The sequence below is a fragment of the Nostoc sp. genome, from assembly GCF_036917275.1.
Classification (GTDB): Bacteria; Cyanobacteriota; Cyanobacteriia; order Cyanobacteriales; family Nostocaceae; genus Nostoc.
Genome location: NZ_JBALDF010000048.1, coordinates 57,672 through 115,342, shown reverse-complemented (window position 1 = coordinate 115,342; position 57,671 = coordinate 57,672). Strand labels below are relative to the sequence as shown.

Genomic DNA, 57,671 nt, shown 5'->3' with positions numbered 1-57,671 from the left:
TTTAATTCAAAATTAAACAACTATTTTGCTATTATTAGTCCATGCTAGTATTTGATATAAAATTACGAAGTGACAAAACCAGAATCAAGAGCCGTATCAGCGCGGCTACTACTGCTTTGTTGATTCGTAATGTAGAGACAAGAGAATTCGCGTCTCTACTGGCAGGACAAAAGGGCATAAGCCCGTAGGACTCTATTGAAATACTATGCTGTCCAAAGCTTAAGAGGACGAGTAGAGAAAACTCTACTTGCTCATTGGCAAGAAAGGCAAGCACTGAAAGTGAAAAACCTGCAATTTATTGGGTCTACGACTTATTTGCAGTAGAACCAACACAATTTGTAAAGGTGGCTGAAAGTTACACCGCTACAGTAGCGCCAAAGAAGAAAATAGTTTTTTTTCTGATGGCGAATAATGGTTAAAAGTGCCGTAATATCACCAAAATTAATGTCTGTGGCAACTATGGCCTCTAGTTGGTTGTAGACAACCATAATAGAAGTGCTTTTGGCTCCTATCGGCAGTAATTCACCCGTTACACTAGGGTCTTCAGTAGCTCTATGCAAATGCTAAAAAGCCAAATGCTGGCATGAGACTACATCGTTTATCAGTTTGGAGAGAGTAAGGAAAATTTGAGCATAATGACTGAAACTGCAACCGCACCATTAACTGGAAAAGCACTACTTGCTAAAGTAAAAGAACTTTCCACTTTACCACGCCGAGAAAGAGCTAAACAGTGCGGCTATTACACTGTTACTAAGAATAACCAGGTTCGTGTCAATCTCACCGATTTTTATGACGCTTTGCTATCGGCTAGAGGAATTCCTCTAAGTCCAGAAGCACCTAAAGATGGGCGTGGCCGTGAACCGACCTATCGAGTTAGCGTCCATCAAAATGGTCAGATTGTGATTGGTGCTACATATACCAAAGCAATGGGCTTAAAGCCTGGAGATGAGTTTGAAATTAGGCTGGGATACAAGCATATTCACTTGATTCAACTCGGTGAAACTGATAAAAAACTAACCTCACAAGATGTAGATTCTGACGAATCGGACGAAGATTTGGAAGACGAAGAGTAAATTTGCTGATGGTAGGGATAAGTTTCAGGTGATGATAACTTGTCCTTACCCGGACAGCACACTAGTAGCTCTATTCAAAAAATTTTGCCCCAGGTAAAAAATACGATTAGACCTCTTGCAGAAGTCACCAAATTTAGTAAAGTCTTGATTAATCAGCAAGAAATCTATAGTGCAAGAAGTCTATCGTGTTTTTTTTGTTTATTTTGATAACTTTCTTTGAGCCTTCGGTTAACGCCTTACTGGCGTTTATGGAAAATGCACCAGCACTAGTTGTAGTGATAGCATTTTTTATTTTCTGGATAGTTTGCTGGTTGCCGATCGCAACAATATCAGCAATATTGCTCAATTGGCAACCTCTCAAACCTTTGCAGCCAGAACAAAAGATGCCGTTATTGGCGTCACTTTACCTATTAGCTCCCCTGATTCTGTGGGGAGTTAGTTGGCTAACCAATAAATCTTTTTTAGATTACGGCTTTGTTGGGAATCTTTCAACTTTTGGTTCTTTAGCACTAGGTTTCGGTTTAGGAGTGGCGAGCCTAGCTATTGTATTTAGTGGGCAATTGGCGTTAGGTTGGTGTTCTTTTGAAAAGATGAATTTCAAGTTACTACTACCCATCTTGCTACAGATTTTTTTGATAGCGTTATTAGTGGGTGGAATAGAAGAGTTAGTTTTTCGCGGTTTCCTGTTTACTGAATTAGCGCAGGATTACCCAATTTGGGCAGCAGCAGCAATTTCTAGCTTGATTTTTGCCTTGCTACACCTGGTTTGGGAGCAACGCGAAACCGCACCCCAACTCCCTGGATTGTGGCTGATGGGAATGGTGCTGGTGTTGGCACGTTTTGCTGCAAACGGCAATTTGGGTTTAGCTTGGGGACTGCACGCGGGATGGGTATGGGCGATCGCAACCCTAGATACAGCAGAACTAATTACTTACACAGGTAAAGTCCCTGACTGGTTCACAGGTAAGAACAAAAAACCCCTAGCTGGTTTGACGGGAATTATTTGTGTACTGGGAACTGGAATGATTATCTGGTTTTTCTCTAGGTATTTTTAATTTCGTGCCAAGGTGCAATATTTGAGGAGCAAGCCTGCTAACGAAAGCTTGCCTTTTAAATAATTCTTGCAAAGATGGGGAAGCTATGCACAATTAAGATAGAACTGAAGCAGAAGTCTATGGCATACAGTGATTTTAGTCTCGCTAAAGTAAGAAATGCGTTTGGCTTAACTCTAGAAGAGACACGTAATCTATTTCTAACTGTAGGGGGTGTCCAGCCATCTGACTTGCTAAAACGGTTGCTGGATGAAAACTTAACTTTAGCGACTGCAATCAATAGCGAAAAAGCCCGTTCTGAGTTTTTAATCGCTCCTATTCTGTCTGAGGTAAGGCGACAGTTAAATTATCGGATCAGCTTATTTTCAGGTACAGAATTCAATGTTGATCCTACTCAAGGACTCTCAGGTTTTTGTGACTTTATCCTCAGTGCATCTAGTGAGCAGTATTTTATCAGTGCTCCAGTAGTCACTGTTATAGAGGCCAAAAATGAGAATATCATTGCTGGATTGGGGCAATGTGTAGCCACAATGATTGCTGCTCAAATATTCAATCAAAGAGCAGGTAATGAAATTCCAGTCATCTATGGAGCAGTAACAAGTGGAACTGCTTGGAAATTCTTAACTTTAGAACAGAATACTGTTTGCATTGACTCAATTGAATATTATGTTAATGCAGTCGATAAGATTCTGGGAATTATATTGCAGACCTTTGAGAGTTCCTTGTCTAAAACTCTAGTTTAGAGAAATGGTAAGTAGATAGGCATAATTAACAATTCAAAATTCAAAATGACGCTATCTACGAGACGCGCAAGGGACGCGGACTCGCTCTTTGTGGCGCTAACAAAATTCACGCATTAAAGACATTTTCAGACCGGAGGCGGAGCGTCTCCGGCTTTGCTCTTATTTAAACCCCGACTCTAGCAAGATCCCGCAGGGGAACTGATCGGAGTTTCGGTGGCTCCGACTCCGCACTACGTATAGACGTGAGGGTCTTAAACCCTTTAATTTACGAGCAAGTAAAAATAGGGCGGGTAGGATGCCCACTAGAGATTCACTACCCAATCCCTAACCACCAAAACCAGGAATTAAACGCTTGAGCGCACGACCAGCAACATCGCCATAGCGCAGTTCTCCACATAGAATCTTACCCATAATTTTGGCACCGGAGGGGCGCTTAACACCAACTTTGTAGCCAATGCCAGGAAAGCGATAGAATGCTCCAGCTAATTTTTGCGCCCAAGCCATCTCAGTACCCCATTCTTCATTAATGGTTTCACTATATTTTTCTAAAGCATTGGTATCACCAGAAAGAGCCTCATTAATGGCTCCTGCTGCAATCAAACCGCTAAAAATTGAAGGGCGAATACCTTCTGCTGTCATTGGATCAACTACACAAGCAGCTTCCCCAGCCAAAACTGCATTTTGAGTATGCAACTTTTGGTTGCCATCCCACAAGCAAAGGGGATAACCATACTGCTTGCTAGTTTTGATATCTAGATTAAACGATCGCGCGTACTCATCTAAAATCTTCTTAAAATCCTGAGATTCGCCACCGATAAACGTACCGACACCAATAGAATAACCATCAGCTTTTGGGAAGTTCCAAATGTAGCCGTTTTTTACCAAGCCAAACTCGAAGTGAATTGTGGATTTATCCTTTACAGTTGCGGCAACTTCTGCTTCCAAAGCTCCTGCTAAACGACGTTTACGTTCTTTGAAGCCTAGCCATTTTGCCATTGGCCCTTTGACACCATCAGCCGCGATTAAGTAGCGACCTATAACTGGCCCATTGGCTGTGTTAACTTGCCAATGGTCACTTTTAAACTCAATACCCGTCACTTCAGTATTATCTCGGAGTTCAGCCCCATGCTTCTGTGCTTGCTGCACTAGGAAATGGTCAAAAATATCTCGTCGCACCATCCAGACTGGTTCTTTTGTGGCGATTTTCGCTTCCACGGGGTCGCCCAATTTCCAGGTAAAGCGAAGGGAGTCAGCTTTCACAGAAATCGCTGGGCTAAAATCAAAGTCAAACCATTGAGCGATCGCTGGCGATACACCACCGCCACAAGGTTTATATCTTGGCAGGGATTCTTTTTCTAACACTAATACTGAGCGACCTTGCTTGGCTAAATGATATGCAGCTGTTCCACCAGCTGGCCCAGCACCGACGATGATGCAGTCATACATATGGCTGAATTTTGGCTCCTGAATTAGTGATTTTCTATTGAGGTACTTGATCAATTTTTGTTAGATATCTAAGAAATGATAAAGGCTGAAGAATTTATCCGTCATCCTTCAGCCTTTATGCTTCAGACTTTAGACTTTAAACAGTCGTAATGTCTTTTTCTTTATCTGCCAGCAATTCGTCTATTCTGGCAGTGTACTTGTTTGTCAATTTTTGCAATTTATCTTGCTGATCCCGCGCTTCATCTTCAGGAATTTCAGTATTTTTTTCCTGTTTGCGAATGGCGTCTATAGCATCGCGACGGATGTTGCGAATAGCAACACGACCTTCTTCAGCATACTTAGATGCCATTTTGACGAATTCTTTACGGCGATCGCTTGTTAAGGGCGGAATATTCAGCCGAATCACGGAACCATCATTGCTGGGGGTTAAACCGACATCAGACAAAGAAATCGCTTTTTCGACTATATTTAAACTGCTGCGATCGTAGGGTTGAATTAAGATCGTCGTGGCATCTGGGGTGCTAATGTTTGCCAGTGATTTCAAGGGCGTAGGCGAACCGTAATAGTCCACCGATACCTTATCTAATAGACTCGCATTGGCGCGACCAGTGCGAATCGTGTTAAAAGCTCGTTGAGTTGACTCAACGGTTTTTTGCATCGTACTCTCAGCTTCAGCTAATTTCACAAGAACCTCCCACAAGGGTGCCGATGGATTCTCCCAAGACTGCTCGGTGGATGTTTCCTCGCACCGTTAGGTCAAATACCAGAATTGGGATATTATTTTCTTTACACAAGGCGATCGCAGTACTATCCATCACCCGCAAATCTTTGACTAAAACGTGCGCGTAAGTGAGGCTATTGTAACGCTTTGCCTCAGGATAAATATGAGGATCAGCGTCATACACTCCGTCTACTTTGGTGGCTTTAAAAATCACTTCGGCATCAATTTCTGCGGCTCTTAATGCCGCAGTGGTGTCTGTAGTAAAGAAGGGGTTTCCAGAACCAGCACCAAAAATTACCACCCGTCCTTTTTCAAGATGGCGGATGGCACGACGACGAATATATGGTTCCGCTAATTCTTGCATAGCGATCGCAGTTTGCACCCGCGTCTGTACCCCTATACGTTCCAGCGAATCTTGCAGCGTCATGGCGTTCATTACCGTGGCAATCATCCCTATGTAGTCAGCAGTTGCCCTGTCCATCCCCGCCGACGCCGCTTTGACGCCACGAAAAATATTGCCGCCGCCAACAACGATGGCCATTTGAGTGCCAGTGGCTATCACCTCTGCTACCTCTTGTGCTATTCCTTTGACCACTTCTGGATCAATGCCATAGCCCATGTTGCCCATTAAGGCTTCACCACTCAGTTTGAGTAAAACCCGTCGGTAATTCGTTCCCATGAAGTTACGCTTTATCAAAAAAGTTGCAATTGCCTCCAATTTAAGATAACAGTTACAGGGACTATCTATGTCTAGTTACGCCAAATTAATGTAGTACCTATTGCTTCTGTTTGTGCTATGTCTATTTCTTCAGCAAGAAACAGAGAAGCGATCGCAGTTTTTAAATAATCTTCTCCCACTGCTGATGTATCTTGAGGATGATCGTCAATTTGTCCTTTGTAGCGTACTATACCATTAGTATCTATTAAAAAGGCCATTGGTGTTTTTGTAGCACCAAAACTGCGGGTCACATCTTGCGTCGAGTCCCAGAGGTAGGGAAAGTTCAAGTAGTGATGCTGGGCAAAAGCTTTCATATTTTCAAAGCTTGACCTAGTATGGTGATTACCATCACTACCATTCATGCCAATTAGTGTGAAGCCTTCTGGGGCAAATTCGGCTTGAATATTTTTCAACCTGTCTAGATACAACTCTACATAAGGACAGTGGTTACACATGGAAATGACGCCCACTGCTCGGAACTTCTCAAGATAACGCCTGAGATGGTGTACTTGACCATCAATACCTGGCAGTTCAAAATCTGGTGCGTAGCTCCCAACAGGAGTATCAATTGTTTCTAATATATTCATGTTTTCTGGATCGCAGAACTAGGAACAAGAAAAATATTGTTACATTAAGCGTCAGTTTCCAGTTGCAAACCACCCCTTAGCCGATGCTTCATATTCGACAATCTTATAGACTTGTATTGGCTGTCGTAAATTGTGAAACTACTGAATCTAGCACTGATGCTAATTAGCCCACATTAAAAATAGCGAAAATAGTACTCGCATTATAAAAGTTATAATTCATAATCCTGACGTAATGTAAGTTGTGAGTAAATTACCTCTATCAACAAGATAAAAACTCTCTACGCTGGATAAAACTATCAGCTTGATGCTGATGTTATCAGCCTAGTACCGCAAGGCGGAAGTCAAAAGTATTATGGAATGGACTTTTTAGGGATTTTAAATGGTTGCTATATTTACGCCGTAGCGTACTAGAAGCTTTCGTAGTATACGTCTAAGCTATCATTAGAGCAAAAGATTTATTTTTAAAATCTGATAAATTTTATTCAAATTCCAAACAATTTTACTTACACTCTGCTGCTGAAAGGCTTTTACCCTTGTATTCATCAAATTTCCCATGACAATCTCAAGTTCAAAAACAGCACTTACCTCTACAAAAACCTGGATTTGGCAAGATTTCCCTATCTGCTATCAAACCCAAGGAACCACTGGCCCAGCTGTTGTCCTCGTGCATGGATTTGGTGCTTCTTGGTGGCACTGGCGAAAAAATATTCCCGTATTAGCACAAAATTGCCGTGTTTATGCTATTGATTTGATTGGTTTTGGCGGTTCCGCAAAACCTCAACCTGGTGAAAAAATTGCCTACACATTAGAAACCTGGGGACAACAAGTGGCAGATTTTTGCCGCGAAGTTGTGGGTGAACCAGCTTTTTTAGTCGGAAATTCTATTGGCTGTATTGTAGCCATGCAAGCAGCAGTAAGCAACCCAGATATTGCCTTAGGAGTTGCTTTGCTCAACTGTTCTTTACGACTGTTACACGATCGCAAACGGGTAACTTTACCTTTATCTCGTCGTTACGGAGCGCCTTTGCTGCAACGCTTACTATCTATTAAACCAGTTGGTGATTTCTTTTTCAATCAACTCGCCAAACCGAAAACAGTGCGGAAAATTCTGCTGCAAGCTTATGCGAATGCTGAGATGGTAACAGATGAATTGGTAGATATTCTCACTTCACCAGCAAGGGATCCGGGGGCTGGTGCTGTGTTTCTTGCCTTTACTTCTTATTCTACAGGGCCATTACCTGAAGACCTTTTGCCACTGTTATCCTGTCCGGCGATTATCTTGTGGGGAACGGCTGATCCGTGGGAACCAATTAAATTAGGGAGAGAATTAGCTAACTTTCCCCAAGTAGAAAAGTTTATTCCTTTAGAGGGAGTGGGGCATTGTCCACAGGATGAAGCACCTGAGTTAGTCAATCCGATTTTACTCGATTGGATTTTGGAGCGATCGCGGTAATCATCTGTGAGAGGTTAGAATAGTGTGAATTTTGTCAATCAGCTAAAAAACACTTGAATACTGACTGTCAACAATAAAGACGACAATTCCAACGAAAATAAAGAGGACTAAAGTAGCTATTAAACCACGATGTCGAGAGACAACATCAAGAAGTACTAGTAGCCAGAATAAGGCAATCTCAACTGCGCTAGCAATGAACACAAGTCTGAAATTTAGTTCAATTTTTGGAGCCTGTAAACCGAATAAAGTAAGCCTTGCTAAAGAACTGCCTTCACGAGCGGACGATATTATTAGCTGCGACTGTACCAAGTTAACTAATAACCAAATAATTACTATGCCTCCCATTACTGTCAATACAACCGCTATAGTACTTAAGGCAATTACTAATTCAACAAAACTAACTGAGTTAAAAAGAAGGCAAGTGCTGCACTGCCCAAGGGAACTGTCAAATTGTCAATACCTAAAAATGAAACAGCTTCTAAAGCAGTAGCGATAAATGCAACTAACAGTGATACTGCCCAAGTTTGCCAACTGTTTCCTTGAGTTCCAACTAAAATCAAACTACTGACAACATAGCTAACGAGCATCATCGTTAGGGAGCCTTCCCAACTTTTTTCTGTCCCAAAAACTTTGTACTTATGTTTACCAAAGCGTTGCCCAATTAAGGCTGCTAATCCATCTCCCCAAGTCATTACCAAAATTCCGAGTGCTGCGTACTGGGGTTGTTGCAAGTACCAGAACCAGGCAACTAAAATACCGAAACTGACGGAGTAAAAAAATGTCCCTAAACTTTGGCGTCCGACGCTATTAATACCAGGAAGAATCGGAAATCGGTAGGATAATAAGGTGATTGCACTGGCTAAAATGGAAGCTGTAATCCCTACACTGGCGGGAATATCGAGCCACCAAGCGATTAAAATCACATTCCCAGTGCCAATATGAACTATCTTCCGCACGATTTCTGGCTTGTCGGCGAAGCGGTTTACCACCCATGCAATCAGAAGGATGAGTAGTACCCAAATTGTAGCCGACGCAATTTGCAGCCAGAAAACCGGAATTGAGGTGAAGTCAGAAAATGTAATTAACAAAGATGCGACAAAATGAAAATTTTTATCCTTATTACTAATTTATAAGATTTGGGTAGCTGCAATGAAATTATTATTTATTTGGCTGATTCGGGGCTACCGAATGTTTATCTCGCCGTTGTTTCTCCCAACTTGTCGCTTTCAACCAACTTGTTCGATGTATGCTATTGAAGCCATTGAACGATTTGGTGTGTTGCGTGGTGGGTGGATGGCAACTCGGCGGATTTTGCGCTGTCATCCGTTTCATCCAGGTGGTTATGATCCAGTGCCAGAGGTGGTAGAAAGGGTGGAGGGGGAGTAGTTTTGTGCAAATGGTGGGGAATTGAGGTTGGATTTTAAACGCAAAGGGGCGCGGAGGGAAGCGCAGAGGAACGCTGAGAACTGTAATGACAACGGTAATTTATTAAAGGAAGTGTTCGTGGGTATAGCTATTTGGGAAGATGTCAACAGATGAGGTTGTCATCTAGCGTGGGAAGGTTGAATAATTTAATTTAGACTTACGATGATTAATCCCACTGCTATTTCTATACCAGAACCACAAATTCCTACTCCTGGCCCGAGTCCGCTACCTAGTCCCAATCCTGAACCGAGTCCGCTACCGAGTCCCGAACCTGTACCGGGGCCAGCGATTCCCCAACCTTTACCGGGACCTGTACCAGAACCAGTACCTGCTCCGATTCCTCAAACCATACCGGAACCTGTTTAGATTACCTTGGTAATGTAATCCAAAATTCAAAATCTAAAATCCAAAATGCTAAGAGCCGGAATTGTCGGACTTCCCAACGTCGGAAAATCTACTTTATTTAATGCTGTAGTTGCTAATGCCAAGGCAGAAGCAGCTAACTTCCCTTTTTGCACGATTGAACCGAATGTCGGCGTTGTCGCAGTCCCGGATGAACGGTTAAATGTTCTTGCTAAGATTGCCAGTTCGGTACAAATTATTCCGGCGCGGGTGGAATTTGTAGATATTGCCGGTTTAGTTAAAGGTGCAAGTCAGGGTGAGGGACTAGGGAATCAATTCCTGTCCCACATCCGGGAAGTTGATGCGATCGTCCATGTGGTACGTTGTTTTGAGAATGATGATATTATCCACGTTGCTGGTTCTGTTGACCCAGCGCGAGATATCGAAATCATTAATATAGAATTGGGTTTATCAGATTTATCACAAATTGAGCGGCGAATTGACCGGACTCGCAAACAAGCTCGTACTAGCAAAGATGCACAGTTTGAAATCACAGTGTTGGAAAAATTAGCTGCGGCTTTAAATGAAGGTAAATCGGTGCGTCAGGTGAGCTTGAATGAAGAAGAAACAGTAATTATTAAAGGACTAGAACTGCTCACTTATAAACCGATTATCTACGCCGCGAATGTATCTGAGGATGAGTTGGCAACTGGTAATGATTTTGTGGAAACAGTGCGGCAAATTGCAGCGACAGAAAATGCCCAAGTTGTGATAGTTTCGGCTCAAGTTGAAGCTGAATTAGTGGAATTACCAGAGGAAGATAAAGCTGATTTTCTTGCGTCTTTAGGTGTGGAAGAAGGCGGTTTAAAATCGTTGATTCGGGCAACTTACACACTTTTAGGTTTGCGGACATATTTTACTTCTGGCCCCAAAGAAACCCGCGCTTGGACAATTAATGCCGGAATGTCTGCACCTCAAGCTGCTGGTGTAATCCACAGTGATTTTGAGCGGGGATTTATTCGCGCCGAAACAGTCGCTTATAAAGATTTGGTAACAACTGGTTCAATGAATGCTGCCAAAGAGAAAGGGTTGGTTCGTAGTGAAGGGAAAGAGTATGTTGTCCACGAAGGCGATGTAATGTTGTTCCGATTTAATGTGTAGGGGTAATTAATCCGTGGCCGTTATCAATAAGATAATGGTCAACCTACACCAAGTTGCGATCGCCATCAAAATATTGACAAAATCTTCGAGATATGCATACTACTTCTGCTAACCGATTGACTTGTTGTGCCATCAAAAGACATACTTTTTAGCTACTTCCACCCACAATGTATACATAGGAACCAAAATTCTCGTCATCTGTACCAACCACTACACCGCCTTCTGCACCAGGAACAAGTTCTATACCTTCAATTTTGTGGTAATTAGAGCGGTACAAAGGAACAAGTTGAGGATTTTGCCGCCATACAATTTTGTCACCGTGTAATCCCAGGTAACCAGCGATATACACAGCCGACTGGAATGGGCCATCATCTCCAGCATCACTTGCTGAGGTGATGTATACAATTCCTACGGGATCTACCTTAATATCTGAAATATGACGCACGTTGCCAGATGGAAACGGTACTTTCAGATTGGTAGAACCTGTAAGAGTAATTTGATATTTAGCTAAGTCAAAAACTCCCCAAAAAATAGTTGCTGGTTGTTTTCCTTCACCGCGATGTCCCCAAATAGCAACTAATTTGCCATCTATATTTTGTAATCCCAATGCTTCAAAATTATTTCCTGGAATAATTCCTGGTAGATTGAATTCCTTGAGAACCGAGATAGTCTTATTGCTAGGCTCTAACCTGATGTAATAAGCTTTTCCAGAACTGCTTAAAGCGATAAAAGAGGATTTTGTTTTCTCAGGAACAGATGTTAAAGCTTCTAAGTCGATAGGCAATTCTATGTTACTTGGCCAGTTCAATGGGAAATATTCGGGTTGGTTCTTACCCTTAATGCTGATGATTGCTAAACGACCTTGGTTTTTTTGTTTGTTGTCATGGACAATCAGAAAATCGAGAGTATTGCTTTGCTGCTGTATCAAAGCTATACCACCAATACCAAAAGGGATACCACCGCGAACCGGACGCCAATCTTGCGCCCAAACTTGCACAGAGGCGAGTAACAATGTACCCAAGATTACTATATTGATGATTAACTTAAGAAACCGAGGCATATTGATTTAGCCAAGCTGTGAGTATCGGTTAGAGAAGTGTGTTTGCCGATGCTCAATCATATCAATTCCAGGTAATTCGCAACCACATTAATAAAGCAGCCTTTTGTACTCAGTGCTATCAGCTTACTTACGTAATTACTTAACTCACGATAGTACTTTATGTAAAGAAAGCAATAATTCATTGACAGTATAAGGTTTCGACAAAAACGTATTGACACCAATAGCAGCTACTGCACTGAGCTTATTGTCAGACGTAAGTCCACTACTGGCAATAATTCTGACTTGGGGGTTGATTTTTAGCAGGGTACGGATGGCAGTTAAACCATCCAGCGAGGGCAGCATAATATCCATCAGTACGGCACTAATTTTGTCCCTATTTTGAGCGTATAGCGCGATCGCTTCTATGCCATCACTGGCAATTAAGGTTTTGTAGTTATGAGCTTCTAATGATGTTCTGGTAATCTCTTGAATGGCAACTTCATCATCCACAACCAAAATCAATTCTCCATGTCCTGTCTGTGGTGGCAAATCTTCAAGGCTGAATGTTTCCATTCCCTCTACTGCTGGCAAGTAAACCTTAAAGCTAGTGCCATTTCCCGGTTCGCTATATACGTTCACAAAACCTCCGTGACTTTTAATGATCCCAAGTACGGTGGAAAGTCCTAACCCTGTGCCTTGTCCGACATCTTTTGTGGTAAAGAATGGCTCGAAAATTCTATCTAAGATTTCTTTAGGAATCCCAACTCCAGTATCAAAGACAGTAATCACTGTGTATGGACCCTCCTTGGCTTCCAGGTTCAGGCAGGCATAATTTTCGTCAATCAACAGATTCTCGGCAGAGATACTCAAAATACCGCTATTAGGCATAGCATCGCGGGCGTTAACGCAGAGGTTCATCAGCACTTGATGCAGTTGAGTGCTATCTCCAGAAACCATCCACAAATCTTGCGGTACATCAGTGCTGACTCTTATGGATTTGGGAAATGTCTCTTTGAGAATTTTGGCAAGTTCTACAATCAAATGCCTGAGTTGCAAAGTGATGCGCTTCCCTTCTACACCCCGCGCAAAGGACAGCACTTGTTTGACTAAATCAGCGCCGCGTTTAGCATTGATTTCCAAAATCTCCAGTAGATGGCGGGTGCGTTCGTCTATATTGGGAAATTTGAGTGGTAATAGTTGCGCTCCTGCCAGAATCGGTGTCAGGATATTGTTGAGGTCGTGAGCAATGCCACTAGCTAGAGTGCCAATACTTTCCAGGCGTTGAGCGCGAAACAATTGGGCTTCTAGGAGTTTTTTATCGGTAATATCTGTGTCAACTGTGAGAATTGATTTGGGTTTCCCTTGTTCATCGCATACCAGACTCCAGCGACTAGCGACAAGGATTTCCTTGCCCATTTTAGTAAGTTTTGTTAACTCACCTTGCCACTTACCTTTACTAATAACTTGCAACAGAGCCGCTTCGATTTCTGGTGAAGGTTCGTCAAACAAAAGCTCATTAGCATTTTTACCCCAAGCCTCTGTAGCTTGCCAGCCGAAAACTGTTTCTGCGCCTTTGTTCCAGAAGAGAATTTGATTATTTAAATCTCGCACACAAATGGCATCTGTGGTGACATCTAGTAATGCTGCTTGTTCGCGGATTTTTTCTTCTGCTAATTTGCGTTCGCGCAATGCAGCTTGCCGTTCGCTAATATCGATACTGGCGCAAGTCACCCCGACAACTTCTTGCGACTCATTCCGCAATGGCTCCACAGTTAAGTCGTAATATCGAGTTGAATCTTTGATTGTAATTGATACTTCCTCTCGCGTTCCTATGCCAGTGGTTAACACCCCACGTTTAATTTTGATCAGATGTTGAGCATCTTCAACTGGGATGATATCCAAGTCTTGTTTGCCCAACATTTCCTCAACCGTCAATCCATCGGAGGGATTGTAAACCCAGGTGTACCGTAACTCCATATCTTGGTTGTAGACAAAGATGGGAGAGTTTTTCAGGGCAACCCGAAATCGTTCCTCACTCTGTCGCAGTGCGTTGTCTGCCCGTTGACGTTCGATCGCATAACGCATTGAGCGCACTAGCAAATCGCCAGTTACTTGCCCTTTAAGCAAATAATCCTGCGCTCCTTGTTGCATTGCCCTAATTGCCAGGGTTTCATCGTCTATACCCGTGAGGACAATTATCGGAGTGGCTTTTGCGTGATTGTGAGTGCTCACAAAGGTTTCTAGTCCCTGGGCATCTGGCAAAGAGAGGTCTAACAAAATTACATCAAAAATTTCCTTTGCTAGGTAGTTTAGTGCTTCCGAAAGCCGCACAACAGGAATCAAATCAACTACAACTGTGGTAACTTCCTTTAAAAACTCCTGTAATAAAAAGACATCACCAGGGTTATCTTCTACTAATAAAACTTTAATATTTGTACCTGCCATTTTCATTACTCCGGTGGCAGTTTTACGATCGCAAACCAAAAATTTTCTATTGATTGGACAATTCTAACGAATTGATCGAAATCTACTGGTTTAGTTATGTAACAGTTTGCAGATAAATTATAAGCTTTGAGGATGTCTTCTTGAGCTTGGGAAGTCGTCAAAACTACTACAGGAATTCGTTTGAGGTTTTCATCTGCTTTAATTTCTGCTAATACCTCCCGCCCATCTTTTCTAGGGAGGTTCAAATCGAGCAACACAATATCTGGATGAGCTGCTTTGACATATTTTTCCTGTTTTCGCAAGAATGCCATTGCCTCGACACCATCTTCGACCACATTCAAGTGGATCGGGATTTTGCTATCTTCTAAGGCGATGCGTGTGAGTTGAGCATCGCCAGGATTGTCCTCTACTAACAAGACCTGAATAGGCATAATTGCTGTTATGGTTCTCACCATTGCTTAAGAGCTCTATCTGGAATTGTGAAGTAAAAAGTAGAGCCTTGATCCGGTTTCGACTCAACCCAGATCCGGCCGCCGTGGCGTTCTATAATTTTTTTACAAATTGCCAAACCAATTCCGGTACCTGGATACTTGCCTCTACCGTGCAAGCGCTGAAAAATTATAAATATACGTTCAGCATATTGGGATTCAAAACCAATTGCATTATCACTCACCCAGAACAACCATTCATCTGCCGACGGGATAGAATTCAAATCTTCCCCATCTGGATTTGCATCTCTCTTTTTTACTCCGATGTGAATTTGTGGCTGCTGATTCTGGCAAAATTTGATCGCGTTGGCGAGCAGGTTTTGAAATACTTGTGTCAGTTGGGTAGCATCAGCCATCACTTTAGGTAGAGAATCATAAGTGACAACTGCTTTAGTATCTGCGATCGCCAGTTGAAGATTAGCGATCGCTCCCTGTAAGACAACATTACAATCAACTAGCGCAAAAGGCTGTCCACGGGTGCTGACGCGGGAATAGTTTAACAAATCGTTGATTAGCGTCTGCATCCGACGCGCCCCATCTACTGCGTAGGTGATAAACTGATCAGCATTCGCATCCAGTCTATTTTTATATCTTTGCTCCAATAATTGTAAATAACTCGTTACCATCCGCAACGGCTCTTGCAAGTCATGGGAAGCCACATAGGCAAACTGTTCTAAATCCGCGTTTGAACGCGTTAGTTCCTGACTTTGGCGAGTTTCTTGTTCTAATAGTTGCGCTTGAGATAAAGCAATCCCAATTTGGTTAGCCAGTTGCTTTAACAACTCTGTCTCAAAGTTATTCCACCGTCGAGGTGCGGCACACTGATGAGCCAGCAACAAACCCCAAATACCTTCCCTGACAAGAATCGGCACTACGAGGTTAGCCCTGACAGCAAACTGCTGAAGAAATTCTCGATGGCAGGGTTGGATATAAGCAGCTTCAATATCTTCAATGGCACTGATTCTTCCCTGGCGATATCTTTCTAAATATTCTTCTTTAAAGCAGGGGTCGAAAATATTTTCTCCTAGAATTACGGGCCAACCAGGTAGCACTGCCTCTTGTACTACTGTTCCCGAAGCATTAGTTTCCAGTCGAAAAATTAAAACTCGGTCAGCTTTTAATAATTTTTGTACCTCAGTAACCGTGGTTTGGAGAATTTCGTCTATTTGTAAAGATTCTCGAATTTTCAGGGTGATTTCGGCAAATAGTTGCGATCGCAAATTCTGCTGCTTTAATTCCTTTTCTACCCGCTTGCGATTTGTAATATCACTATAGGAACCAACCATCCGTACCACATCACCTGATGCGTCCCAATGTGCCTGTCCTCGATCTAGAATCCATTTATAGCTGCCGTCTTGGCATTGGACTCGATATTCACAAATGTAAAACGGTGTTTTTTTGGCAAAGTGGTCTTGGAAAGCTTGAAGTACCAAATCTCGCTCATCGGGATGGATTCGTTTTGTCCATTCATCCCAACCATTGGAAACTTCGTGGTTTTTATACCCAAGTATTTCCTTCCACCGAGTTGAGAAGAACACTTCATTAGTTTTAAGGTTCCAGTCCCAAATACCATCATTATTACCAGCTAATGCTAATTGCCAGCGTTCTTCACTCTCTTGTAGTGCTTTTGCTGTTTTGCGTCGTTCAGTAATGTCTTGGAAATAAACAGACAAGCCATCTTTTGCAGGATAAGCGTGGACTTGAAGCCAGCACTTCTGTGGCGGATAAAACTCCTCAAATTCCACACTCACCTGTTCTAATATTGCCCTGTGATACTCACGATCAAATGTTGTGCCGATGATTTCTGGAAACACCTCCCAAATGTTTTTACCCAAAAACTCATACTGGTTTTTTTGCAAAAGCCGTTCTGCTTGACCATTAATGTAGGTGAATTGCCACTTTTTATCTAAGGCAAAAAAACCATCAGTAATGCTTTCGAGCAGATTATTGATGCGGGTTCTGGCAGCTTCCGACTCAGCATGGGCTGCTTGCTCATGCGCCAAGAGTTTTTCGGTAATTTGAGATATCTCAACTATATGACGCCTGAGTTCTAATTGGTCGATTACCAGACGACTTATAGCTACAAGCGCCTCTACTTGTTTTTGGCTCAATTGCCGTGGAACTTGGTCAATTACACACAGAGTTCCTAGCATATCTCCTTTCAGAGTAATTAGGGGTACACCTGCATAAAACCGCACATAAGGATAGCCAGTTACTATTGGATTATTGGACAATCTTTCATCAGCTAAAGTATCCAAAACTATTACAACGTTACGCTGCTCTTGGCAAAGGTAAGAGAACCCAACACTGTGGGGCATTTCTGATACATCTAAACCGACTTTTGCCTTAAACCATTGACGGTTTTCATCAATGAAATTTACCAAGGATATCGGAGTGCCACAAATAGAAGCCGCTAATTGGGCCAGATTGTCGTAGGCTTCTTCGGGTTCGGTGTCAAGAATTTGATACTGGCGGAGCGCTTCTAGCCTTGCCATTTCTGTATCAATGTGTCCAGCTTTCATTAACTTTTATTAGAGGTTGTTTGAAAAGTGGTTAACTGTGATTAAGATCACCCCCCTTAATCCCCCCTTGTCAAGGGGGGAGACCGGAAATCTAGTTCCCTCCCCTTTATAAGGGGAGGGTTAGGGTGGGGTATAAAATATTTGATACATCAATCATGACTTTTCAAACAACCTCTTAAACAATTTAAATATAATATTCAGTTAGCAGCGTGCCTATCTCAAGAATAGCTTAACCTTTTTTAAGAATTATTAGTTTTTCCCCCGCCTCTGGCTTTTCACAAAAGTTTGTTTAAATTCTAGATTTTAATTTAGAGTGTTCCAAAAAATAAATGATCCAAAACCTGTCATTGCGAGCGCAACGAAGTGTAGCGAAGCAATCCCAAGATATTGCGATTGCTTCATTCCGCTTTGCTCCATTCGCAATGACAATTGGGCACTTTTTTACTTGGAGTACTCTTAATTCCATTATCTAAAATCTAAAATCTAAAATTGTCTTGGTCAGTTGTCACTATGCCAAATGTCGCTAGAAAAATCGTGAGTTTATAGCTATTTTCAGCTAAATAGACCACGCGGTAGGGGCGCAAGGTTTTGCGCCCTTAAGACAGATGTGGTTCAAATACATGAAAACTACTGTAAGCAAAAAATCATGAGTTTAAGAAAAAAATCGTGATTTTAAGAAAAAAGTCGTGATTTTAAGAAAAAAATCGTGATTTTAAGGAAAAAATCATGATTTTAAGAAAAAAATCGTGATTTTAAGAAAAAAGTCGTGATTTTAAGAGAAAAATCATGATTATAACGAAAAAATCGTGAGTTTAGTGGTGAAATCATGATTTTGCTAATAAAAGCTGTAGACCATCCCAAATGTGCAAAATTCCCCTCTGACTGGAACTGTTAAACCCCTACCAAAACGGTTGACCGCAGTTTGGCAATCACATCACTCAAATTACCCGTGTTCAGGCGGTAACTAAGAGGATGAGCAATCAACCGCGCCGTGCTTTCATACAGAGTAGCAATTTCAATCAAACCATTTTCGCGCAAAGTCCGCCCTGTGGAAACCAAATCCACGATCGCTTCTGACATTCCAGTAATCGGGCCTAGTTCCACTGAACCATACAACGGCACTATTTCCACAGGTAAATCTAGACTGTGGAAATATTCACGAGCGCAATTGACATACTTAGAAGCAACTCTACCATGCGGTAGTAAATCTAAAGGCGATCGGTAAGAACTCGATGCTTTTACCGCCACCGACATCCGACAATGCCCAAACTGCAAATCTACCAAGTGGGCAACTTGCGGCTGCTTCTCCCGCAGCACATCGTAGCCGACAATACCCAGTTGTGCTTGACCATATTCTACATAAACAGGCACATCCTGCGCCCGTACCAACAAAGCTTTGGCAATTCCCTTAGTGTCAAAAATTTGAAGTTGGCGATTTCCTGAATCTAAAAAAGCACTAAAGTCTAACCCGACAGATTGTAGCAAGCGGATGCTATTTTTAAGGAGTTCCCCTTTTGGCAATGCAACAGTCAGCATTCTTTTTTTAGTATCCTTGGCGTCCCAGCAGTTGAATAATATTGAGAATATCTCTATATGCTTACCACAAGCAGCATGAGAATTTTATTAGTTGATGATGAAGTTGAACTAACTGAACCCTTAAGTCGCTTATTAACTCGTGAGGGTTATATTGTAGATGCCGCTTTCGATGGCACAAGCGGCAGCGAACATGCACAAACAGGCAATTATGACCTACTAATTTTAGATTGGATGCTGCCAGGAAAAACCGGGTTAGAGATTTGTCAGCAATTGCGACGCCAAGGCAAAACCACTCCCGTACTGTTTCTCACAGCTAAAGATACTTTAGATGACCGCGTACAAGGTTTAGATGCTGGTGCTGACGACTATTTGGTTAAACCTTTTGAACTGCGGGAGTTATTAGCCAGAGTCCGGGCCTTATTGCGTCGTTCCGGTTCCCAAACCTATGAAACCACCACCGGACGTTTAACCGTCGCTGATTTAGAACTCGATTGTGAAAATCAAGTAGCCTATCGCCAAGGACGAATAATTGAGCTATCGCAAAAAGAAAGCCAGTTGTTGCAATACTTTATGGAACACACTGGGCAACTAATGACTCATGCCCAGATTATGCAAAATTTGTGGCAAGAAGAACAACCCAGTAGTAATGCGATCGCCGCATTAATTCGTCTACTGCGTCGTAAGATTGAGGTAGGTAGAGAAACTGCGCTGATTCACACAGTCTACGGCAAAGGCTATCGTTTCGGTGCTTCTTGAGTCGAGTTGGTTTAGTCGCCTGTTTTCAACTCACAATGATTCGGTTAATTGGTTAGAAGAATCATTGATATTTTTCAGTCTTTGCGACTTTAATTCCTGTCGAAGTTTGTTGTAGAGGGATGAATCCACAGGCGTAGGGTGTTGGTATAGCAGGAGGCAGAGGGCAGGAGGCAGGAGGTAAAACTATTGCTAACTCTAGCATTCACCCTTTCTAAATGTCCTAACCTATGTGACTACGGCTATAACTCCTAAACTCTTACGACGAACCTGCAACTCCATACCTTTAAACTTTTCCACATCCGGTAAAAGTCAAATACTTCTAGGAATGGCACTATAGCAGATTCCCATCTGAATTATTGATTAACAAACTTTGAAAATATGTACATTAACTAATTATTTGTCCATTTAACAGAATATTGTCACGAATACCTCAAATACTTAAAAACCTGTCATGGAAAGGATTATGGCAGGTTTTTTGCTATTTACGTCAGTCACACCCCTTAAGCTTGTATTCACAAATTAGATGTCAAATACCAGATATTTCACAATTTAATTGTCAATCTCCAGAAAACTGAAAAATCATGATTTTCATAAATTAACAAATTATTTGTCATTAAAGTAGTATAATACAACTATGTTTTGATAAAACATAATATGCAAAATACAGAATCTTCTACAACCTCTATAACTTGGGCAAGCTCCGCAGATGTTAATAACGATCTTGCTGAAGCAAACGTTATTGTTTCTAAGCTTTCAGATGAAGCTTTGCTGAAAATGGAGGTGATTCAAAGCCTTTTAGAAAATAGCGATGCCTACGGCGGGCTGCGCCAACGCATTACATATACTCAAAAGCTTAAGGAAGCGGCAGAAAAACTTGGTAAGTCAGTACGTACAGTGCGACGGCTAGTAGACAAATGGGAACAGGAGGGTTTGGCTGGGCTAGTACAAAATCAACGGGTGGATAAAGGGAAGCATCGAGTTGATGAAAACTGGCAAGAGTTTGTATTGAAAACTTATAAGGAGGGTAATAAGGGAAGTAAAAGGATGACTCGCCAACAGGTATTTATCAAAGCTAAGGCCAGAGCTGATGAACTGGGAGTTAAGCCTCCTTCCCACATGACAGTTTACCGAATTTTGCAACCGTTAATAGATAAAATTGAGCAAGCTAAAAGTATTCGCAGTCCGGGTTGGCGTGGTTCGCGGCTATCAGTTAAAACCCGTGATGGAAAAGATTTACAGATAGAACATAGTAACCAAGTTTGGCAATGCGACCATACCCGTGTTGATGTTTTATTAGTAGATCAGCATGGCAAAATTCTTAGTCGTCCTTGGTTAACAACAGTTATTGATAGTTATTCGCGCTGCATCATAGGAATTAACTTAGGCTACGATGCACCAAGTTCTCAGGTTGTAGCTTTGGCGCTACGTCATGCAATTTTGCCCAAGCAATATGGTTCAGAATATGGACTTCACGAAGAATGGGGTACTTCTGGTTTGCCGCAACACTTTTATACGGATGGGGGTAAAGATTTTCGTTCCAACCATTTACAACAAATAGGAGTGCAGTTAGGGTTTGTTTGTCATTTACGCGATCGCCCATCTGAAGGTGGTAGTGTTGAGCGTCCGTTTAAAACTCTAAATACAGAATTATTCTCAACTTTAGAAGGATATACAGGTTCAAACGTTCAAGAGCGACCAGAGTCAGCCGAGAAAGAAGCCTGCTTAACGTTGCGGCAGTTAGAGCAAATGTTGGTGCGTTACATCGTTGATAACTATAACCAGCGACTTGATGCTCGAATGGGCGACCAGACAAGATTTCAACGCTGGGAATCTGGTTTAATTGCAGCACCCGATTTACTTTCCGAGAGGGATTTGGATATTTGCTTAATGAAGCAAACACGGCGACAAATTCAACGCGGAGGATATCTGCAATTTGAAAACTTGATGTATCGAGGTGAACTCTTAGCGGGTTATGCAGGGGAAAGTGTTGTGTTGCGATATGACCCTAAAGACATCACAACGATTTTGGTTTATTGCATAGAAGGGAATAAAGAGGTATTTATTGCTCGTGCTTATGCTCAAGATTTAGAGACAGAAGAACTATCTTTAGATGAAGCAAAAGCTAGTAGCCGCAAGGTCAGAGAAGCGGGTAAAGCTGTGAGCAATCGCTCAATTTTGGCTGAAGTTAGGGAGCGCGAAACATTCCCAACTCAAAAGAAAACTAAAAAAGAGCGTCAGAAAGTAGAACAGGCTGAGGTCAAAAAATATAAACAAGTTATACCTGTTGAGCCAGAAGAATCAGTAGAGGCAGTATCTATTGATAGCGAACCTGAGCCAGAGATGCCGGAAGTTTTTGATTACGAACAAATGCGTGAAGATTACGGATTTTAGAAAATGACTTCAAAAGAAGCCCAAGCAGTCGCCCAACAATTGGGCAATATTCCCGTTAATAGTGAAAAATTACAGGCGGAGATTCAACGATTAAATCGTAAAGGTTATGTCCCACTTGAACAAGTGCAAATGCTCCATGATTGGCTGGAAGGAAAGCGGCAATCGAGGCAATCTGGGCGTGTGGTAGGTGAATCGAGAACGGGTAAAACTATGGGTTGTGATGCCTATAGGCTTAGGAATAAACCCTCTCAAGTTGCAGGAAAACCTCCAACTGTACCTGTGGCTTATATCCAAATTCCCCAGGAGTGCGGTGCTAAGGAATTCTTTGGGGTAATTATGGAGCATTTGAAATATCAGGTAACTAAAGGAACAGTAGCAGAAATTCGAGATAGAACGCTGCGGGTTCTTAAAGGTTGTGGGGTGGAGATGTTGATTATTGATGAAGCTGACCGCTTTAAACCGAAAACTTTTGCGGAAGTGCGTGATATTTTTGACAGGCTGGAAATAGCAGTGATTTTGGTAGGAACTGACCGCTTAGATGCAGTGATCAAGCGCGATGAGCAAGTTTACAACCGTTTTCGATCTTGTCACCGTTTTGGAAAGATGTCAGGGGAAGACTTTAAGCGAACTGTGGATATTTGGGAGAAGCAAATACTCAGATTGCCAGTTGCTTCCAACCTTTCGAGTAAGACGATGTTGAAGACGTTGGGGGAAGCAACTGGAGGTTATATCGGTTTGATGGATATGATTCTCCGAGAGACTGCAATCCGGGCTTTAAAAAAGGGACTGCAAAAAATTGATTTGGAAACTTTGAAGGAAGTAGCTACTGAATACAAGTGATGGAAGCGGAAAATGTTAAGCCTTGGCTGTTTAGAGTTCAACCCTATGAAGGAGAAAGCCTGAGTCATTTTTTGGGACGTTTTCGACGGGCAAATGATTTAACCCCTACTGGATTAGGTAAAGCAGCAGGACTTGGAGGTGCGATCGCAAGATGGGAAAAGTTTCGGTTTAATCCGCCTCCTTCTCAGCAACATTTGGAGGCATTAGCTAAGGTTGTAGGGGTTGATGCTGATAAGTTAGAGCAGATGTTACCACCTCCTGGTGTGGGGATGAAAATGGAGCCTATTCGATTATGTGCTGTTTGTTATGTTGAGTCGCCTTGTCACAAAATTGACTGGCAGTTTAAAGTGACTCAGGGGTGCGATCGCCACAAGTTAAGCTTGCTTTCAGAATGTCCCAACTGTGGGGCGAGATTTAAGGTTCCAGCATTGTGGGCAGATGGTTGGTGTCAAAGGTGTTTTATGACGTTTGTCAATATGGCAAAGTGTCAGAAGCATTATTGAATAATAATCCTATATTATGAAACGACGTTGGCCTCCAAAAGAATATTTGATTAAAATGCGTTAGCAGTAGCGACGTTAGGAGCGTCAGCTACCCTGCAATAGACTCGTCACAAATTTAGTTTACTTCCTGAATGTAATATATCTATGGGGCAACTTGGTCTGACTGCTCCACTTCCAGATTGAAAATAATTGTGAAAGTCACGCTTGGTACGAGTCGGCGCAGAGCTTGTAAATGAGCCTCAGCGTAACTCCGGCGACGAAAACGGGCAACAATTTGGTGTTGCATAGTCGGAAAATGGCGGACTACACACCAAGGATTTAACTTTTCAACGTAGGTCATAATATTCTCCTGACAATACTTGTGATTTAACTGGCTAATTTGGGTTGAATAAAACTTAAATTCTGGTTTAAAAATTTCCTACACAAAAGCCACCCTAGTGTGAGGGTGGCTGCTAAAGAAATGTCAGGTTGATATTGAAATTTGCTAACTTTTCAATTCCTATTTATGCCGATTAGGGAAACAGACCTTTTTTAAGAGTTCTTCAGGAATACCCTCAAAGCCTTCTAGTAGAAAATCCATCAGAGCAAGATGGCGTAAATCGGAAGGCATGGGACGGCGATAGTTGCGCCCTTTAGAGAACCAGCGCCGGACAGTTGAAACTGAACGGGAGCAAATTCGGGCGATCGCCTCATGATTAACATCCCATTTGGCATAAAATTTATTAGGTGTCATTCCTAGTTGACAATGGCTATAAAGGTCAATCAGGTTTTGCTCACGTTCTTGTAGAGGGCGGGGATTAGTCATATACTGGCTCTCCTGACAGTGGTTCTAAATCCTTCTCCCAAGCAATATCGGCAGATGTCCAAGCGGCACTGAGGCTGTCTTTGCTTAACCAAATTAGGTAGCACCAACTCCAGCAGCAAAGATGGGGAGCAAAACTGTAAAATCTGCCGATCACTATTCCCCAGTCGGTGTTAGAACCAAGCCAGCGTAATCTATCGCCGTACAAAAAGCGGGGTGTTTTCGCTGTATCAGGAAAATCGTCGGGTAAATCAACAGAAAGTTTCTGGTTAATGAACTCTGGAAATAAATATTGGTGATTTTTAGCAACTGCACTCAAATAATTAGCTATCAGTTCAGCATCAAGACTCTGGGTTAGTTGAGCAATCAGTACCACCGCTAAAGTTTCTTGTTCTTGCTGTCCACAGTAATCGCTGAGTTTCGCCAATAGTTCAGCAATACCGAAGTCATCTAAAGCTTGTAGATAACTTTTATGTTCATCTGTTTTGGAGCAAACAGGCTTTAACATGGAATATGTCTCCTGTATAGAGGGGGCCAAAAGTCAGCGTCTTCCCTGCAAAAGTTGAGCGCTGGCTTTTGACTTATCAGTAATTATACATATTTTTAAAGTTAATTTATTTTTATTTATGTGTTTTTATTGATTTAATATAGAAACACATAGATAAGTTGATGATAGTCACATGGGGAAAGTTGTAGTCAGTATTTACATGGAAGAAGAAGACAAGGAAGCTCTGCAACAACTGGCGGATGCAGAGGAGCGTTCTTTGTCTCAAATGGCAGTGTTAATTCTGAAACGATCAATTAAACAAGCACAGGCGGAAGGAACAATCCCACCGACTCAGGAAAAAAGTAAATGAGGTGAGCGCATAGTGTGTATGCAGGAGATTCACTGCTGTTATAAAACGATATTATACTGGTGAATACTGGTAACTAATATTTACACGGTGAGTATTACCACAATTTACGTTTCCTGTCAGAATTTCTAAAGGTTGTGGGAAGGTGTAAGATTCGGCATTATTTAGTAGATGGAAAGATAATAAGTTATTAGTACTGCTTGATTATTCATAAGAATTCAGGTCATACTAAAATCTCTACGATCATTTCCTGATAAAGCTTTTCGGGGATTAACCGCAAATTTTTATTCTCAATAATAATTGCGTAACGACTATATTTTCCTGCCTTATTGCGGCTAAAGGTATGTTAATAAGCCAAAGTCAAATTTTAAACTGCCTCTGTGACTGGATTTAAAACACCTGAATCCTTATGAATTATTCACTAGGCCAACAGATTGTATGATTTGGGCAACCAGCAAAAATTATCTAAATTAAATTAATAAATAGCTATGTGCAATACTTTCTTCTCTCCAACAGTTATCGTTTTGTCGAAAAGGTTACTTGAAAAAGTAAGATCATCTGTAAATTTTCTAAAAGCAGTATTGTAAAAACTACGAATAATAAAGGATATGAAAATACTTGGTGCGATTGGGGAACAAACAGGTATTCTACAATTTTTAAATTGTCCCAAGGTTAGATGGCATTTGGGGTGATCTAATTCTTTATGATTGTCTGGATCATAATCGAATCTAATTGGTACTGGTAATATATTTTTTGCTATTATATCTGCATATATTTCGTCTTCTTCATAAATTGTAGGCTCATTCTGGAAAACTTCTAAAAATGGTGATGGTAGAAAAGCAAGCCTATGTGAAATTAGCTCGGACTTTTTATAAGTATACAAAAGCTGTATTAACGCACCATCAATCATTTTGAAGTTATAGTTTTTACCTCTGTCTAGTTCATGATATATGTCCTTGTAATCAATATTTTTCAGTGCTATTGAGAGATCCTGCATACCAGAATATGCAATTTCATAACTATCTTTACCAATAGATGTAGATGACGGAAAATTTTGTTGATCACACAAACTAACTTCTATTAGTTTTTGAGTTATGGTATTAATTTCTCTATAAATTTCTTGATGACTAGTCATTTTAAAGCAGGTAATTCTTAAATTTTTCTATTAGTTCTTGTGGCAAATCTTCTTTGTGTATAACACCATTGTCTAAATCCTCAACAATATCTCTGAAATTTCTTTGGTTTTGACTTCTACGCTCACGCTCTTTAGGGCTCATATCTCTATTGATAACATTCATTCTTATTCGTTCTTCTTCTGTAGGATAGTTAAATTCAAGAACAAAGTTTCTTTTTCTAACTTCTTCAAATTCCTTCACCAAACCCCTCATATTTTCGCCATAGCCTAATACTCTTAACCAAGCTTTACTTCTTGTCATGGCGGTAAACAAGATATTTCTTTTTTGGGAAAGTTCTGTACCAGAGAAGCATTCATGGGCATTTATAACATATATCATCGCAGCTTCATTTCCCTTTGCTCTATAGATACCTGTGAAAGTGACTGCTTCTTCACTAAAAAATTCATCACGGGAATTTGTTACTCCAGCTAGGTTAGAATTAATCTTTTTTTCAAAAAGTAAAGCCCTAGAGCTTCCAACGGCATCTTTAGTTGTAAACGGGTTAGAATGGATAATCATTATGTCATCATACTTTAATTCATCTTCTATAATGTTCTTCTCTATTTCATTGACTAACCATTCATTTTGTTCGCGGTTGTTATTAAATGACTTAAATATAATTAAGTCATCAATAGTTGAGTGAGATTCAAGGAATATTGGACTAGTATTGCTAGTTCTACTAAGCTTTACAGGCTTTCCTTCATCTAGGTTTCCTTCTTCTACTTCGTAACCAATATCTCTCCATAATTCTGCATCATCAAACATTTGGATTAATCCTTCATTTCTATATATTCCAAAACCCAAAGCATGTGCAGAAGTTAGGAGTGGGCGAGAATTTCTATAGCATTTCTCTAATATAATGTCTTGTTTTGCTTTTCCTGATCTATTTTTAAGTTGAACACATGCATTCCCGTAAGTATCTTTTCCAAAGATTACTTCTGGTGATTCCATTGTCTTATTGTTCAGGTTTTGTAACTCATCATATGCATAAACTAGTCTTTTCGGCGGCTTCAAAATTTTGTAACAAAGATGTAGAAAATGTTTAGAAAAATCTTGTGCTTCATCAATTAGTATTGCATCATAATACTGGTCAAAGGTGTGAATTTTATTGAGTGCTTCCTCACAAACTTTGTCAAATTCTTGACCATTTGCATTGGTGAGTCTTTTGGCTGCATTTAAATCTCTAAATTCAATATTATGTTTTTTACATACTTCATAATAAATTCCTTCTGTTGAGGGGCTTCCCCAAGCGTGAATAATTTTTATTTTTTCCCAGTCCGGCTCCTCACTCGTATGTTCAATACTAAAAGTGTTAATAAAGTGTTTAAATTGATTTTTTAGAGAACGAGTATTAAAAGTAACAGCAATATTCCAATCAGGATGTTTCGCCTGTAAATATGCAACTTTAAGAGCTAGAACTATGGTTTTACCTGAGCCAGCAAGTCCTCTAATTCGCTGTACACCATCTACAGTTTCAAGCACAGCAGCAGCTTGATTATTATCTAGGTTGGCGATAGAATCTTCCAGTTTTTGGAGTTTTGCACCCCTGGAATCTTCTAGCTTAATATAGGCACGTTGACGACTTCTTTTTCTTATGGTAGTTATAGCTTGTATGACTGAGTTAAGGCTTTCAAAATATTGGTTTTGTTCCCATTTGCAAGATTTTAAATACTCTTCTAGGGCAGCCTCATTAGTTATGATGGGATAGTCTTCTGAAATATTATTTGGTGTATTACTCAATGCAGGTACAAATGTTACAACACTGATTGGCACCATAAGCTTCCTTTTTTTAACCAGAGCTGTATGCTGAAGTAGTTTTGATTCAACTTTGGTTGCACTTTCATCTTGTGTCTTTTCTATATCTATGTCAGTATTAGTTCCCTCAATAATATTGAAAATAACAACGCCATGCTCTCTGGATAATAAAAGAGCATCAATTTGATAACCCCCTTGAGGCGTTCCTATGATTGGGTATCCCAGATATAAGCTGCCATCTATATCGTCTCTTCTCTCAAAATAATCAGCTAGCCTTCTAGATGAAACTGGCTTATTATCTACATCACCTCGAATAACATTAACCATGAGATGTTGTTTTACATAAAGTATCTACCTCTATTATCTTTCAACTTGAAGTAATCGTCCTGTGCTACTTGATATCTGTCGCTGTTCTCTGGAATTACATTTGAGCCTCATTTTGATATGCGCGATCGCACCTCCCAACCCAAACTCTACAGCATCAAGCGATCGCCTCATCAATTTGTCTTCCAAGTACTTACTCCACTAAGAAGTTTATGTAGTTTGAAACACAATTTTTGCAATGAAACTACCTTGAACTAGCAAGAAGCGTTTGACTACAGTAGGTTTCTATTTGGTGAAGATTTGTATGCCTGCTGAGGGTGATTTAGTTGTTCGGGGTATCGCAGTTCTATTAATCCCCGGTCTAACATTAGGCTTAAATAGTGGTTCCTAATGCTGTCCGGTTTACGGTTGAGTAAGTGAGCTAATGTTCGGAGTGCTAGATAATGTTCGGAGCAAAGTTCTAAGATCACACGCTCGACTAACTCTTGATCTACGCGGCTTTTCTCACGAACAGGGACGGCAATATCTTTTAGACGCTTGTAATGTTCGGAGCTTAGTCCGTAATGTTCGGAGCTTGGCTCGTAATGTTCGGAGCTTGGCTCGTAATGTTCGGAGCTTGGGAGCAGCGCAAGTAAATCCGATTGTTGTTGGTTGACTAAAGCGTAGTACGTCCCACGACCGCGACCAGAGCGTTCTAACCAACCATTATTTACCAAACGCTTGAGGCAGTCTCCTATGTCTCTAGGATGTTCGCGTCTGTAACACTGAATATCACTGTTACAAATATCTCCAAATTGATGCGCTAGTACCAAGATAATGCAATCTAGCTCTGTTAGTTCACAATAGTCATCCCCTATAATCTCCCTTAATTCTTTCTCGACATTTTCGGGAATTAGGCTCACCATTGGTAATGTAACTGATGTCATTTCTAAATCTAATTCTTCTGATACCAGGGGGTAAAACCATTGCTGCTCTTTCCAAGCGCGGAGAATTTTCCCAAAACCTGAGCCGGCCTTCTCACCTAAACCAAGCATTTGAAACATCTTTTGCAAGTTGGGATTCCGAGGATCGCTAATACCACCATCATAAAGTTGTTGAAGAGAGATTCTTAGGCGACCGGGATTATAAAATAAAAAACTATTTGTGAATTTGGTAACTACTAGAGGGCGAGTAGATACATGATCTGCGTGGATAAGGGAATTAACTAGAGCTTCTCGAAGTGCCTCGTGTACGTGAGTTTCACCTCGCCGCACAGCATCCCTATCAAGTTGAAATGGGACATTTATATCGTTGACTAGACGACTGTAAACGCGATAATAGAAGTTGAAAAGATTAGGCTCCCATTTGCCATCAAGCGTCAACCTATAAGTCCACCGAGTTTCTGGATCTTTAGAAAGCTGTTCCTGATAATCAAGTTGGTAGTGAGGAAGTGCATCTAAAATGCTTCGTTCACGCCCAAACATGAGTAAACCTGCTAGTGTTAGTCCCTCTTTACCTGTAAAGCGATCGCACCGCCAGCCACCTAACTGAATTAGCAAATTTTTCTCGTCTAATGCTAACCAAGGGTGATCGGGTTCCCTAGAACTAAACCTTTGACGAAATGATTTAAGCGTTTCTACGTCAAGATCGCTGAGATTAAACCCTTCTAAAATCTTTATGTCTTGAGGTTCATTACTGGCATCTTGAAACATCTGCTGCACTTCCTCTGGAGTGCAACGGTAATCTCCTTCAAAATTCCGCTTGTATGTGCCAGTCATTGGGTTGTTATTTATGTACACAGGACGCTGTGTTCGTGTAGCTCTAAGTACTTTTATAACGACCAAATTGTGTGCTTCAACCTTTACAATTTGTACATCAGAGTTGGAACATATTGGCTTGTTGAGTTTTTGTGGGTTGTTATGGTTATTCCAAAAGTTTTTTAATAATCCATCTGGGTTGCGTACTCCAGAAATGGCAAGTCCACCTTTGCCTTCGCTGACACCTAGTACAATGTAGCCTCCGTCTGTATTTGCAAATGCGGATACTGTTTCCCATATATCATTGGGGAATCCACCATCTGCGGACTTAAACTCAATTTCTTGGTCTTCTCCAAGGTTGATGCGTTGGAGTAATGTTTCTAAGTCCATTTACAGACCTCTGTTAGTCAACTTTATCTATTATGGCTTAGTTAAATTTACCAACTATGGACAAAGTTTACACCCTTATTTTTTCTTAAAGTTCACCTTTAAAGGCTTTGTCTAGGATGGAAGGCAGCAGCGCATCAAGTTCTTTCATTGCTTCTTCTCTTAGGCGTTTCGTTTTGTCTACTTTGACTTGCAATTCATTGAGGTAGGAAACTATGCGGCGCTGTTCAGGGAGGAGCGGGACTGGAATTTTGAAATTTAAAAGCTTTGGTGTTTCTAGTTTTCGCGTATCGTGTGTAGATTTTTCCACCAATTCCAAAAGTAAATCATTAAATGTCCAAAGAACACAGCATAAATACTCCGGTGTGATTTTTTTACTTGGAATTAATGCCTTCATGTCCTGATTAATGACTGCTGGTACTTTTAAAATCGCTGAGGGGACTGTGTGCGCGAGAATCATACCCCTAACAACTATTAAAACTGAACCTATTTCCAGCAGTTTAGCTGGTGATTTGAGGGTTGCTTCCTCTGATATATGGTCAATGGAATCATTTATTTCTCTACGCTTCATATCCTTGGGAGATATCCAAGGTATTGACCCTTCCCAAAAAAAAGGATTTTGTTTAGACGGAGTTCCACCACCTTGAACAGTTACCAGTTCTCGCAAAGGTTGTCTATCAGCTTGTGTTAATTCATTAAATATTACTTTGGTACTTGATACCCGAAGTACCTCTGTTTCTTCAAGTGCTTTTTGGCGTAGCGATCGCACTTCCTCAACCTTCCCCATCAGTTCCTCAACCCGCGCCACAATCTGTCGCTGTTCCTCTAGCGGTGGTAGGGGAATTTCAACTTCAGCTATGTCTTGTTCTTTAAGTGACACATTGGCAGTACCACGCATGAGGGGGACTAAATACTCATCTTTTTTTACCATCAATAAGTGGTATAAATATTTAGCACTACATATATTTTTATCTTTAGGGATAAGAGCAACTAAAAGATTTGCTAGAGCAAATTTACCATCTTGATAATGAACTCTATGAATTGCTGCATCTCCATGGCCTGTTGAAGAAATGAGAGGAATACAGACAGCTTCACCATCTATTTGATATGTACTCGCAGTGCGTCTGTATGCAGCAGTGACAACAAAAGGATATTCCCCTGGTGGTGTTTTCATTGTAGGGTATGTGCCCTTGACCATTGTGCAAATATCAGCAATTTTAGATTTTGCGTAATTCATTTATCTTCAGATGAGAATATTTGCTTAATTTCTTGCATAATCTCAGCAATTCGCATATCCTTTGCTAAAATATCAGCTAGCAATTGCTCAGGCGGTAAATGTGCAAAATCTGGCTGACTATTGGGATTTCTAAGGTCAAGATTATAAATAGCCCAGTAAATAGCATCCCCTTTAGCTCTCTCTTCTTTAACAATCTCGCGCTGAATTTGCTCCTCAGTTTGAGCCTGTTTCACCTCATTCTTGACTAGCTGAATCTGATTCTTAGTCCGTGCAATATCTTTTGATGGGGAAAAGTCCAAAATTGAATTCTGTAAGCTTTGGATTTTATCAACTAATTCCTTAACTGTCTTTACCAACTGATTAGCCGTTTCCTCTGCCTTCTTAGCAGCATCCTGATGAAGTGTTGCTTGATTTCTCGCCTGCTTATAAGCTTCCCTAAATTTATACTTATAAGCCTGTCCATTCTCTTCTCGGTTCTTCCACCATGCTACACATTCAGCAAAATCTTCATCCTGTACCGGCTTAGTTTTGGTGAAAGTTTTCCGTCCTTCTGGCAACGCAATTTCATAGTACCAAATCTCATCCGTTTGTCCAGAACGGTCAAAAAATAACAAATTTGTAGGAATATCTGTATAAGGTGCAAACACCCCTTTAGGTAAACGGACAATGGTATGCAGATTAAAATCCTTGAGTAAATCTTCCTTGAGTTTGGCGCAAGTATTATCCCCAAATAGTACCCCATTGGGAAATACTACTGCGGCGCGTCCTGGTTTTGGTCTTTGTCTGAGACGACGCATAATCAACTGAAGGAATAACAAGGCTGTTTCCTTAGTTTGTCTATTTGGGGGAAAGTTATTTTTAATTCTGTCTTCTTCCTCGCCCCCAAACGGTGGATTTGTGAGAATCACGTCTACCCAATCTTTTTCACCCATCTCCGAAAGGGTAAACCGCAGACTATTACCATCATCAATATCGGGATATTCAAACCCATGTAACAGCAAACTCATGTGCGCTAACATCAAAGGCAAGGATTTTGCCTCACCGCCAATAATGCTTTTTTGCAATATCTGCCAATCTTGGGCGCTACAATTCTTTTTCAGGTATTCATACGCCTCCACCAAAAAGCCACCTGTTCCGCAAGCAGGGTCAAAAATCGTTTCCCCCAGCTTCGGTTCCATCACCTGCACGATAAATCGCACTACCGGACGGGGGGTGTAAAACTCTCCCGAATCTCCCGCAGCGTCCCGCATTTCTTTCAGCATGGACTCATAAAGGGTGCTGAGGAGATTCACTTCTTCTGATTTATCAAAGTGAATATCATTTACCTTATTCAGCACATCCCACAGCAAAGTCCCGCTAATCATGCGGTTAGTGACATCTTTGAAAACTTTGGCGATGACATCAGCGCGATCGCGTCCGGTTTTGCTTTTGAGATTCCGCAAATAGGCGAGTAAGCCTGCACCTTTGATGCCATCTGGTAAAATTGCCTCATCATTGTTGATGAAACTTTTCAGGCGATCGCCAGTAAAATTTTCATTAGCTGCCCAATCTCGCCAGCGATAAGGCGGTTGAATCGTTGGTTTATAGGATATTCCCTCTAATTCTGCTTCCACCTCATGCAGTTTCTCGGAATCATCCAAAAGTTTCAAGAACATAATCCAAGTTAACTGCGGGAGACGGTCTAACTCTCCATTCAATCCCTTATCCGTCCGCATGATATCACGCGCTGACTTAATCACGCTTCCTAGTTTTTGTGCTGTAGTTACGGTTTTATCGTTTTGTTTGGTAGTGCGTTTGGGCATTGATTGTCAATTAATAAAAAGCCTTATCTTAATTCTTACAGGTTAATTTTTCTTCTAATTTTTGTATATTATCTTGATTAGATATTAAAACACCTAATCGACGTAAATTATCACCTAGTGATACATTATTAGAATGTTTTCTCACTAGATCATTACCAACAAAGTTCACCAACCAACCTTGAAAATTTTGTTGTCCTCCTGCGAGGTTAATTATCATATTGTGCCAAATAAACTGAATTATCTCATAACTAAAAAACCCTGTTTGGATAAAAATTATCCACTTTTCTTCATTTAAAGTTTCCGCTAATATTATTACAGCAGATCCCCAATCTTCTATAATGGACAAACTTTCATCTTTAAATTTAGGCAGGCATATCTCCTGCCCCTCTCTGTCAAAAAAATCACCTGAAACTTTTTGATTATCAAATAATTTTATCAAATTTAATATTCTATTTTTTACACCTTTGGTCATTTCCGTAAACGGGGAACGCATAGGTGAATCTATGTAGCGAATCTCTGGAATATATCTCTCAGTAAACTCTTGGTTCTTGATATTTCTTTCTAGAAGTGACAAAAAATCTGTAATAATTTCTCCCAGTAGAGTAATACTTTTTCCAGTATTTAACTGTACAGAAAAATGATTTATTCGATTTCGATATTTATTAAGATTAAGAATCTTGTCGCCTAAAGTTTCTTGATTATTATCTCCTTTTTTTAATTCCTCTAGACCCAGCATTATACGCGCTCGTTTTAAAGCATCTTCGCATCCAATTGAATGTGGGGAATCATCCTCTTCAAAGACATCGATTATAGTAGCATTAGGTTTTATATTAACAAGCTTCTCAAATTTATTAATTGCATCATTTATATTTGCAAAAATTAAGTATTCGTTTGTTTGAATTAGTAATAACTTCAGCCCAATTTCAATTCCATGCTGAATCCAAATTATTGATTCTTTGAGTAACCAAGCATCTTGATTATTTTTGGATTCAATGTGCAATTCATAGCCTCTTTTGAAAGAATGATAAAAATTCTCTTCTAAACCTATACGTAAATTATTATTTGTTTTATTCATCAATCTCTCGGTAATTTTATTTAAAATTGTTTGCAATTTTAGGCAGTATAAAGTAAATTTTGTAAATAAGTTACCGCTTTTTTCAATTCCTGAACACCCCCAAACCGTTGAGCAATTTCTACTACGTTGCCATATTTATCAAATTCGCGGTTAGCCTTAAATGTTGTTGGAATATTAAATTCCTCAACTCCTTTTTCTGCATACTTGTCCAAAAGTATTTCTAAAATTGCCCTAGCATCCTCCCCATATTGCTCAAAAAAGTCAGCCTTGCGACGACGCAACCTTTCAGCCCGTTGCTTGCAAGTCAGCACCGGAGCATCAAAGGCAATATGACATAGTAAATCAAAAGGGTCAGCTTCGGGAAGCTTAGTAACTTGTTTTAACTCATCAAAATCAATTCCCCGATCTGCCAACAATTCAATAATTTCTGAACGCTGCTCTGGATCTGCCCAGCGTTGCTGTATTTCTATGGTAGAACGATACAGAATCCTAACTTGCTCTCTGGTGTAGTCAATTAGTTGAGACAAGCGCAGTTGATTGTCTGGGTTTAAATCATAAATTCTCTCTTCAACAATTTCTTCACTTCCCCCGTCAGCGTAATATTTCCGAGGTGGTTCGTCATCATCATCTGGGATTCCCCAAAATCCAGACCTTTCATCCTCTTCCAAGTCGTCTGTTTCCTCTTCTAACTCTGCTGACTTCAACTCCTCCTCATGTTCAGAGAGTATTTTCCCCTGATCATCAATCTCTGATTCATTAATAAGTGCGGGTTCTCCATCAAAATCTCTATCTTCAAACAACACCGTGCTATTGGTATAGTCGAGTATATTAAACGATCGCTTCCCCCGTTCTTCTCGTACACGAGTTCCCCGTCCAATAATCTGCTTAAAGTCTGTCATTGAACGAATAACACGAGCAAGCACAACATTTTTACAGGTAGGAATATCTACACCAGTTGTTAGCAATTTAGCTGTAACAGCGATAATGTGAGTTTCATCTAAGACATCTTTAAATTTATACAGATGTCCCTTACCAACATCACCAGCATCAGAAGTAATGCGAGTTATGTAGTCAGGATTTGTTTTGGTGATATCGCTGTTGAGGTTGCGTAATTCCTTAATCATTGCCTTAACGTGTTCCTCATCTACGCAGAAGACAATGGTTTTGGCATAGCGATCGCCACTTCTCAAAAAATCAGTAATGTGTTGTGCGATCGCCTTTGTCCGGGCTTCTCTCACCAATTTCCGCTCAAAGTCTGGAGTGAGATAAACTTCATTGGGAATTGTTCTGCCATAGCGGTCAATTTGTCCAGCGTTAGGTCGCCATCCTTCCCGATCGGAACGGGTAGTAATCCGATAAACTCGATAGGGAGCTAAGAAACCATCATCAATCCCTTGTTTGAGGGAATATGTATAAAGGGGATTGCCAAAGTAGCGATAGGTATCAACGTTATCATCGCGTAGCGGTGTCGCTGTCAGTCCCAACTGATACGCTGGTTCAAAATGTTCCAGAATTTGTCGCCAGTTACTTTCATCCCTGGCGCTACCCCGGTGACACTCATCAACAATAATCAAGTCAAAATAATCAGGATTATATTCTCTGTAAAGTCCAAAGCTATATTGTGTATCACCAATTGCTTGATAAATAGCAAAGTAGAGGTCACGTCCTTTTTTTGCTTCCCCCTGAATTTTGTAAATTTTCTCCTGATTAAACGCAGAAAAATCCTTATTCATCGGGTCATCTACCAGCACATTCCGATCTGCCAAAAACAGAATTCTAGGGGAACGAGATTCTCCAGAAGCATTCCACTCCAAACTTGACAGTTTCCAAGCAATTTGGAAAGCAACAGTAGTTTTACCTGTTCCCGTTGCCATTGTCAGCAGTAGGCGCTTTTGACCTTTAAAAATTGCCGCTAGTGCAGCATTAATTGCATTTCGTTGATAGTAACGCAGTGGTTTATCTGGAATTGGATAAAACGGAGTCAACAGTTTTTCTGCTATGTCTTCTCTAATTTGCTCTTTAGCTTCCCCTGTTAATCGTCGCCAAAGTTCATCAGGACTAGGAAAAGAGTCTATTACATCAGATTGTTTACCCGTGATGAAATCAAATTCTACGATCCCTTGTCCGTTAGTAGAGTAAGCAAACCTCACCCCTAAAAGATTGGCATAGTCTATCGCCTGTTCCAGTCCCTCATCTGGTGTTTTGTGTTTTCTCTTTGCTTCCACCACGGCTAAGGGAAATTCTCCGTTATATAGGAGTAAATAGTCTGCAAATTTCCGTTTGCCACGAGATTGGTGCTTATTTTTCGGGCGAATCTTGCCATCAGTAAAGTAATACTGCTCATAGTAAGCATGGGATTCTGTTTCCCATCCTGCATCCTTTAACTTTGGCTCCACATACTTACGGCAAGTATTCGCTTCATTGCTCATTTCTTATTTTTCTTGACTTCATTATTTACTCGTCCAATTTAACCGCTAACCTCTGATAAATCTCGTCCAACCACACGGGAATTACAGGCTTACCTGCATCTAAAGATGCGATCGCCTTTTTTCTGTCAAACTCCACAAGCTCAAGTGAGGCAGCCCCCGTCTTGGCGGTTCCCGTCGATGGGGGACTGCCGAACCCGGAGGGCGATCGCTCCTGCACTTGGGGCAACAACATAAACCGCTTACCTTTTCCTGAAATAAATAACTCTGGCTCTTGGTCTTTCAGCTTTTTGAGCGTGGTGCTGGCTATGTCAAAACTTAACCCCACAGATAGCCAATATGACATTGCAGCCAGTTCCAGCAAATTAGATTTTGAGTAATAAATACTACGTCCTGTCCCAGTCTCACTGATGACAGGAACAATTACCCCCCTTTCTCGCCAATACTGTAGCTGACGGAGGGTGCAGCCTGTGATTTCAGCAGCTTCCTTGCTTGTAAAAAATGTCTCCTGCATACAACTTATTTTACAGAAGACTTGTTTAATACAAATGTGTTAGTATTAGACAGTTTTGTTTTAAAGCGATGAGTAAAATCACTATTCAGTGTCGCCTTGTAACCTCAGAGTCATCACGCCAGCAACTATGGAAGTTGATGGCGGAGTTAAATACGCCACTGATTAATGAACTACTACGTCAGGTAAGTCAACATCCAGAGTTTGAAACTTGGCGGCAAAAAGGCAAACACCCCACTAGTGTTGTCAAAGAACTCTGCCAACCTTTGAAAACTGACCCTCGTTTTATTGGTCAGCCTGGACGGTTTTATACGAGTGCGATCACCACAGTCAATTACATCTACAAATCTTGGTTAGCACTGATGAAGCGATCGCAGTTCCAACTAGAAGGCAAAATTCGCTGGTTGGAAATGCTCAAAAGTGATGTTGAATTGGTCGAAAATAGTGGTGTCAGCTTAGATAGTCTTCGCACTATAGCTGCTGAAGTTTTGGCTGAATTTGCTCCCCTTAATACTGCTAAAACTCAATCAATGAATGGGAAAAAAGCTAAAAAGCGCAAAAAATCTCAAAATTCAGATAGCAACAATTTATCAAAGAACTTATTTGAGTCCTATCGCAAGACAGAAGATAACTTGACTCGATGTGCTACCAGCTATTTACTAAAAAATGGTTGTAAAATAAACGATAAAGAAGAAGACGCTAAAAAATTTGCTCAACGCCGCCGTAAACTTGAAATTCAAATTGAACGCCTCAGAGAACAGCTAGAAACACGAATTCCCAAAGGTAGAGATTTAACATCTGCCAAATGGTTAGAAACTATTATTGTTGCCGCTCATAACGTTCCAATAAATGAGTCCGAGGCAAAATCTTGGCAAGACAGCCTTTTAAGGCAATCCAGCAAAGTACCTTTCCCAGTAGCTTACGAAAGCAACGGAGACATGACTTGGTTTAAAAACCAGTTCGGGCGCATCTGTATAAAATTCAACGGTTTGAGTGAGCATAGTTTTCAAGTGTATTGTGATTCTCGCCACCTTCACTGGTTTCAACGCTTCCTAGAAGATCAACAAATTAAGAAAAATAGCAAAAATCAGCACTCTAGTAGCCTATTCACCCTGCGTAGTGGGCGTATTGCTTGGCAAGAAGAGGAAGGCAAAGGCGATCCTTGGAATGTTAATCGTTTAACCCTCTACTGTTCTGTAGATACCCGCCTATGGACGACTGAAGGAACGAATCAAGTAAGGGAAGAGAAAGCTGAAGAAATCGCTAAAATTATCACTAATACAAAAGCCAAAGGCGACCTTAATGAAAAACAGCAAGCCCATATAAAACGCAAAAACTCCACCTTAGACAGAATTAATAACCCTTTTCCTCGCCCCACAAAACCTTTATATAAAGGACAATCTCATATTCTTGTTGGAGTTAGCCTCGGCTTAGAAAAGCCTGCAACGCTAGCGGTAGTAGACGGTACTACAGGTCAAGTAATCACCTATCGCAGCATCAGACAACTACTGGGTGATAATTACAAACTACTAAATCGACAGCGACAGCAAAAGCATTTTTTATCCCACCAACGCCAAATAGCTCAAACGCTTGCTGCACCAAATCAGTTTGGAGAATCTGAGTTAGGGGAATATATAGACAGATTACTCGCCAAAGAGATTATTACGATCGCCCAAACATACTCTGCTGGAAGTATTGTTTTACCCAAATTAGACAATATGCGAGAGCAAGTTCAAAGTGAAGTTCAAGCCAAAGCTGAACAAAAATCAGACTTAATAGAAGTTCAACAAAAGTATGCCAAACAGTACCGAGTTAGCATTCATCAATGGAGTTATGGCAGACTGATGGCAAATATTCACTCGTCAGCTGTTAAAGCTGGAATTGTTATAGAGGAGTCAAAACAGCCAATTCGAGGTAGTCCACAAGAGAAAGCGAAAGAATTAGCGATCGCCGCTTACCATTCCCGCAAAATAAACTGATTGACAAAACACCGAACCTTGACAATAGAATAAGAATACTCAATAGCGCCGCAGTTCATGCTTGTTACAAGCCTCTGTGCTGTGTAAATTTGGGTTAGTTTGACTGCTGTTAAACAGTCTTGCTTTCTGACCCTAGTAGCTACCCACCTTGATGCTGCTGTCCCTTGTGGACAGGAATAAGGTGCGCCCCCAGTAATAGAGGTGCGGGTTTACCGCAGTGGTGGCTACTGAATCACCTCCGACCAAGGAGGAACCCACCTTAATTATTTTTTGGCGAATCGAAGCGGGGTCAATTTCCCTGGGGATCTGCCAAAAGTCTAAATCGCTTATTTAGTAAGGTTTATAGCCTTTACTGTGTCAATTGATTTACTTTTTTAAGTATTGACTGATAGGTGATTTTGGGAGACTTGCCAAAAATGCATTCAGAACTGTTGGCAAATCAAAGGTTTGGAGCGCAGAGTTTCAACACCCCTCCCAGCTAGAGGCGGGTTGAAAGCGCTCAAGGTCTTCATATTCTCGTTCTAGTTTCCGAGGTTTCAACACCCCTCCCAGCTAGAGGCGGGTTGAAAGAATGATGATGGCAACCCACTTATTTCACTGACTACAGGTTTCAACACCCCTCCCAGCTAGAGGCGGGTTGAAAGCCAGCTATTTGCCAAGCCGGAATTGAATGCCCCCAGTTTCAACACCCCTCCCAGCTAGAGGCGGGTTGAAAGAAGCTGGTCAACGTTGCCCATTCTTTACCATCTTCAGGTTTCAACACCCCTTCGGATAGAGATGTGTTAAAAGATTTATATCTTATTTTTCAGATTAGCTACAAAAGTTTTGTTAAAAAGGGTGGGTTGAAAGGACTCTTAATCTATTGGTCGTAAATGTTTTGGACAAAAGAATGTTTTATAACAAGGTGAGATTAAACGCACAGTACGTTATAGATTCTTGCTGCAAGCACCAACTTTGGGTATCTTGCAAAAGCATTCTAGGCGGTTTTTTTTAAAGCATCGCAATCACTTAAAAGTGAGATATAAATGGAATATTATAGGAAAGTTACATCTATAGGACTTAGGCATTGACAGGAAAGACCAAATGTGGAGTATGGATTTCAAGGCATTTAACCTTAATCTATGGCTACTTTTTACGCGATCGCTATTTATCAAAGGATGATTAATAAAAGCCTGAAACGACGTACTTACGTTAATGTACAAGATAATAAATTTGTACAGGGCGTAAGTCATAATCTAGTTCTCTAAAGTGCCATTAATTTCTCAAGGAAGATATTAATCTGTTAACAATGACATTAATTAGTTAAAATTGACAATAGTCTGTTAACAGTGACAAATAATTAGTTAATGTACAACTTTAAAAGTGGGTGACGAGGGATTTGAACCCGCAACCAATAGATTAAGAGTCTACTGCTCTACCGTTGAGCTAGTCACCCGCACGAATAACCATAATAGCAGACTTTTGACAATTTAGCTAGTGCCGCGCTTAAAAAACCAATTAAAGGGGGAATTTGATGGTGAAGGTGGTTTGACCTGCTCCACTCTCTACATAAATTGAGCCGCCTAAATGTCTGACCATTTTCTGGACTAATGCCAATTCCAGTCCAGTACCGCTATGTTTCCAAGGATCATGTTTGGAAAGGTGATAGAAAGGCTCAAAAATCCGTGACAGTTCATTGCTGGTAAGCTCTAGTCCTGAATTGCTAATATTAAGCTCTACTGCATCCCCTATTAGGTGAGCAGAAACTGTGACAAATTCACCTGCTGGAGTATATTTGCAGACATGGTTGAGTAGTTCAGTAATAATCCTCTCCATATCTGTGATATCTGTTTCTAAAGGCGGCAGTGCATGATCAATACTGACGTTTAACTGTTGTCCCTGGCAGTTGGTGAGGTCTCGAAAAGACTCGACAATGGGGTGAAGCCAGCTTTGTAAGTCAATAGCAATCAAAGTTGGGGCATCGGGTTCGGCTTCGAGATATGTGAGTGTGAGTAGATCGTTAATTAACTTAGTTTCTCGCGCACACTCGTTATGCAGAATCTGCAAGAGTTGTGGAACTATTTCTATATCTGATATTTCTGCTGGTGTGAGGACGCTTTCGAGGGTTTGGACTGCAAGGCTGATGCTAGTTATTGGTGTCCGCAATTCTTGAGACAGGTTTCTGAGAAATTGGTTTTTGAGCTGATCGCCTTTTTCTAATTCTTTTACCTGTTCCTGGTTTTTTTCGTAAAGCTGGGTTTGACGAATAGCGATCGCACATTCATTTGCTAACTGCTGCACTAGCTCAATTTCAAATTCATCAAAGCCCTCTTGTGTCGGTCTTGTCAACCAAATATTTCCCAAAATTCCTTGAGGATCGAAAATTGGACAAGCCATCTGGGACATAACTAATAGGTTTGGTTGCCATCCCGGCACAATTTCCAAAAATTGCAATGGTTGTTTTTGCAACAGCGGCTGATAAACTTCAAAACGGTCTGCAATCTGTCTAGTCAATCCTTTAGACTGGGGTAGGTTAATGGTATGCTCGTAAGTAATAGTTACCAGGGTTTGGCAACTGCTATAAAGTTCAATTTGGCAACGGCCAAGGTTCAGTAACTCTGCTAATTCCTGAGTTCCTGTCTGTAACACCTGAGGTTGATCCAGACAGTCGCGGATTTGTTCTGTCATCCGTCGCAACAAGGCTTCAAAGTTTCGCACCTGCTGCAACTGATTTATGTGCTTCTGTTTTTGCAACTTTAACTTTGCTTCTAAATCCTTAATCTGCTGATAAAGTTCTGCCTGCCTAGCAGCAATGCCGATTTGAGTTGCTAACTGCTTGAATAAGTCAGTTTCTGTTTGCTGCCATTGATGCGATTGGTGGCAATGGTGGGCAATTAACAGCCCCCACATATCTTGCTCTTTGAAAATCGGCATGACTAAATTGGCTCTGATCTGCAAAGATGCCAGGAAATCTATATGGCAAGGATGCAACCCGGCTGCATAAATATCCTCGACAACTTGAATGCAATCTTGCTCGTAATCTTCTCGATGTTTGCCACCCAAGCAGGGATCGGTAAGCTTTTTTCGCAACAGTAGATCACTCGCAGCCATAGTTGATTCGGCAATGATTACCCCACTTCCATCAGCCTCGAAGCGATAAATTAACACGCGATCGCAATTCAAAAACTGCCGCAGTTCAATTGTTGTCTGATGCAGAATTGTCTCTAATTCTACAGATTGGTGAATTCGTCCAGCGATCGCTTCTAGCAATCGCTCCCGTTCAACTTGGAGTCCGACTGCTTGTTCTGCTTGCTTAACAGGGATGATATTGCTACTAGTACCAATCAGCCGATAAATCCTATTAGCATCCCTCAGTGGGGTGAGAGTCGTACTCCACCAAGTAGGAACCCCCTGGAATTGCAAACATTGTTCGTAAGAAATAGTTTGACCGAAATGCACACACTCGGCGTAATGTTGACGCACCTTAGCAGCATCAATGGGGGAGAGAATATCCTCTGGTTTTTTGCCTCGAAGCTCATCTGAGCGAATGCCTATCCACCGCTCATGAGTGGGATTAAGTGCCACATACCGAAAATCTCCATCCTCCAGAACATCTACTACAAATATTGATGCTTGCACAGAATCGTACATGCTCAGTAAAAACTGCTCACTACTGCTTTTATCATCTACTTCGATGCCGAAGAGAATCTGAGGAGGTGATAATTTTGTCAACTTTATAGTTGATTCCGCTGGATTTATATTCATGCGAGAGTCCCTTTCTGGTATTACTGACTCTTCTAGGCGCTCTCTTATCGTTACGCTTGTAGTAGATGCACTTTAGCGCCTACAGCAAAGTATTGTCAGCTGTTGCTCATCGAAATTTGGATCTTTCTTTACTTCTTATCAGAAATCTAGGAAAGCTAATAGGAGTCAGCTTAACAAATCCTGCTTTTTGAAGGCGAAAATGCATTTGCAAGTTGGGGCAAACTTACTGAAGTTAATTTTTAACAGTTTCTTAGGATTCTTGCGTATATCTAAGTGTAAATATCAGTATACATCAATTAAATTTATATTTCTTAATAAGTTTTTGTTTAATATATCTGAGAAAAGAAGCAGGGGAATGGGAACTCACGTTCGCAATTTGTGAGCGTGAGTTCCGGTGAGGATGCCAACCAACAACCAAGTGATAGCTAATCCGATGACTTCACCGAAGAATAACTGCGTCAAACGGCGCAAGATCATCCCCACAGCAAAACCCACAGGGACAGCAACAGCCCAACTTGCCGAAGAGACAAATATCCATCGCCACGCCATAGGCTGGAGAATTGCCAACCATTGTGCCAATCCAATCCCCAAGCCGCCAAGTGCCCCATAAATCGCCCCAGACAGGATTCTCACAGGAAAAATCTGAGTGCTAGGTACTATCCAACCCACCGCTCCAATACCGATGGCAGTGATGATACTCCAACCCAAAAGACTTGACAAAATCCACCTGATGCCAAATACAGGTTCTTTGAGAAGACAACCTTGAAAAAGTGCGATCGCAAATCCGCCAATAGCTGCTTCTACCACTCCAATATCTGGTTTTTCGCCGACTTCAATTAAGAGTAAACTTAATAAAAAACCGCCAAGAGTAGCGAAAGTCCACAGCAATGTAAAGCTAAATCTAGTATTTCCTGGCGCGAATGGCATCAAACTTTCTTTATTTTTTATGGTTTGACAGTTTTAGCATTAAACATATTAAAAAAAGCTTTGCGCCGCTGTTGGGGTGATTCCGGTACGATATAACCCCAGAGACTCTCCCAGTAGAAAAAAGAGATACCATCAAAATTGCGATCGCGCACTGCTTGAACCTGTTCTCTAACTTGTGCGATTTTCACAGGATTACGCACCGTTCCCGTTGATATACCAATTTCTACAGGAATTAGACTTTGAGCCAATTTCACAGATGGAAGTTCTAGTTGAGCGATAAAAGAGTTTTTGTCATTTCGATAAACCTGCAAAATTAGCTCATCAACTAAACCTTTTTTTACCCAATTTACCCAGTCTTGCAAATAGTATTTGTAGGCAAAAGCTTGATAGTTGGGAGACAGAGATATTCTGACTTTAGGCTTAACTGCCTTCACAGCTTGATAGATTTCTGCCATAAAATCAGTAATTTTGTCTGCTCGCCAACGCATCCATTCTGAGTTAAAAGGATCAGTTGGGGGATTTTTGCCTTGATGCTCTTGCTGGTAGAGTTCAATAGTGAAGCGATCGTAACCAAACTGTACTGGCATTCCAAAGTGGTCATCAAGCTGAATACCATCCACATTGTAATCCCTAACTACTTCCAAAATTAGCCCTTGGATAAACTCTTGTACTTGTGGATGTAAGGGATTCAACCAAGCCAGCTTACTTACCAAAACATTGTCAATTTCTTCCGGTGGGGCATCTTGGGTAGATTTTATACCTTGTTGCCCAATTGTCAACCAGTCGGGATAACGCCTTGCTAATTGTGAATAATGGGGCGTCATAAACCCGTATTCAAACCAGGGGATGACTCTCAAATTTTTATTTTTAGCAAGTGTGACTATCTTTGTTAAAACATCTTGTCCAACGTGCATGAAGTTGAGCAAAGGTTGAGTATTTGAGCCTGTAGTCATTTGAGCTACAGCACTTTTATAAAAAGTATGTCCTCGGTTCCAAACTACAGGATAAATTGTGTTAAATTTGAGAGCCGATAATTGGTTTATAGCACGGTTAATACCCCAAGGTACAAATAGTACACCACTAGCAACATTAGTTAGCCAAACGCCGCGAATTTCTGTAGTTAAAGGACTTGTTTTTTGGTAATAGACTGGGAGTGAAGAGACTGAAGAGAGTGAAAAAACTGTTAAAGTGACTACTAATCCCAAACACAGTAAGTAAGAAATATAACGGCGAACAACCCGATTCATTTATAAGTGTGACCTAGTGCGATCGGAATATATATAACTACAAAATAAACTTGTAATCCTCCGGATGATGTAAACAAATGATGATTTTAGGGACTTCCAGTTAAAAAACATCTCATGTAGGGGCGCAAGGACAAGATCCTCTACAAATGTACAAATAATTTTGGATAATTTATTTTTTATCAGTCTCTTACGCCATGATGTAAATTAATAAATGTGCCTTAGCAGACTATTCTCGCTATTTTTAATTCTGTGAAATAAGTAGAAGGGCTTAATAAAACTAAAGCTCGTAGTAAGCGGCTCTAGCCCCTTAAAACCTTAGAGGTTGTTTGAAAAGTCGTGATTGATGTATTAAATATTTTTTTACCCCTCCCTAACCCTCCCCGATATATTGGTGAGGGGACTGGATTTTCTAGTTTCCCCCCGATATATCGGGGGGATTAAGGGGGGTGATAAAAATCACAGTCAAACACTTTTCAAACATCCTCTTATACCAAGCGATAAATCGCTCACTACGAACAAAAGTTTCATCTTACATTTAATTACGTCTATCTACTTACAACAGACCATGCTGTGCGTGGTTTACCCACGTTAGGCGCACCCCTCAAACTCTCGTTCCCAGTCTCCACCCCATATACTAACTTGAGGCAGAGCCTCCTATAAGTGCATTCCCTGGCTCTGCCAGGGAACGAGAGTAACTACGAATGCACCTTTGCAGAAAATTAAAATCTTTCCACGCCTTCAAATTGCTTGACTGCCGATGCATTTGCTGCTTCACCACAAGTTCGTGGTGTAGGAAATATCTTTTCAGGATTTGCTAACCCTTTAGGATTAAAAACTTGCCGCACCCATTGCATAGTTTCTAAATCAACTTGGCTAAACATCTGTGGCATATAGCACTTTTTCTCTTCACCGATGCCATGCTCACCAGAAATACTACCACCAACTTGGACACAAAGTTTGAGAATTTTTCCCCCCATTTCTTCTACTTGCTCTAATGCTCCAGACACAGAATTATCATAAAGAATTAGCGGGTGAAGATTGCCATCGCCAGCATGAAATACATTAGCAACTCGATAACCGTATTGCTCACTTAATGTCTTAATCTCATGTAGAACATAAGGCAACTGAGTCCGAGGAATTACACCGTCTTGTACATAATAATCTGGACTTAAATGCCCAGCCGCAGCAAAAGCGGCTTTGCGTCCTTTCCATAATTTCAATCGGGTTTCTGGATCAGTAGCAGAAGTGACATTACGCGCACCATTCTTTTTACAAATTTCGGTAACTCGCTGCTTATTTCCTGCAACTTCTACTTCTAAACCGTCGATTTCTATTATTAAAATAGCAGTAGCATCGCGGGGATAACAATTAGTTGCTACAACATCTTCAACTGCATTGATGCTGAAGTTATCCATCATTTCCATACCACCAGGAATAATTCCGGCGCTGATGATGTCAGAAACCGTTGCTCCAGCAGCTTCGATGCTAGTAAAATCTGCCAGCAACACACAAATTGATTCTGCACTTTTGAGAATTCGCAAAGTAATTTCTGTGGCAATTCCTAAAGTGCCTTCAGAACCAACAAACACACCCGTTAAATCATAACCAGGCATTTCTGGAATTTGTCCGCCTAAATCGATAATTTCCCCTTCTGGCGTGACAATTTTTAATCCTAAAACGTGGTTAGTCGTGACTCCATACTTGAGACAATGGACGCCACCAGAATTTTCGGCAATATTACCCCCAATAGAGCAGATAATTTGACTGGAAGGATCAGGAGCGTAGTAAAAACCAGCACCACTAACAGCTTGTGTTACCCAACTATTAATCACCCCTGGTTGAACAATCGCTCGTTGGTTTTCCAAATCAATGCTGAGGATTTGCCGCATTAAAGAAGTGACAATTAAAACAGAGTTTTCTAATGGTAAAGCGCCACCAGATAGACCAGTGCCAGAACCGCGAGCGATAAAAGGTATAGAATATTGATTGCATATTTTCACCACTTGGGCAACTTGTTCTGTAGTTCTGGGTAACACCACCACAGCTGGACGTTGGCGATAGCCAGTTAAACCATCGCATTCATAGGTAATAAGTTCTTCACGGCGTTGGACAACACCATTTTTGCCAAGGACAGCCTCGAATGCTTTGAGAATGGGTTTCCAGTTGAGTTGTTTTTTATCTTGGGTAAGCATAGTTTTTTAAAGTTCAAGGTAGATGTATGGCGTATTGCAGGCTTTTGCTTTTTTGGGGGGCTTTAATTACTATTGTTGCAAAAATAGCACTTAAGGGTGAGTAAAAAGCGATGTCTGATGACCAGCCGCTCTGCGTCTACGCATTTGATGTAGAGTAAGTGCGATCGCATGATTTGAGTCCCAAAGGTGCAATGTTTCTTAACAAGTGCGTTGAATGATGGTAAAACCCAATATTATGTTAACTCTGGGGTTAAAGTAACACGGAGTCAGACATTCAACAAAAGAGGGTAAAATGACTTACCAAATTTTAGATTCCACTCAAAATTAATTGCAAAGCTGCAAAGCCTAGCACCCGAACAGCAACAACATCTGCTAAAATCTCGGCTTGGTAAGCTAAATTTAAGCTCGTCGCTTCCTAATTTAATCGAAACTCAACAGCGAGTGAATAATCTACAACTATAGTAATCCTAAATCAATCGCACGCATCTTCAACAATAATTTAGATGGTTGGATGGTAGCCGTTCGTACTCATCTTTAGCTAGCATGAAGTTCTGTAAACCAATGGTGTTTGGGGTGACACACTGTTATTGCTTGCTTAAGTTCACAAGTTCTGAAAAAAGATTTCATTGATAACTACTCCTCACAATTTTTAAGTATAAAATATTGAGTCAGTGCACCTTCCCATCCCCAATCAACTAACCTAGAAATAACGCTCTCAAATACTGCATAAAGTCATGGTTCAGCAAGTTCTAATCAATAATGATGATTACTATGTGCCAGATGCCAACCAGCTAGTGACTGAAGATGATACACCTGTGGACAATTTTGCTTCGGAAAAACAACAACGCCTGTTGGTTGGATCTCTTTATAGTTCTCTACAGCAGCAGACTTTTTTAGCAGCAGCAAATGTTGGCATCTACCATACAGACGGACAACCTGCAATTGTACCTGATATATTTCTCAGCTTAGATGTCCAAGTACCTGAAAATTGGTGGGAGAAACAAAATCGTTGTTATATGGTTTGGCGTTTTGGCAAACCACCAGAAGTTGTCCTCGAAATTGTCTCTAACAAAGAAGGTGATGAACTGGGCAAAAAGCTGCAAACTTATGAACATATGCGGGCAAGTTACTATATCGTATATGATCCAAATCAGCAATTAGGAGAACAAGTACTACGCGTTTATGAACTTAGGGGAAGGCGCTACTTTGAAACTTCAGAAAATTGGTTAGAACAAGTTGGTTTAGGCGTAACTTTGTGGGAAAGTACATTTGAAGATAGACAAGATACTTGGTTACGCTGGTGCTACCAAGATGGTACTGTTTTGCTGACTGGGGATGAACGCGCTGAACAGGAACGACAACGTGCCGAACAAGCAGAACAACGCATCCAATTGCTAGCAGATAGGGTACGGGCTATGGGCGTAGATCCCGACACTCTCTAGAAGACTCGCTGTAAAGATGCAAAGTTTTTTTACGTCTTTACATGAGCAAAAAATTCTTAGGAACTTGTACAATTTATAAACTCATTTATCCGATGCCAAACCTTCTCTAATAAATCAGAATCATCTGCATCAAACCATTCAATTTGCGGATATGCTCGAAACCAAGTGCGTTGTCGCTTGGCAAATTGTCGCGTATGTAAAATTGTTAATTCTTTCGCTTCATCGAAAGAAATATCTCCAGCCAAATATTGCTTAATTTCTTGATAACCCAAAGTATTCAACAAAGACAAATCAGCGCCATATTTCTGACAAAGATACTCCACTTCACCGACCAAACCATCTGCTATCATTTGGTCGGTACGCTGTTTAATCCGATTTCTCAACTTTTCAACATCGTAATCTAAACCGATTTGCAAAATTGGATAATTTGGTGGATTCTCCCCTTGTTGTTCTGAAATTGGATATCCGGTAACATAATATACCTCTAATCCTCTTAAAGTTCGCACTGAATCATGAGCATGAATTTTTTGTGCTGCAACAGGGTCAACTTGTTGTAACATTGCGTAGAGTTGAGGCTGACCGAGAGATTCAAGTTGCGATCGCAATTCTATTTGCGGTGCGACTCTAGGAATTCTCATCCCTTGGACAATGGAGCGTATATATAAACCAGTACCACCAACTAGTAAAAGTGGTGTAACATCAACAGAAGCAATTAAAGCTTGTGTTTGCTGTTGGTAGTCTGCTACTGTCATCATGTCTGTTGGATCGCAGATATCTATTAGATAGTGCGGCACTAATTTTTGTTCAGCCACAGTTCCTTTAGCCGTACCAATATCAAACTCACGGTAAACTTGACGAGAATCGGCACTGAGAATTACAGAACCCAACCGCATCGCCAAAGCCAAAGCCAAACCTGATTTACCCGTTGCCGTCGCCCCACAAATCACAATTAATTTAGTCATTTCTTCCCCATCTCCCTTATCCGGCTTATCCTCTCCCTCTTCCACGGCAGTGCAACCCCTGTATAAACTTCTCTTGAAAATGCCCTACAGACGCCAGCAAGGCTTTTGTGTTACAATCTTGGAGTGTTTTGACTTTCATTTGCCTTTTGGCGAGTTCAACCCCACGCATCAGGAGAGTTTACATGACGAGCAGTTACAGTGCCGATCAGATTCAAGTTCTGGAAGGTCTGGAAGCCGTCCGCAAACGACCAGGAATGTACATCGGTACTACCGGGCCGCGAGGACTCCACCATTTAGTTTACGAGGTGGTGGACAATTCAATCGATGAGGCTTTGGCGGGTTATTGCACCCATATAGAGGTGGATCTCAACGCTGATGGTTCCGTGACTGTAACAGATGATGGTCGCGGTATTCCCATCGATACTCACTCGCGCACCGGAAAATCGGCTTTGGAAACCGTGATGACGGTACTGCACGCTGGTGGTAAGTTTGGCGGCGGTGGTTACAAAGTTTCTGGAGGATTGCACGGGGTTGGTATTTCTGTTGTTAATGCCCTGTCTGAGGTTGTAGAAGTTACGGTTTGGCGAGAGAAAAAGGTTCATATCCAACGCTATGAACGCGGTATCCCAGTTACAGAATTGCAAGTCAAGCCTTACAAAGAAGCTAGAACCGGAACTTCTGTCACCTTTAAGCCAGATACCCAAATCTTTACAATTAGCATTGAGTTTGATTACATCACTTTATCAGGTCGCCTACGGGAGTTGGCGTATCTAAATGCAGGTGTCAAAATTACCTTTACTGACCATCGTTTAGAACTGCTAAAAAGCGATACACCAAAAGTAGAATCCTACAATTACAAGGGTGGTATTAAAGAATATATCGCTTACATGAACCGTGAGAAGCAGCCGCTGCATGAAGAAATTATCTATGTGCAGGGTGAACGGAACAATGTACAAGTGGAAGTTTCTTTGCAATGGTGTACTGATGCTTACACGGATAATGTTCTAGGTTTTGCCAACAATATTCGCACGGTTGATGGTGGTACGCACTTAGAAGGGTTGAAAGCAGTTCTGACTCGGACATTAAATGCGATCGCCCGTAAGCGCAATAAAATTAAGGAGAATGAACCAAATCTCAGTGGTGAACACGTCCGCGAAGGTCTAACTGCGGTTATTTCTGTTAAAGTCCCAGATCCAGAATTTGAAGGACAAACCAAGACTAAACTCGGTAATACCGAAGTGCGAGGAATTGTCGATTCTTTGGTGGGAGAAGTCCTCACCGAATACCTAGAATTTCATCCGGCGATCGCAGACTCAATTTTAGATAAAGCTATCCAAGCTTTCAAAGCCGCAGAAGCAGCGCGTCATGCGCGGGAATTAGTTCGACGCAAATCAGTACTGGAATCTTCGCCATTACCTGGTAAATTGGCAGATTGCAGTTCTCGTGACCCCAGCGAATCGGAGATATTCATCGTGGAAGGGGATTCAGCCGGTGGGAGTGCCAAACAAGGACGCGATCGCCGCACTCAAGCTATCTTACCTCTACGTGGTAAAATTCTCAACATTGAAAAAACCGACGATGCTAAAATCTATAAAAATAACGAAGTTCAAGCGTTAATTACAGCCCTCGGTTTAGGTGTCAAAGGTGATGAATTCGATTCCACTCAACTGCGCTATCACCGCATAGTGATCATGACGGACGCTGACGTAGATGGGGCGCACATTCGGACTTTGTTGTTAACATTCTTTTATCGATATCAGCGATCGCTCATTGAACAAGGCTTTATTTATATTGCTTGTCCCCCATTGTATAAAGTAGAACGGGGACGTAATCATGAGTACTGCTATAGCGATCGCGAAAAAAATCAAGCAATCGCCAAATTCCCTGCTAACGCTAACTATACCATCCAACGCTTCAAAGGTTTGGGTGAAATGATGCCACAACAACTCTGGGACACTACAATGAACCCAGAGACTCGCAAAATGAAGCAAGTCGAAATTGAGGATGCCGCAGAAGCTGATCGCATCTTCACAATTTTAATGGGCGATCGTGTCGCACCCAGACGAGAATTCATCGAAACCTATGGTTCTAAACTCAATTTCACCGATCTAGATATTTAATATCAATTTCCTAACACGACTCTAATAATTTGTGACATTGGTAATGGGTGATACGTTTTCACCCATTACCTTTTTTATAGTGTCTACATCTCCATCTAATCTATAGCAGTCCTAAATCATTCGTAAAAAACAAGATCCCCGACTTTGTAAAAGTTGTCGGGAATCTATGGCTTTCAAGTATTGATTAAGATTCCTGGAACAGACTTTTGGTAAAGACTTTATATCCTAATACGCCTGGGTTAAGGTTTGATCCTCCCTAACCCTTTTTAAGGGGAACGGGCGCGGTCTTCTCTCTACAGTCCTTCTAAAGACAGGAAACGCTCTTGCGTTCGGGCATCCTACAGCAGGTGCTAGCTTTTGACAAAAATTCAATTTCTATTATTAGCAAAACTACCAACTTTATTGGAAATTTAGTCAGACAATACTCTTTACATTGACTGGCTAATTAATTTTGCCCACCAGCTAATAACACATTTTTTATACTTTAATAAAATAACTTAATATTATCTATCAAACAGCAATTAATTAAATATCTTGAGGATTTCTCATAATAAGATGACAGAAAATTACCGAAATAAAAGTATTTAAATTTACAATTTCTTTACGTAAAAAAGTTTTTTGACCAAATCATCAGGCAATCTTCTGGGTTCTCTCTGTTCGGGGTGATGGCTGTTGGAAGCAGGCACCATCTGGCTGAAAACTTGTTAATATCTTCATGTACTAAGGTAGCGATCGCTATTGTATCGTATGTATCTAATGAACTTTTGTCTTAAATAGGACTATAGTGGTAAGTTCGCAGACAAATCGTTTTTGAATTGATTAAAATATCTTTGTATACAATAAGAAGAGTTTGTCAAGTTTCATAGGGCTGAAATCGCCACAGTGCGCTAACCTGTGAATAAGGCCGAATTAGTTAAACCTAAATTGATCTGCTATCAGGTTGATTATGCCACAGCCTCAACTCCCAGTTAAGGTAATTAGTACGCAGAAGGTTAACTGCTTTCAGGCAAGCACCATCACCCTTGTTGTATTTACCCAAGGTCAAGACCTGCTGTAGTCTAAGGAATGCCTAATTTATGAAGGAAATGTAAAAATGGATAAATTAAGACTTGTCGTCTGAGTTAACATACAATGCCCTCTTTCTAAGTGATTAATGTTGTGTAAAATACATGAAATTCGGCAAGAGCAAGCGTACTTACTTCGTAATGTAATAAGAGCGTCACTGCAATTCCGAAAAGTGGAGAAAAATTTCAGGGTATAATTCCCGTTTTTAATGTCTTTTTGGTAATGGTGGCTAACAATTGCTGTGGGAGTTCATGATTAATACACAAAAAGAGTGCAATTTCTGTGAAACAGGCTACAATCGTAAGAGTCTTTATAGGAAAATCTGCCAAAAGTCTGAATTTTTTTGTATAGATTGGCAAGTTTGTTGATAAAGGCGAGTCTTTTTTTTGACCAGTTAGTTGAAAGCAATATGTGATAGCAACACATATAACATTTACTAAGGTGAGTAAGTCACCTTTAGTAATTGCTTAAACTAAACTAAAATCCCTCCGACCGGAGGTGCAAAATGTCCGAAAATAATTCTGGCAAATGTGCCAAAAAGCTTATTTTCGATTGACAACTAGCTCGTTTAAAAGAGCAGTAAACACATCTTGAGTAATTGATTCTGCAAGGAGCATGAGGAACGCGGCATGAACCAGGCTAACAACGTACTCGAAAGCTATCAGCCTGACCTAGAAATAATGAATCAGCCTGAGCTCGAGTTAGAAGAACTCTTAATAGACGATGAAGAGGACTTGCTGATCATCGATGAAGGTGACGATGAATTTTTAGAGCCTCAGTCTGATGAGGACGACGCAAAGTCTGGAAAAGCCGCTAAATCGCGTCGTCGGACACAAAGCAAGAAAAAGCACTACACTGAAGATTCAATTCGGCTTTACTTGCAAGAAATTGGTAGAATTCGGCTGTTGCGGGCAGACGAAGAAATTGAATTGGCGCGGAAAATAGCCGATTTATTGGAATTAGAGAGGGTGCGGGAAAGACTCTCAGAACAGTTAGATCGCGATCCTCGAGATAGTGAATGGGCAGAAGCAGTGCAACTACCACTACCAGCCTTTCGTTATCGCCTGCATGTTGGTCGCAGGGCGAAAGACAAGATGGTGCAATCTAACCTGCGTCTTGTGGTTTCAATTGCTAAAAAATACATGAATCGTGGTTTGTCATTCCAAGATTTAATTCAGGAAGGCAGTCTCGGTTTGATTCGCGCCGCTGAAAAGTTTGACCACGAAAAAGGTTACAAATTCTCTACATACGCTACATGGTGGATTCGTCAAGCAATTACCCGCGCGATCGCAGATCAATCCCGCACTATTCGCCTTCCAGTTCACCTCTACGAAACCATCTCTCGGATTAAGAAAACTACCAAGCTGCTGTCTCAAGAAATGGGTCGCAAACCCACCGAAGAAGAAATCGCTACTCGCATGGAAATGACCATTGAGAAGTTGCGGTTTATTGCTAAATCCGCCCAGTTACCCATTTCACTAGAAACGCCCATTGGGAAAGAAGAAGATTCTCGATTGGGCGATTTTATTGAATCCGATGGTGAGACACCAGAAGACCAAGTTTCCAAAAATCTTCTGCGCGAAGACCTTGAAAAAGTCCTCGACAGTCTCAGTCCCCGTGAACGAGATGTCCTCAGACTGCGTTATGGCTTGGATGATGGTCGGATGAAGACCCTTGAGGAAATCGGACAGATTTTCAACGTCACCCGCGAACGGATTCGTCAAATTGAGGCAAAAGCACTCCGCAAGTTACGCCATCCAAATCGCAACAGCGTTCTCAAGGAATATATTCGGTAATTATTAGTCATTAGTCATTTGTTTAAAGCGAATGACTTAATTACAAACAAATAAAAAACCTGGTGGTGAATTAACACCCCAGGTTTTTTTATTTATAAGTCATCTTAAATATTAAAACTTATAGGATGCCCCAGTAATGTAGGAAGCCTTGACCAGAAAAAAGCTCAACTAAAACGGCTGCTAAAAAGCCAATCATTGCCAAACGACCGTTCCAAATTTCTGCTTGTGGGGTAAAGCCCCAGCGCCAAGCGTTGCGATCTTCAATTACCGGAGTAGTTACTTTTGTTGTGCTTACATTTGTCATGGTTGGGACTCCAAACTTAATTCTTAAGGTTTGTTGCTTTATGTAAACTAATATAACAAATATTTTCGTAAAAGCAACATTTTTTATACTTTTGTTTCCATAGCTTGACATAAATAGAAATGGCCATTTATACAGATTAAAACATCTGCCTTCAGTTAGATTTACAGAGGTAGAAAAATACTATTTGGATTTTTACCGTCATAGACAATATTAGCTTATTGATATTAATTATCAAATGTTTTTTGAATTGGTCGTATTAGTAGTTGTTTTGAGCGTCTAGGGGGATATTTGACTATCCTTCTTTAAGGGAATCTTGAAGAATCTGCGCGTCTTCTCCCTACAGCCCGCAGAGTGTCAAGTTTACTTAAAAGACTTCCAAATAAAAAAATCCCCCACAAGATTGGATAATTTATTTGTTGCCCAGATCCCCGACTTCTTCAAGAAGTCGGGAATCTAAATCTAGCTTAGGTAAGCACTATCTGAATATTTTATGCTGCCAATTTGGGAGGCGGCAGCCCTCTCGAAAGACATTCCCAGTCGGAGACTTCTTTTCGAGGCAAGCCCTACAAAAATAGAAACTCACCTTGATTAAGTTCGCACTTCGGCGACGGTGATGATTTTTTCATCGCGGTTGAGTTGGAGGATGCTTTCACCTTTGATATCTCTACCTAAGATTGGCACTGTTTCCACAGGTATCCGCACTACCCGCTCTTTATTCGTCACTAAAGCTATCTCGCCAGATGCGATCGCCATAACCATACCAGCTAAGTTGTCGGTTTTGCTGGCAAATTTCAGCGCTTGCGTGCCTAAATCACCACGATTAGCTGCTCTTAACTGACTCGCAGCCATTCGCTTGGCATATCCTTCTTGAGTAACTAACAGTAGTTGGTCATCTTTACCGACAGTGACACAGCCAACCATTTGCTGATTTTTCAATAGCCGAAATGCTTGTAAGCCCATCGCTGTGCGACCCATAATCGGTAATTGTTCATCATTGACTGCAAAGCGCAACAGTCGCCCACCTGAACTGGCTAAAATCAGGTGTTCCCCTGGAGTGGTGAACTGGGTAAATGACAATTCATCATCGTCTTTAAGCTTCAAAATCGTGATTCCGCGCCGAGTCAGGTTAGTAAATTCTCCCAGAGACAGACGCTTAATTCGTCCCTGTTTTGTTAAAAGAATCATCTGGCTAGTTTCGAGATTTTCCGGCAGCAAAAAGCGGCTGACCACAGCTTCTTGAGCACCTTGAGCAGTACTACTGAGCATAGTAATCAAAGGTTTCCCCCGTGGAGAACGTCCAGTGGTTGGGGGAATTTCTCCCACATTCACAGGGTAGACTTTGCCGCCAGCAGTTAGTATTAACAAGTCTTTTTGGGTGTCAGTCAACACAGTTTGGATAATGAAGTCATTATCATGCAGACCATTTTCAGCTTTTGACTTTCTCCCAGATGGTTGGGTGCGGCGGACATAACCCCGTTGGGTAAACTCTAAAACCGCTTCTTCTGCTGGTTCAGAAGATTTAAGTTCCTCTTCCTCCTCTACTCTTTGTCCCTTTGTCCCCTTGTCCTCTTGTATCCTTGTCTCGCTGCTGATAGGCGCTAATTTTGTCCGGCGGGGATCGCTGTACTTACGCTTGAGCGATCGCAAATCTTTTTTCAGCACCTTGAGTAATTCTCGGCGATCGTTCAGCAATTGCTCTAACAATCTAATTTGTTCACTTAGCTGCTCAAATTCCTGCTGCAAATTTTGCTGTTCTAAACTGGTGAGGCGGCGCAACGGCATAGCCAAAATTGCATCTCCTTGTACCTCACTCAAATCCAGTCTGCTACAAAGATTTATTTTTGCCGTACTTCCATCGGGAGCTTGCCGTAAAATTCCAATTACCTGATCCAAATTAGATAGTGCTTTGAGTAAACCTTCCACCAACTGCACACGACTTTGGGCTTTCCCCAACTCGTAATTGTAGCGACGGTTCAGCGTCTGTTCTCGGAAACTCAAAAACTCCTGCAACAGTTGACGCAAACTTAACTGGCGGGGTTGTCCATCTACTATTGCTAAGAGAATTGCCCCAAACGTCATTTGCAAAGCAGTTTGGTGATACAAATGCTGGAGAACTTCTTGGGGATTGGTATCGCGTTTGAGTTCAATTACTACTCGCATCCCTTCGCGATCGCTCTCATCCCGAAGATCAGAAATTCCTTGCAGGCGACTTTGATTTACTAAGTCCGCTACCTTCTCAATCCAGGCAGCCTTGTTAACTTGATAAGGCAATTCTGTAATGATAATTGCCGTCCGACGCTTGCTTCCCCTAGTGGCTGGAATTTCCTCCAGAGTTGCGACTCCCCGCAGCAGAATTCCACCTTTACCTGTGGTGTATGCTTCCCGAATTCCCGCCTCACCAATTATTTCTCCACCAGTGGGAAAGTCTGGCCCTGGAATTAACTCGAATAACTTTTCATCTGACAAATCTGGGTTGTCGATAAAGGCAATTAACCCATCGACAACTTCCCCCAAGTTATGCGGTGGTACATTTGTCGCCATGCCCACGGCAATACCAGAACAGCCATT

At 41.2% G+C, this 57,671-nt stretch carries 45 protein-coding genes and 1 tRNA gene (1 of these 46 only partly in view); 16 read left to right on the top strand and 30 right to left on the bottom strand.

Translation table 11 applies throughout. The annotated features are described in order from the left end of the window. The first annotated feature begins 635 nt into the window (after positions 1–635). The 3 genes from V7K35_RS18675 to V7K35_RS18665 all read left to right on the top strand — a co-directional run bounded on the left by V7K35_RS18675 (position 636) and on the right by V7K35_RS18665 (position 2,868). Positions 636–1,073 (top strand): AbrB family transcriptional regulator, encoded by a 438-nt coding sequence (locus V7K35_RS18675; protein ID WP_273766880.1) that lies wholly within the window; start codon positions 636–638, stop codon positions 1,071–1,073. Between the two features lie 185 nt (positions 1,074–1,258). Beyond that, complete coding sequence (locus V7K35_RS18670; protein WP_335080687.1) at positions 1,259–2,128, top strand: CPBP family intramembrane glutamic endopeptidase; 870 nt, start codon at positions 1,259–1,261, stop codon at positions 2,126–2,128. A 119-nt stretch (positions 2,129–2,247) separates the two neighbouring features. Then, entirely contained in the window at positions 2,248–2,868 is a 621-nt protein-coding gene (locus V7K35_RS18665) for a hypothetical protein (protein WP_335080686.1), read from the top strand. A gap of 324 nt (positions 2,869–3,192) precedes the next feature. Here V7K35_RS18665 and V7K35_RS18660 read toward each other — a convergent pair whose 3' ends face one another. The 4 genes from V7K35_RS18660 to V7K35_RS18645 all read right to left on the bottom strand — a co-directional run bounded on the left by V7K35_RS18660 (position 3,193) and on the right by V7K35_RS18645 (position 6,340). After that, entirely contained in the window at positions 3,193–4,314 is a 1,122-nt protein-coding gene (locus V7K35_RS18660) for a geranylgeranyl reductase family protein (RefSeq protein ID WP_335080685.1), read from the bottom strand. Between the two features lie 136 nt (positions 4,315–4,450). Beyond that, complete coding sequence (gene frr / locus V7K35_RS18655; protein ID WP_335080684.1) at positions 4,451–4,999, bottom strand: ribosome recycling factor; 549 nt, start codon at positions 4,997–4,999, stop codon at positions 4,451–4,453. Continuing rightward, positions 4,986–5,714, bottom strand: a complete 729-nt coding sequence (gene pyrH, locus V7K35_RS18650; protein WP_335080683.1) for a UMP kinase — start codon at positions 5,712–5,714, stop codon at positions 4,986–4,988. The genes frr and pyrH overlap by 14 nt, the downstream gene beginning before the upstream one ends. Positions 5,715–5,785: 71 nt before the next feature. Further along, positions 5,786–6,340 carry a thioredoxin family protein gene (locus V7K35_RS18645; RefSeq protein ID WP_335080682.1) on the bottom strand — a complete coding sequence of 185 codons (555 nt, stop codon included), beginning with the start codon at positions 6,338–6,340 and terminating at the stop codon, positions 5,786–5,788. A 553-nt stretch (positions 6,341–6,893) separates the two neighbouring features. On the opposite strand from V7K35_RS18645, the gene V7K35_RS18640 reads away from it, so the two are divergent. Continuing rightward, positions 6,894–7,793, top strand: coding sequence for an alpha/beta fold hydrolase (locus V7K35_RS18640; RefSeq protein ID WP_335080681.1), 900 nt, complete (start codon positions 6,894–6,896; stop codon positions 7,791–7,793). Between the two features lie 383 nt (positions 7,794–8,176). On the opposite strand, the gene V7K35_RS18635 is transcribed toward V7K35_RS18640, so the two are convergent. Next, positions 8,177–8,881, bottom strand: coding sequence for a diacylglycerol/polyprenol kinase family protein (locus V7K35_RS18635; protein ID WP_335080680.1), 705 nt, complete (start codon positions 8,879–8,881; stop codon positions 8,177–8,179). Positions 8,882–8,942: 61 nt separating this feature from the next. Here V7K35_RS18635 and yidD point away from each other — a divergent pair, with 61 nt between their 5' ends. The 3 genes from yidD to ychF all read left to right on the top strand — a co-directional run bounded on the left by yidD (position 8,943) and on the right by ychF (position 10,721). Beyond that, complete coding sequence (yidD, locus tag V7K35_RS18630; protein ID WP_335080679.1) at positions 8,943–9,179, top strand: membrane protein insertion efficiency factor YidD; 237 nt, start codon at positions 8,943–8,945, stop codon at positions 9,177–9,179. Between the two features lie 201 nt (positions 9,180–9,380). Further along, on the top strand, positions 9,381–9,584 hold the full coding sequence (locus V7K35_RS18625) for a hypothetical protein (RefSeq protein ID WP_335080678.1): 204 nt from the start codon (positions 9,381–9,383) through the stop codon (positions 9,582–9,584). A 45-nt stretch (positions 9,585–9,629) separates the two neighbouring features. Then, positions 9,630–10,721, top strand: a complete 1,092-nt coding sequence (gene ychF, locus V7K35_RS18620) for a redox-regulated ATPase YchF (RefSeq protein ID WP_335080677.1) — start codon at positions 9,630–9,632, stop codon at positions 10,719–10,721. A 148-nt stretch (positions 10,722–10,869) separates the two neighbouring features. On the opposite strand, the gene V7K35_RS18615 is transcribed toward ychF, so the two are convergent. From V7K35_RS18615 to hisG, 5 genes are all read right to left on the bottom strand, one after another. Next, positions 10,870–11,781, bottom strand: coding sequence for a hypothetical protein (locus V7K35_RS18615; protein WP_335080676.1), 912 nt, complete (start codon positions 11,779–11,781; stop codon positions 10,870–10,872). Positions 11,782–11,925: 144 nt separating this feature from the next. After that, entirely contained in the window at positions 11,926–14,205 is a 2,280-nt protein-coding gene (locus V7K35_RS18610) for a hybrid sensor histidine kinase/response regulator (RefSeq protein WP_335080675.1), read from the bottom strand. 5 nt (positions 14,206–14,210) lie between these two features. Then, entirely contained in the window at positions 14,211–14,636 is a 426-nt protein-coding gene (locus V7K35_RS18605; RefSeq protein ID WP_442939743.1) for a response regulator, read from the bottom strand. Positions 14,637–14,653: 17 nt separating this feature from the next. Beyond that, on the bottom strand, positions 14,654–17,215 hold the full coding sequence (locus V7K35_RS18600) for a GAF domain-containing protein (RefSeq protein ID WP_335080674.1): 2,562 nt from the start codon (positions 17,213–17,215) through the stop codon (positions 14,654–14,656). An 891-nt stretch (positions 17,216–18,106) separates the two neighbouring features. Continuing rightward, positions 18,107–18,751 (bottom strand): ATP phosphoribosyltransferase, encoded by a 645-nt coding sequence (hisG, locus tag V7K35_RS18595; protein ID WP_335080673.1) that lies wholly within the window; start codon positions 18,749–18,751, stop codon positions 18,107–18,109. 75 nt (positions 18,752–18,826) lie between these two features. Here hisG and rppA point away from each other — a divergent pair, with 75 nt between their 5' ends. The 4 genes from rppA to V7K35_RS18575 all read left to right on the top strand — a co-directional run bounded on the left by rppA (position 18,827) and on the right by V7K35_RS18575 (position 23,241). Then, the gene (gene rppA, locus V7K35_RS18590) at positions 18,827–19,507 is read left to right on the top strand and encodes a two-component system response regulator RppA (RefSeq protein WP_335080698.1); all 681 of its coding nucleotides are present in this window, start codon (positions 18,827–18,829) and stop codon (positions 19,505–19,507) included. A gap of 654 nt (positions 19,508–20,161) precedes the next feature. Further along, positions 20,162–21,898 (top strand): Mu transposase C-terminal domain-containing protein, encoded by a 1,737-nt coding sequence (locus V7K35_RS18585; RefSeq protein WP_335080672.1) that lies wholly within the window; start codon positions 20,162–20,164, stop codon positions 21,896–21,898. Positions 21,899–21,901: 3 nt separating this feature from the next. Then, positions 21,902–22,738, top strand: coding sequence for a TniB family NTP-binding protein (locus tag V7K35_RS18580; protein ID WP_335080671.1), 837 nt, complete (start codon positions 21,902–21,904; stop codon positions 22,736–22,738). Beyond that, positions 22,738–23,241 (top strand): TniQ family protein, encoded by a 504-nt coding sequence (locus V7K35_RS18575; protein ID WP_335080670.1) that lies wholly within the window; start codon positions 22,738–22,740, stop codon positions 23,239–23,241. The genes V7K35_RS18580 and V7K35_RS18575 overlap by 1 nt, the downstream gene beginning before the upstream one ends. Before the next feature lie 142 nt (positions 23,242–23,383). Here the strand turns inward: V7K35_RS18575 and V7K35_RS18570 are convergent, their stop codons facing one another. The 3 genes from V7K35_RS18570 to V7K35_RS18560 all read right to left on the bottom strand — a co-directional run bounded on the left by V7K35_RS18570 (position 23,384) and on the right by V7K35_RS18560 (position 24,551). Further along, complete coding sequence (locus V7K35_RS18570; protein WP_334924422.1) at positions 23,384–23,581, bottom strand: hypothetical protein; 198 nt, start codon at positions 23,579–23,581, stop codon at positions 23,384–23,386. A gap of 159 nt (positions 23,582–23,740) precedes the next feature. Then, on the bottom strand, positions 23,741–24,046 hold the full coding sequence (locus tag V7K35_RS18565) for a helix-turn-helix domain-containing protein (RefSeq protein WP_335080669.1): 306 nt from the start codon (positions 24,044–24,046) through the stop codon (positions 23,741–23,743). Continuing rightward, complete coding sequence (locus tag V7K35_RS18560) at positions 24,039–24,551, bottom strand: hypothetical protein (protein WP_335080668.1); 513 nt, start codon at positions 24,549–24,551, stop codon at positions 24,039–24,041. Before V7K35_RS18560 ends, V7K35_RS18565 begins: the two co-directional genes overlap by 8 nt. Before the next feature lie 172 nt (positions 24,552–24,723). Between V7K35_RS18560 and V7K35_RS18555 the strand changes: the two genes are divergently transcribed. Further along, entirely contained in the window at positions 24,724–24,900 is a 177-nt protein-coding gene (locus V7K35_RS18555) for a ribbon-helix-helix domain-containing protein (protein ID WP_335080667.1), read from the top strand. A gap of 472 nt (positions 24,901–25,372) precedes the next feature. On the opposite strand, the gene V7K35_RS18550 is transcribed toward V7K35_RS18555, so the two are convergent. The 9 genes from V7K35_RS18550 to V7K35_RS18510 all read right to left on the bottom strand — a co-directional run bounded on the left by V7K35_RS18550 (position 25,373) and on the right by V7K35_RS18510 (position 37,328). Then, positions 25,373–26,032 (bottom strand): DUF2290 domain-containing protein, encoded by a 660-nt coding sequence (locus tag V7K35_RS18550; protein ID WP_335080666.1) that lies wholly within the window; start codon positions 26,030–26,032, stop codon positions 25,373–25,375. Between the two features lies 1 nt (position 26,033). After that, positions 26,034–28,154 (bottom strand): DEAD/DEAH box helicase, encoded by a 2,121-nt coding sequence (locus tag V7K35_RS18545; RefSeq protein ID WP_335080665.1) that lies wholly within the window; start codon positions 28,152–28,154, stop codon positions 26,034–26,036. A 33-nt stretch (positions 28,155–28,187) separates the two neighbouring features. Then, the gene (locus V7K35_RS18540; protein ID WP_335080664.1) at positions 28,188–28,340 is read right to left on the bottom strand and encodes a hypothetical protein; all 153 of its coding nucleotides are present in this window, start codon (positions 28,338–28,340) and stop codon (positions 28,188–28,190) included. An 83-nt stretch (positions 28,341–28,423) separates the two neighbouring features. Further along, positions 28,424–30,277 carry an RNA-binding domain-containing protein gene (locus tag V7K35_RS18535; protein WP_335080663.1) on the bottom strand — a complete coding sequence of 618 codons (1,854 nt, stop codon included), beginning with the start codon at positions 30,275–30,277 and terminating at the stop codon, positions 28,424–28,426. An 85-nt stretch (positions 30,278–30,362) separates the two neighbouring features. Then, positions 30,363–31,511 carry a restriction endonuclease subunit S gene (locus tag V7K35_RS18530; RefSeq protein ID WP_335080662.1) on the bottom strand — a complete coding sequence of 383 codons (1,149 nt, stop codon included), beginning with the start codon at positions 31,509–31,511 and terminating at the stop codon, positions 30,363–30,365. Next, complete coding sequence (locus tag V7K35_RS18525) at positions 31,508–33,313, bottom strand: N-6 DNA methylase (RefSeq protein ID WP_335080661.1); 1,806 nt, start codon at positions 33,311–33,313, stop codon at positions 31,508–31,510. Before V7K35_RS18525 ends, V7K35_RS18530 begins: the two co-directional genes overlap by 4 nt. A gap of 28 nt (positions 33,314–33,341) precedes the next feature. Next, positions 33,342–34,388 (bottom strand): hypothetical protein, encoded by a 1,047-nt coding sequence (locus V7K35_RS18520; RefSeq protein WP_335080660.1) that lies wholly within the window; start codon positions 34,386–34,388, stop codon positions 33,342–33,344. A 38-nt stretch (positions 34,389–34,426) separates the two neighbouring features. Continuing rightward, positions 34,427–36,817, bottom strand: a complete 2,391-nt coding sequence (gene hsdR, locus V7K35_RS18515) for an EcoAI/FtnUII family type I restriction enzme subunit R (RefSeq protein WP_335080659.1) — start codon at positions 36,815–36,817, stop codon at positions 34,427–34,429. A 25-nt stretch (positions 36,818–36,842) separates the two neighbouring features. Then, positions 36,843–37,328, bottom strand: a complete 486-nt coding sequence (locus V7K35_RS18510; protein ID WP_335080658.1) for a MerR family transcriptional regulator — start codon at positions 37,326–37,328, stop codon at positions 36,843–36,845. 68 nt (positions 37,329–37,396) lie between these two features. Between V7K35_RS18510 and cas12k the strand changes: the two genes are divergently transcribed. After that, positions 37,397–39,304, top strand: a complete 1,908-nt coding sequence (gene cas12k / locus V7K35_RS18505) for a type V CRISPR-associated protein Cas12k (protein WP_335080657.1) — start codon at positions 37,397–37,399, stop codon at positions 39,302–39,304. A gap of 1,363 nt (positions 39,305–40,667) precedes the next feature. On the opposite strand, the gene V7K35_RS18500 is transcribed toward cas12k, so the two are convergent. The 5 genes from V7K35_RS18500 to glcD all read right to left on the bottom strand — a co-directional run bounded on the left by V7K35_RS18500 (position 40,668) and on the right by glcD (position 47,414). Next, positions 40,668–40,739 (bottom strand) — tRNA-Lys (locus tag V7K35_RS18500). A 62-nt stretch (positions 40,740–40,801) separates the two neighbouring features. Beyond that, positions 40,802–43,048, bottom strand: a complete 2,247-nt coding sequence (locus V7K35_RS18495) for a sensor histidine kinase (RefSeq protein WP_335080656.1) — start codon at positions 43,046–43,048, stop codon at positions 40,802–40,804. A gap of 363 nt (positions 43,049–43,411) precedes the next feature. After that, entirely contained in the window at positions 43,412–43,975 is a 564-nt protein-coding gene (locus V7K35_RS18490) for a hypothetical protein (RefSeq protein WP_335080655.1), read from the bottom strand. A 17-nt stretch (positions 43,976–43,992) separates the two neighbouring features. Beyond that, complete coding sequence (locus V7K35_RS18485) at positions 43,993–45,222, bottom strand: glycoside hydrolase family 10 protein (RefSeq protein WP_335080654.1); 1,230 nt, start codon at positions 45,220–45,222, stop codon at positions 43,993–43,995. A gap of 719 nt (positions 45,223–45,941) precedes the next feature. Next, complete coding sequence (glcD, locus tag V7K35_RS18480; RefSeq protein WP_335080653.1) at positions 45,942–47,414, bottom strand: glycolate oxidase subunit GlcD; 1,473 nt, start codon at positions 47,412–47,414, stop codon at positions 45,942–45,944. A gap of 734 nt (positions 47,415–48,148) precedes the next feature. Here glcD and V7K35_RS18475 point away from each other — a divergent pair. Continuing rightward, entirely contained in the window at positions 48,149–48,856 is a 708-nt protein-coding gene (locus tag V7K35_RS18475; protein WP_335080652.1) for a Uma2 family endonuclease, read from the top strand. Positions 48,857–48,912: 56 nt separating this feature from the next. On the opposite strand, the gene miaA is transcribed toward V7K35_RS18475, so the two are convergent. Beyond that, a complete protein-coding gene (gene miaA / locus V7K35_RS18470) occupies positions 48,913–49,818 on the bottom strand; it encodes a tRNA (adenosine(37)-N6)-dimethylallyltransferase MiaA (RefSeq protein ID WP_335080651.1) in 906 nt (301 codons plus the stop codon). Between the two features lie 182 nt (positions 49,819–50,000). Between miaA and gyrB the strand changes: the two genes are divergently transcribed. Continuing rightward, on the top strand, positions 50,001–51,938 hold the full coding sequence (gyrB, locus tag V7K35_RS18465) for a DNA topoisomerase (ATP-hydrolyzing) subunit B (protein WP_334794599.1): 1,938 nt from the start codon (positions 50,001–50,003) through the stop codon (positions 51,936–51,938). A gap of 1,694 nt (positions 51,939–53,632) precedes the next feature. Continuing rightward, positions 53,633–54,799 (top strand): RNA polymerase sigma factor RpoD, encoded by a 1,167-nt coding sequence (gene rpoD / locus V7K35_RS18460; protein WP_273766849.1) that lies wholly within the window; start codon positions 53,633–53,635, stop codon positions 54,797–54,799. A gap of 118 nt (positions 54,800–54,917) precedes the next feature. On the opposite strand, the gene V7K35_RS18455 is transcribed toward rpoD, so the two are convergent. Further along, positions 54,918–55,103, bottom strand: coding sequence for a chlorophyll a/b-binding protein (locus V7K35_RS18455; protein WP_334722262.1), 186 nt, complete (start codon positions 55,101–55,103; stop codon positions 54,918–54,920). Positions 55,104–55,691: 588 nt separating this feature from the next. Continuing rightward, on the bottom strand, positions 55,692–57,671 hold the 3' portion of the coding sequence (gene gyrA, locus V7K35_RS18450; protein ID WP_335080650.1) for a DNA gyrase subunit A. 522 nt of this gene lie beyond the right edge of the window; the window shows 1,980 of its 2,502 coding nt (coding positions 523–2,502); its start codon lies beyond the right edge, outside the window; its stop codon occupies positions 55,692–55,694.

Bases quoted from the DNA above. Each gene is read 5' to 3' on its own strand.
- V7K35_RS18610 (WP_335080675.1), bottom strand. From the start codon at position 14,205: ATGGCAGGTACAAATATTAAAGTTTTATTAGTAGAAGATAACCCTGGT.
- V7K35_RS18585 (WP_335080672.1), top strand. From the start codon at position 20,162: ATGCAAAATACAGAATCTTCTACAACCTCTATAACTTGGGCAAGCTCC.
- V7K35_RS18490 (WP_335080655.1), bottom strand. From the start codon at position 43,975: ATGCCATTCGCGCCAGGAAATACTAGATTTAGCTTTACATTGCTGTGG.
- V7K35_RS18530 (WP_335080662.1), bottom strand. From the start codon at position 31,511: ATGAATTACGCAAAATCTAAAATTGCTGATATTTGCACAATGGTCAAG.
- V7K35_RS18605 (WP_442939743.1), bottom strand. From the start codon at position 14,636: ATGCCTATTCAGGTCTTGTTAGTAGAGGACAATCCTGGCGATGCTCAA.
- V7K35_RS18485 (WP_335080654.1), bottom strand. From the start codon at position 45,222: ATGAATCGGGTTGTTCGCCGTTATATTTCTTACTTACTGTGTTTGGGA.
- V7K35_RS18660 (WP_335080685.1), bottom strand. From the start codon at position 4,314: ATGTATGACTGCATCATCGTCGGTGCTGGGCCAGCTGGTGGAACAGCT.
- pyrH (WP_335080683.1), bottom strand. From the start codon at position 5,714: ATGGGAACGAATTACCGACGGGTTTTACTCAAACTGAGTGGTGAAGCC.
- miaA (WP_335080651.1), bottom strand. From the start codon at position 49,818: ATGACTAAATTAATTGTGATTTGTGGGGCGACGGCAACGGGTAAATCA.
- V7K35_RS18675 (WP_273766880.1), top strand. From the start codon at position 636: ATGACTGAAACTGCAACCGCACCATTAACTGGAAAAGCACTACTTGCT.
- V7K35_RS18645 (WP_335080682.1), bottom strand. From the start codon at position 6,340: ATGAATATATTAGAAACAATTGATACTCCTGTTGGGAGCTACGCACCA.
- V7K35_RS18565 (WP_335080669.1), bottom strand. From the start codon at position 24,046: ATGACTAATCCCCGCCCTCTACAAGAACGTGAGCAAAACCTGATTGAC.
- cas12k (WP_335080657.1), top strand. From the start codon at position 37,397: ATGAGTAAAATCACTATTCAGTGTCGCCTTGTAACCTCAGAGTCATCA.
- V7K35_RS18575 (WP_335080670.1), top strand. From the start codon at position 22,738: ATGGAAGCGGAAAATGTTAAGCCTTGGCTGTTTAGAGTTCAACCCTAT.
- V7K35_RS18570 (WP_334924422.1), bottom strand. From the start codon at position 23,581: ATGACCTACGTTGAAAAGTTAAATCCTTGGTGTGTAGTCCGCCATTTT.
- yidD (WP_335080679.1), top strand. From the start codon at position 8,943: ATGAAATTATTATTTATTTGGCTGATTCGGGGCTACCGAATGTTTATC.
- V7K35_RS18455 (WP_334722262.1), bottom strand. From the start codon at position 55,103: ATGACAAATGTAAGCACAACAAAAGTAACTACTCCGGTAATTGAAGAT.
- V7K35_RS18560 (WP_335080668.1), bottom strand. From the start codon at position 24,551: ATGTTAAAGCCTGTTTGCTCCAAAACAGATGAACATAAAAGTTATCTA.
- V7K35_RS18580 (WP_335080671.1), top strand. From the start codon at position 21,902: ATGACTTCAAAAGAAGCCCAAGCAGTCGCCCAACAATTGGGCAATATT.
- V7K35_RS18535 (WP_335080663.1), bottom strand. From the start codon at position 30,277: ATGGACTTAGAAACATTACTCCAACGCATCAACCTTGGAGAAGACCAA.
- V7K35_RS18665 (WP_335080686.1), top strand. From the start codon at position 2,248: ATGGCATACAGTGATTTTAGTCTCGCTAAAGTAAGAAATGCGTTTGGC.
- glcD (WP_335080653.1), bottom strand. From the start codon at position 47,414: ATGCTTACCCAAGATAAAAAACAACTCAACTGGAAACCCATTCTCAAA.
- hisG (WP_335080673.1), bottom strand. From the start codon at position 18,751: ATGCTGACTGTTGCATTGCCAAAAGGGGAACTCCTTAAAAATAGCATC.
- V7K35_RS18525 (WP_335080661.1), bottom strand. From the start codon at position 33,313: ATGCCCAAACGCACTACCAAACAAAACGATAAAACCGTAACTACAGCA.
- ychF (WP_335080677.1), top strand. From the start codon at position 9,630: ATGCTAAGAGCCGGAATTGTCGGACTTCCCAACGTCGGAAAATCTACT.
- V7K35_RS18545 (WP_335080665.1), bottom strand. From the start codon at position 28,154: ATGGTTAATGTTATTCGAGGTGATGTAGATAATAAGCCAGTTTCATCT.
- V7K35_RS18615 (WP_335080676.1), bottom strand. From the start codon at position 11,781: ATGCCTCGGTTTCTTAAGTTAATCATCAATATAGTAATCTTGGGTACA.
- rpoD (WP_273766849.1), top strand. From the start codon at position 53,633: ATGAACCAGGCTAACAACGTACTCGAAAGCTATCAGCCTGACCTAGAA.
- V7K35_RS18600 (WP_335080674.1), bottom strand. From the start codon at position 17,215: ATGAAAGCTGGACACATTGATACAGAAATGGCAAGGCTAGAAGCGCTC.
- rppA (WP_335080698.1), top strand. From the start codon at position 18,827: ATGAGAATTTTATTAGTTGATGATGAAGTTGAACTAACTGAACCCTTA.
- gyrB (WP_334794599.1), top strand. From the start codon at position 50,001: ATGACGAGCAGTTACAGTGCCGATCAGATTCAAGTTCTGGAAGGTCTG.
- V7K35_RS18625 (WP_335080678.1), top strand. From the start codon at position 9,381: ATGATTAATCCCACTGCTATTTCTATACCAGAACCACAAATTCCTACT.
- V7K35_RS18555 (WP_335080667.1), top strand. From the start codon at position 24,724: ATGGGGAAAGTTGTAGTCAGTATTTACATGGAAGAAGAAGACAAGGAA.
- V7K35_RS18510 (WP_335080658.1), bottom strand. From the start codon at position 37,328: ATGCAGGAGACATTTTTTACAAGCAAGGAAGCTGCTGAAATCACAGGC.
- V7K35_RS18640 (WP_335080681.1), top strand. From the start codon at position 6,894: ATGACAATCTCAAGTTCAAAAACAGCACTTACCTCTACAAAAACCTGG.
- V7K35_RS18495 (WP_335080656.1), bottom strand. From the start codon at position 43,048: ATGAATATAAATCCAGCGGAATCAACTATAAAGTTGACAAAATTATCA.
- V7K35_RS18475 (WP_335080652.1), top strand. From the start codon at position 48,149: ATGGTTCAGCAAGTTCTAATCAATAATGATGATTACTATGTGCCAGAT.
- V7K35_RS18550 (WP_335080666.1), bottom strand. From the start codon at position 26,032: ATGACTAGTCATCAAGAAATTTATAGAGAAATTAATACCATAACTCAA.
- hsdR (WP_335080659.1), bottom strand. From the start codon at position 36,817: ATGAGCAATGAAGCGAATACTTGCCGTAAGTATGTGGAGCCAAAGTTA.
- V7K35_RS18520 (WP_335080660.1), bottom strand. From the start codon at position 34,388: ATGAATAAAACAAATAATAATTTACGTATAGGTTTAGAAGAGAATTTT.